This window comes from Pseudomonas sp. Sample_14, assembly GCF_004307515.1.
Lineage (GTDB): Bacteria > Pseudomonadota > Gammaproteobacteria > Pseudomonadales > Pseudomonadaceae > Aquipseudomonas > Aquipseudomonas atacamensis.
In genome coordinates this window covers 1-47,397 of sequence record NZ_RCOC01000018.1, presented here as the reverse complement: position 1 = coordinate 47,397, position 47,397 = coordinate 1, and the positions used below count along the sequence as shown (strand labels likewise).

Sequence of the window (47,397 nt, the reverse complement as noted above, 5' to 3'; positions counted from 1 at the left end):
CGCATCGCCTACAACCTGTTCACCCAGAAGCCGAAAGAAGAGCTGACCGATTTCCAGAACTGGACCGGCAGCGTCAAGTTGCATCAGGGCGACGACTACCTGCGCCACAACGGCGCCGGCGAAATGCTGGTGTTCTCCGCCGCCGACTTCGAAGACTTCCTCGAACCGCGCCCGGACCTGCCGCAGACCATGGAGCAGGAACTGGAACCGGTGGTGCGCCACCTCGTTGAGCAGCGCTGGCCGTTCCGTCTGCACGCCACGTACAACGAATCGATCAGCCGTATGCTCGATGTGTTCGAGAAGGTCAACCGCGACATTCCGTTCAACGGTCTACCGTGGTTCTTCGACCACGCTGAAACCATCACCCCGCAAAACATCGAGCGCGTGAAAGCGCTGGGCGGCGGCATCGCGATTCAGGATCGCATGGCGTTCCAGGGTGAATACTTCGTCGATCGCTACGGCAAACAAGCTGCCGAAGCCACGCCACCGATCAAGCGCATGCTCGCCGAAGGCGTGCCGGTCGGCGCCGGCACCGACGCCACGCGCGTGTCCAGCTACAACCCGTGGACCTCGCTGTACTGGATGGTCAGTGGCCGTACCGTTGGCGGTCTGGCGCTTTACGAAGAAGGTCTGCCACGCAGCACTGCACTGGAGCTGTTCACCCATGGCAGCGCCTGGTTCTCCTCGGAGCAGGGCAAGAAGGGCCAGATCCGCGTCGGCCAACTGGCAGACCTGGCGGCACTGAGCGCGGACTTCTTCAACGTTGAAGAGGAAGCGATCAAGTGGATCGAGTCGGTGATGACCGTGGTCGGCGGCAAGATCGTCTACGCCGCCGGCGACTTCGAAGACCTCGGCCCGCGTTCGATTCCGGTGCTGCCGGACTGGTCGCCAGTGGTCAAAGTACCGGGCCACTGGCGCCCGAACTCGCCACTGCAGGCGCAGGTGCACCAGTGCAGCGGGCCGTGCGCCGTGCACACCCACAGCCATGAAAAAGCGCGGATGTCGAATGCGCCGGTCAGCGATTTCGCCGGTTTCTGGGGCGCATTCGGCTGTTCCTGCTTCGCGTTCTGAGTTTGAAAAAAGCGCCGGTCATCGGGGCCGGCGCTTCCCGCAACAACCATCCATCCAGGAGTTTTGCCATGAGCGTTCCTTACAAGCGTCTGAACAAAGATGATGCCGTCGTCCTGCTGGTCGACCACCAGACCGGTCTGATCTCGCTGGTGCAGGATTTCTCGCCGAACGAGTTCAAGAACAACGTGCTGGCACTGGGCGACATCGCCAAGTTCTTCAAGCTGCCGACCATTCTGACCACCAGCTTCGACGCAGGTCCAAACGGCCCGATCGTGCCCGAGCTGCTCGAGCAATTCCCTGACGCGCCGTTCATCCAGCGTCCAGGCCAGATCAACGCCTGGGACAACGAAGACTTCGTCAAAGCGATCAAGGCCACCGGCCGCAAGCAACTGATCATCGCCGGTGTCGTGACCGACGTTTGCGTAGCTTTCCCGACCCTGTCGGCGATCGCTGAAGGCTTCGAAGTGTTCGTCGTCACCGACTCGTCGGGTACCTTCAACACCACCGTGCAACAAGCAGCGTGGGCGCGGATGTCCGCCGCCGGTGCACATCTGATGAACTGGTTCGCTGTGGCCTGCGAGCTGCAGGGCGACTGGCGCAACGACATGGAAGGTCTGGCGCATCTGCTGTCCGAGCGTCTGCCCAACTATCGCAACCTGATCAACAGCTACACCAAGTTCACTGCCAAGTAATCTGGTCGAAAGTCAAAAGCCCCTCACCCTAGCCCTCTCCCGGAGGGAGAGGGGACTGACAGCGTTGTTTGCTAGAGTTGCATCGACCTGCAATACCGAGCCGAGCTCCGCTCTTGAAACGCATGGAGATCGGCTCCCTTTCACCCTCGCCCCCTTAGGGGGAGAGGGCTGGGGTGAGGGGGTGAGCTTTTGATCTTCAAAGTTTCAGATCAGCGTTTTTGCAACCAACCCAAGAAACCACCTTTTTTCACCGCCACCGGTTTGGCCATCAACGCGAGGCGACTGTTCTGCTGACGCACCGCCTGCAACTTGTTCAAGGCCCGGCCGACTTCGCTGCGCTTGTCCATGCACTCACGGGTCAACTGTTTGTCGAGACGATAGATGATGCTCGACGTCAGCGCTGTGAACGTCGCCTGCGACGGAGTATCGGCAAGAATGCTCTGTTCGCCCATGACTTCGCTCGGCCCCATGCGCCCGGCCTCGGTCTGGCCATTGCCGTCCGGCACCGTCGCGCTGACCACGCCCGTGGCGATCACGAACAGACTGTCCGGCACCTCGTCCAGATCCAGCACCACCTGACCGGCCGTGTACTGCTGCGCGACCATCGACTCAGCGAGGCGATCACGTTCCTCGCTGCTCAGCGAGCGGAAAATCTTCACCTCATCCAGCAATGCACGAGCACGGCTCGACGGTTCGATCACGCCGTCGGGATGCCGGGAAATACCCGCCGCTTCGAGATGGCGGTGGGCGAGGTCGAACAGTTGATTGCGCACTTCGCTCTTCTTGCCCAGCTCAGCGATGAAACCGCTGGCAACGTATTCCGACATGGTTTCGCCGGCCTCTTTGAGCACGGCTTTCGGCGCCGGGCTGAGCAGCAGCGAACTGCTGCCCTGCAAGGTACGATCAAGGGCATCCAATACCCGCCGCGGGCGAATGTGGTTCGGCACCTTGATACTGATCGAGACGCCGTGCATGTTGTTCGGCCGGCTGAGATTGACGATCTTTGCCTTGGCCGCCACCGAGTTCGGTACGACGGCCATGGTGCCGGCGCTGGTCAGCAGGTGCGTGGCGCGCCAGTCGATATCGAAGACCTTGCCTTCTACGCCGTCGATCATCACCAGATCGTCCACTTGATACGGCTTGGTGGTGTTGAGGACGATGCCGGAAAACACGTCGGCGAGGGTGCTTTGCAGCGCCAGACCGACCACGATGGCGACTACCCCGGAAGTGGCCAGCAGACCTTTGACCGGCAGCTCCAGCACGTAACCGGCTGCCGCAACAATGGCGACCAGAAACACCAGCGCGCCGATGACATCCTGCAACAAGCGTCCGCTGTGACCGATGCGGCGCATCAGCGCCAGGCCGATCACTTCGGTCAGCACCCGTGCTGCGTACAACCACCAGAGAATCCCCAGCGCCGTCGCCCCCAGTTGTGCCACGCGATCATCAGCGAACAGCGGAGCCTGCAACGGGCTGACACCGGCATTGATCACCAGCGCGCTGAACGCCAGAAACAGTGCCAGACGCACGCCGACTCGCGGCGCGCGGTGGCTGAAGGGCGAGAAGTGCCAGAGTGCGGCGTCGAGCAGGAGCAGGACGGCGCTCCAGGACAGCAGGTGGGCGTAGAAAAGAGTCATGACCGGTACTCCGCGACGCTGGTGAGAAAAAAGATCGCAGCCTGCGGCAGTTCCTACAGGGAATCGTATTCCAGGGTAGGCGCTGCCGCAGGTTGCGATCTTTTGCTTTTATGGATTCAGATGAGTCTTCAGTTCAGCCGCCGCCTGACGCACCGCGGCTTTGACTTCCGGAATCTGGCTCAGCGGATTGAGCAGACCAAAGTCATGAATCATCCCGTTGTAACGCACCGAGGTCACCGGCACGCCGGCCGCATCCAGATGCCGCGCATAACCTTCGCCTTCATCACGCAGCACGTCGAACTCGGCGGTCTGCACCAGGGCAGCGGGCAGGCCCTTGAGCTGTTCGGCGCTGGCTTTGAGCGGCGAGGCATGGATCTGCGCACGCTCGGCCGGGTTGGTGGTGTAGTTGTCCCAGAACCACTGCATCATGCCTTTGGTGAGGAAGTGGCCCTCGGCAAATTGCTGGTACGACCCGTCGTCGAACTGCGCATTGGTCACCGGCCACATCAACAGCTGGAAGCGCAGGGCAGGGGTTTTCTGCTCTTTGGCCATCAACGCTACGACCGCTGCCATGTTGCCGCCGACGCTGTTGCCGGCCACCGCCAGACGCTTGCCATCGACACCGATGTCCTTGCCGTGCTCGGCCACCCATTTCGTCGCGGCGTACGCCTGGTTGATCGCGGTCGGGTACTGCGCTTCCGGCGATGGCGTGTAATCGACATACACCGCAACAGCGCCCGAGCCGACCACCAGATCACGAATCAGGCGCTGGTGCGTCGGGAAATCGCCCAGCACCCAGCCGCCCCCGTGGAAGAACATGAACACCGGCAACTCGCCTTTGACCTTGGCCGGGCGCACCACTTTCAGGTTGAGGGTCTGGCCATCGACCTTGATCGCCTTGTCGCTGACTTCCACACCGGACAGATCAACCTTCACCGAAGCCTGCGCACCGGTCAGCACCGCACGGGCGTCTTTCGGGCTCAGTTGCTCCAGCGGACGACCACCGCCAGCGGCGAGGGCATCGAGGAACGCTTGGGTGTTGTGTTCGACGCCAGGGCTGCCAGCGGCGAAAGCGCTGCTGACGGAGAGGGCGAGGAGGGACGCGGCGAGGGTTTTCTTGATGCTCATGTTCAATTCCATTTTTGAATGTGTGATGTAGGAGCTGGCGAAGGCTGCGATCTGATCGTTCCCACGCTCTGCGTGGGAATGCAGCCGGGGACGTGTTCAGGGTTGTTTTCAAACCGTGAGCAAAGATTAATGGGCTGCTGAAAAGCGAAAAAGCGGCTATAAAGCGTTTAACTGTCCACCAGAGAGTGACAATGAACCCGTTCGAAGACATGCGTATTTTTTGCCAGGTCATGGACTCCGGCAGCTTCACCGCTGCGGCCGATCAGTTGGGCCTGTCCAAGCAATTCGTCAGCCGCCGTTTGATGCAACTGGAAGAGCGACTTGGTGTGCGCTTGTTGAATCGCTCGACCCGCCGCCTCGACGTCACGCCGCTGGGGCAGAGCTATTACGAATCGGCGCTACGTTTGCTCGGCGAGGTAGAGCAGGTCGAGCAGGGCATCGCCGGCGAAACCGCCGAGCCGCGCGGCACGATTCGTCTGAGCGCGCCGCTGTCGTTTGCCGTGGCGCATCTGGGTTGTCTGTTGCCGTTATTCTTGCAGCGTTATCGCGAAGTCACCGTCGAGGTCGATTTAAGCGATCGCCCGGTCGACCTGCTCGGCGAGGGTTACGATCTGGCCCTGCGCATCGGCGTACTGGAAGACTCGACTCTGATCGCCCGACGTATCGCCAGCATCGAACGGGTCTACTGCGCCAGCCCGGCCTACCTCGCCGAACGCGGCACACCACTCAAACCCGAAGACCTGCACAGCCACGATTGCCTGCCTTACGGCCACGGTCGCTCGGTGCAATGGCGCTTCAACGAAGCTCCGGGCAAACCGCTGCTGATCAACGTCACCGGGCGCATGCGCGTCAACAACGGCGAACTGCTGCGAGATGCAGCTGTGCAGGGGATGGGAATTACTTATCTGCCGACCTTCATCGTCGGCGCGGCGCTGAAGGACGGGCGGCTGGTGCCAGTGCTGGATGACCTGCGCCCGGAGCCACTGACCCTGTCGGCGGTTTATCCGCAGCATCGCCAGGCTTCGCGGCCGGTGCAGGCGCTGGTGGAGTTTTTGCGTGAGCGGCTTAACCAGAGTCATGTGAATCTTTGATAGTGGTGCCTACTGGGCAAACGGCGTGTTATCGATCGGGCGAACGTCACACCGTTTTTTCCTGCTATGTCTTTATGGATATTCCTGTCGGGTATGCAAAACGCTAAGTATCTCGATTCGATCCGTCACCTCATAAATCACTACGTAGTTAGGATGTATAACGATTTCCCGGGTGCCGGGAGATCGACCTTTACGGTAGAGATGGGGATGAACGGAGAGTGAGGTTGTGGATTCTTCGATGGATTTCGAGAGACTCACTGCGGCTGCAAAGTTTCTCTAGCCAATGTATCTGAGGATGTTCGAAAGATCGGCCTTGGCTTCGGGCCGCCACTCAATCTGCATCGGCCTTTTTTCGCATGGATTCGATCAAGGCATGCATGTCCGCCATCACGTCCTCATGGGGGAGACTCGGATGGGGATCATCTCTGGACGCCTGCACCTTGGCTCGCAACCAGCGATCATGACTGGCAGCCTGCTCGTCGTTTTCAAACCCTGAATCGTCGGGAAAGATTTTGCCGTCCATAGTGCCTCCGGGATCAATGCCTGGCAGTCTATTCGGTGCAGGGATTGCTGTCGTCGTTGTCTGGATGAACTGCATCTGGGTCGAGCTCCATGAGTACTTGTAGTTCGACAAATCCTAGACTGAGCGCTTCCGACGGCCAACCGACGGAAGATGTAGGAAAACGGTTGGGGTATCCCGAGTTCCTTCCTTTTTCTGTAGGACTCGCTGAAGAGGACTGCGCAGTGTGATTACAACATTGGAACAACCGCCACCCCGGGTCTGTTCTAGACTCACGCAGCTCAATCACGAGCCTCACCCGGAGTAGCGCCATGGAAGTGCCCACCCCCAAAACCGCCATCGAAAGCAATCGACAGGCGTGGAACGATTCTGCCCGTCATCATCAGGATTCGCCGGACTGGCAGGCATTGCTCAACGATGTCGCGCAGGCAGAGTTTTGCTGCCTTGATGACACTTTGCGCGGCTTGCTGGACGTCGACGGCAAAGACGTGATTCAACTGGGCTGCAATAACGGTCGGGAGAGCCTGTCGCTGTTTGCGCTGGGTGCGCGCAGTGTCGTCGGCGTCGATCAATCGGCAGCGTTTCTTGAGCAGGCCCGCGAGCTCAACAGCCGCTCACCGCATACTGCCGAATTCGTCGAGAGCGACATCCACCATCTGCCCGCATCGCTGCATAACCGCTTCGACGTAGCCCTGATTACCATTGGTGTACTCAACTGGATGCCTGACATCGGCGAATTCTTCCATCATGTCGCGCAGGTGCTGAAGCCGGGCGGCAAACTGGTGATCTACGAAACCCATCCTTTTCTGGAAATGGTTGATCCGCAGGCTGAAGATCCCTACCGCCTCGCCAGCTCGTATTTCCGTGTCGAGCCGTTTGTGCAGGAAGAACCGATTGTGTATGTCGGCAAGGTCGAGCAGCCGGCGGCGAAGTCGTACTGGTACGTGCATACGCTGGGCGCGATCTTCAGCGGCGCCATTGGAGCGGGGCTGAGCATCGTTGATTTTCAGGAATATGCGCATTCGAACCGGGAAGAGGTGTATGACTGCTACCTGAACCAGCAGGCGCAGTTGCCGATGTGCTTTAGCCTGGTGGCGAGCAAGGCCTGAGAACCTTTTTTGCGACGGCTTGCCTCTTCGCGAGCAGGCTCGCTCCCACAGGGAAACGCATTCCAGTGTGGGAGCGAGCCTGCTCGCGATGGCGGCCTTGTGACCGCCAGAAAATTCAGGGAACGGCGTGATTGAGTACGTGCCCCGGCTGCGCATAAAGATCAATGCCCAACGCATGAATCACCTTCAACACTGTGTCAAAGCGCGGCTTCGCTCCGGGAGCAAAAGCTTTGTACAAACTTTCACGACCCATGCCTGAATCCTTGGCGATCTGCGTCATTCCTCGCGCCTTTAACACGTAGCCGATTGCGCGAAGGAATTCTTCGCTGTCTCCGTCTGCAAGCACCTGTGACAGGTACTCACTGATGGCTTCATCACTGTCGAGCAGGGCGACCATGTCGAAATTCGTCAAAGTCTGGCTCATGGTTAAACCTCCTTTGCCATTTTTTGTGCGCGTCGGATGTCTGCGCTTTGTGAGGATTTGTCGCGCCCGATATCGTGCTTGACTCTATCCAAGCGGATACAGATAAACAGTCGGCCAAGTCTTTTCCGAGTGTTGGAAGTGTCGTCACAGTTTGTAGGCAACCAGCCAATCGCTTGTGAGAGCTGCGGGTGCAGCTACTGGCCTCTTCGCGAGCAGGCTCGCTCCCACAGGGAAACGCATTCCAATGTGGGAGCGAGCCTGCTCGCGATGGCGGCGTTGCGACCGCCACATTTCACAAGACCGGATCAAGCCTGCGCTGCGGCACTTACCACCGGCCGGCCCGGTTTGCGCAGCGGATCCAGGCGTGAGCCTTCATAGCGGGTTTCGCGGAAGAATTTCCAGCGGCCGAACAGGCAGTAGACGTGGGTCACCCGGCCCTGTTCCTGATAACCCATGCGGATATGCAGTTTCAGCGCCGGGATGTTATGGGTTTCACAGACGTCGACGACCTTGGTGCAACCCTGCGCCGCCATCGCTTGCCACAGCGCAACCTGCACGTCCACCGACAGGCTGCTGCCGAAGTAGGCGCGGATCATTTCGCCGCCGAATTCGAAGAACTCGCCGGGTTTGACCGGGAAAGTGCAGCCGTAATAGTGGCGGTCGTGGTAGTCGCGAATGCTGCCCCAGATAAAGCCCACGGCGTGGCCCTCGGCGTCCAGGTACATGTGTCCGGTGTGGCCTTCGGCAGCCAGTTCCGCCATGGTACCGACACGGTCACCGAAGTGTTTGCTGAACGCCACGGCATTCTGCGCGGTGATGTCGACTTTGCGCAGGCCTTCATACGGGCGCAGTTTGTGCGGCGGCACCGGGCTGACCAGGTCGCGCTCCATCCACAGCAGTTCCCAGTGGAAGAACACGTAGCGTTTCCACAACGTCCCGACGGTGCGGCTCAGGCCTTTGTGTCTGATGCGATCTTGCACTTTGGTGATGATGCTCATGATGCCCCTCCAGGGTCTTGGCCCGGATGTTGTGGTGAATGTCGTTACAGCGGTGATTCATTCGAGCGCCGTGGCACCCTGTGTTTCTTCTCGGTTGAGGTCGGCATACGAGACTCGCGCGACGCCCCTCAAACCCTGTTCGAGTACCTCGCTCAACGACTCGCCGGAGTCGAGATAGGCATCACCGAAATCGACGCCGAGGCGGGTCGGGTGGGCGACGATTTCCAGCACGCCGTCGCTGGGGACGCTGGCATTGCGCAGGTCCACCGGGGTGCAGACGTAGTCGGCGGTGACCCGCGCCAGGCTCTGCAAACGGCCATTGAGCAAACCCTTGAATAGGCGCTTGGGCAGCGTGAGGTTGAGCCCGAGGTTGCGCGCCAGCCGGATCGGTACGCCTTGCTCGGCGGCAAACTTCGCGACGATTTCGCCGATCGGCCAGATGTTGTGTACGTGCTGGTGCGAGTCGATATGGCTCGGGCGCATGTCGTGATCGACGCAGCGTTGCCATTGCGCCTGCAACTCGGCGCGCACCGCGTCACGGTCTGCGCGACCCAGCCACAGGCTGTGGCGGGGCAGGTTGAGGTCGAACACGCCGTTGCCATCGCAGAAGGTCCGCCGCCCCAGGATCGCCTGGCTCAGCGGGCGCCCGTAGGTCAGGTTGAAGTGCAGACCGATCCGCCCTTGCAGCGTCGGATGGCGGGCCATGGTGCAGGCAGCTTCAAACGCCGGCATGTTGGCCATGGCCGTGGCCGAGCTGATCAGGCCGGCCTGGAAGGCAGCGAAGATCACTGCGTTTTCGTTGGCGCTGAGACCGAAGTCATCAGCGTTGACTATGACTTGGCGAGGCATGGCCGCCCTCCGGAGTGATTGCGACAGGTTGCACCAGCGCTGCAGGTTTTTTGTTTGCACGGCGGGCCCGCCACTGCTGCACGGCGGGCTTGCAGCGATACCAGATGCGCAGCGCCAGACCCAATGCCAGCCCACTTGGGCGCCACGAATAGAAACTCCAGCGCCAGTGTTCCAGCTGCCCGGTCATGCGTTCGTGCAGTTGATGGCTGGAGTTTTCCAGGCTGACCCGCGAGGCATCGATCCAGTGCCAGTGCTCATCCAGGCCCCAGCGAATCCATTCCTCCAGCAACACCCGGCCACTGCCCAAGTCGGCGTACTGCGGCAGGAAGGCGAGGTTGTAATCGTAGAGCCGGCCCTGTTCGAGCAGGCCGAGGCGATAGCTGATGCAGCGGCCGTTCAGCTCGAGCATCACCACGCGTACCAGGCCTTGGCCGGCGAGGGCGGTGAAGGCGCGTTCGATCCATTGGCGGCTGCGCGGTGTGGCGAAAATACCGACGCCTTCATCGCCTTTCCAGCTCACCGCCTCGACTTCGCTGATGGTCTGCAACAAGGCAGCCATGCTCAGCGCATCTGGAGTGATCCGGCGGATCTGCGCACCGCACGCGGCGATCCGTTTGCGAGCCCGGCGCAGTTTGTAGCGCGGGTCGCCGGAGACTTCCTGATGGTCGGCTTCGCTGATCAGATGCACCGGCACCCGGCAGCTCAGGCGCCGTTCGGCAGTGGAACTGCGCGCCATCCATGCGGTGACGGCACTTTCTTCACCCGCAGGTTCCGACAGCTCATTGAGTTGCAACAGTGCATGGGGCAGGCGCTGGCGAATCAGCAGCAGCGCCTCGTGCATGTCCTCGCCGCCGAGCAGCGACAGCAAAGCCAGACGATCAGCCAGCGGATAACCCAAGTGATGCAAGACCCGAAACGGCACTCCGGCGAAGCGCTCGCGGCTGGCTACCAGCGGCAGGCACAGGCGTAGTTCTGCGGCTTCCCAACCGAGCAGAATGTGCAGGTGCTGATCCTCACCCAGGGCCTGTTCCGCCGCACATAACCAGCCGAGATTGTTGAACGGCGTATGGTCGCTCACGCCCAGGCGCAGCGTTTCATACGCGGTTGCCGGGAAGTCGGCGGCGCACAGGGACGTGCGCCATTCGAATCGCATCACCATAGGTTCAGGCCGCCGTTGCGTTGACAGGTGGACGGGAAGTTTTACCCAGCGCCGCCAGGCGCGAACCGCTGTAGCGGGTTTCGCGATAGAAGCGCCAGCGACCGAACAGCGTGTAGATATTTGTGATCCGCCGTTGTTCGGTATAGCTCATGCGCAGATGCAGCTTGAGCGCCGGGATGTTGGTCGACTCACAGACATCGACCACTTTGCGGCAGCCCTGGGCGGCCATGGCTTCCCACAGGCGCAATTGCAGGTCCACCGACAGCTCTGTACCCCAGTAGGCCCGGGCCAGTTCGCCACCGAACTCGAAGAACTCACCGGGTTTCACCGGGAACCGGCAGCCGTAGTAATGCCGGTCGAAATAATCCCGCGGCGTACCCCAGATAAACGCTACGGCATCGCCTTGCTCGTCGACATGCATGTGCCCGGTGTGGCCCTCTTTGGCCAGCTCGGCCATCGTGCCGACACGGTCACCAAAGTAACGCGCGAAAGCGCTGGCGTTGTCCGCCGTAATCCTGACCACGCGCAGTGGCGGATAGGGTTTGAGGCGGTGCGGCGGCACCGGGCTGACCAGGTCGCGCTCCATCCACAGCAGTTGCTGATGGGAAAAAATGTACAGTTTGCGGATCTTGCCCAAGGTCGCTCGCAGGCCTTTACGACGAATATGTCCGCTGAGTTTTTGCAAAACATCCATGGTCTCTTCTCCTGATGAGGGTGCCATGCGCGGCATCAAGCCCGCGCGGCAGAGCATCGAAGGGCGGCTCATGAAGCGCTCCAGCTCAGGGCAAACAGGGTTTGTCCCGGCAGTTCGAAACGCACGCGCCCGTTGTCGCAGGCAAACGGTGCGTCGCGGCTGCGATTGTCGGCGCCGAAGTAACGCAGGGCGCCATGGTTCAGCGGGCACCTGGCGCCGCTCAGATCGACGCGTTGCAAGCGCGTCCCTTTGTTCACTCCGAGCAACGTGCGCTGCTCGTCGCCGGCCATCGCCAGCACATCCACCTCGAAGGCGTCGTTATCCAGTTGCAGCACTTGGCGCAGCCAGTGGCGGGCGATGAATTGCTGGGCCAGACCGATCGGTTTCAGCTCGAAGCGATCCTCGCCCAATATGCGCAACATGCCTTTGGGGTAATGCGGCTCATCGGCGGCCTGAAACCAGTTGAGCATGCTCAGCAAGCCGTCCTGCGAGGCATTGATCACCACCGACGCCCACCACAGCGAGGTGTAGTGGGTTTCCTGATCGTAGGGGCTGAGGCTGGAGCCGCTGGACAGGTTGGTCTGATCGAGCAGCAAGGCCTTGCGCGGCTGACCATTGGCGTCGAGGCCGACCAGTTCGGCGGCGCGCCGCACACTGTCGCGGTAGACGCGGGTGGCGAGCAGATCGCGAATCATCCATTCATGCCAGGCCAGTGCATCGATCTGGTCGGCTGATTCGCTGAGCAGGCGCCGTGCCCAATCGATTCCGCGCTTGTCTGCCGCATTATCGGCGAATGGGCCGTTGACCAGTCGCGAGCTGGCCGGCATGGCGATACGCACACCGGCGCGGGCGTTGGCCGGGTCGCTGCGCACCTGACGCGCCATGCTGGTGAAAATCGCCTGATATTGCCCATAGCTGGAATAGTTGAGATTGGGTTCGTCGGCAAAGCCGATGTAATGCGTGCCGTTGCCGCCGAGGGCGCGGGTGCTCGCCAGCCAGGCGTCGAGGCCGCTGTTGCTCTGCACGTCGGCGCGCAGATCGGCTTGGCGCTGACTGCCGGCCAGCAGGGTGATGTCGTTGCGGATGCCGAAGCGCTGCTGGTACACCCGGCGGAAAGCGTCCTCGAACTGTGGATTCTGCGCCGTGACGTCGACGAAACTGTAATAGCTCGCCGCCGTCGGCTTCAGCGCATCGAGCAGCGCATGGCTGGCTGCTGGCGGCATCACGTAGGGCAGGGCGATGCCCAGATCCGGCGTGCGCCCAAGGACTTTGTTATGCAGCACCAGCCGCACCTCTCCGACCTCTTCGCGCAGCGGTTGCAGTTGCTGCGGATTCTGCGCAAACAGATTGGCCGTGCCGTCGAGCCAGAACGCCGCTTTGCCGCTGCCTTGCAGTTGCAGACGCCAGACCTGCTCGCGGGGGCTGACTGGCAATGCAATCTGATCGAACTGCCAATAGGCGCGATAAGGCTTCAGTGCGAGGGTCAGCGCCTGGTGGTCGCCGATCCGCTGCGCCTGCAACGCGGTGACACCGCCATGGAATTTGCCGGCGAGCACTGCGCGCTCACCGGCTGCAACTTTGAAATACAGCACGTCGCCATTTTTGCTTTCGGCACTGAAGTGCACTTTGGCCGGGGCAAACAGGGCGACGGTGCGCGCATCGTGTTCGATGCGGTAGTGGCGGAAGCTGTAGCCGGGAATTTCCAGTCGATAACTCGCCGCGCCGGGCAGCAGCGGCCATGTCTGACTGCCGCGGGTTTCGCTGGCCTTGATCAAGCGTTCGCCGAGCAATTTACCGCGACCGTCGAGCAGGTACAGCTGCTCTTCGTTGGCGTCCGCTTGCCACGCCGGGGTCCAGCGCACGGTCACGCTGTCAGGCTGATCGGTTTGCAGAAACAGACTGCCGTCACGAATCTCACCCCAGCGCATCGACGCCGCCAAAGCGTCCAGCGACAGGCCGAGACCGAACAGCAGGTACAGGCCTTTCATGCGGGCTTCCTCTGCAGCATCGACCACATCGGCAGCACGTCGCGGGGCAGGATGATCAGGGTTTGCCAGAACGGCACGCCGCTAAAGCGGCAATACAGCACCAGCATGGCCACGGTCACTGCCAGATAGGCGATCGATGATGCGGCGGCGGCGCCGACAATGCCGTAGGCCGGAATCAGCACCAGGTTCAGCGCCAGATTGAGCAGCGCGCCCAGGCCCATCAACAAGGACACCGAGCCGGGGCGATTCTTGCCCAGCAAGTCCAGGCGCAGAATGCTCGCGTAGCACAGGCCCAACAGCCCCGGCAGCAACGCCAGCAGCGCCGGGTACGCCGGCTGGTAGGCAGCGCCAAACAGGGTGACGATCAACCACTCGCCGATCACGGCCATACTCAGGCAGGCGCCGAGCATCACCGTCGCGGTCAGGCGCAGCGCCAGCGGAGTGACCTTGTCCATGCCTTCATCCTGTTGCAGCAGGCGTTTCATCAGCGGTGTGGTCACCGCTTCGGGGACGATCAACAGCAATTCGGCAGCAGCGCTGGCCATGGCGTAATGGCCCAGCGCGGTGCTGCCGAGCAGGGCGCCGATGAACAGGTAATCGGAGCGCAGAATCACTTGCTGGAACAGCAGATCGGGATGGCTGCGCGCGCTGTAGCGCAGCAGCTCCTTCTGGCTGGCGCGATCCCATTGCAGCTGCAATGGCTGCGCCCGCTTCAGCCAGACCCAACCGGCGAGCACCACCAGACTGATCCCGGCCAGCCAACTGATCAGCGCCGCTTCCAGCGCTGCGCTCTGCCACATCCAGAACAGTGCGACGAACAGCAACAGCGGCGCCAGCGATTCGATCAGGCGCAAGACGTTGAACGCGACCACGCCACCTGAGGCGTTGTGCAGGGTCAGCAGGCCGCTTTTCAACACGGTCAACGGCACCGCCAGCAGCAACAGCCAGGCGAGCAGGCCAAGTTGCATGGTCACGTCCAGCTGCGTGCCGAATTCGCGCACCAGCGCCACCACCAGCAAAGTCAGCAAACCGGCCAGCAGACAGCCGAACACCAGCACCTGGCTGAGCAACAAACCCATCGGCCGCTGCTTTGCCGCCTGATAACCGACCGCCGAGTTCAGACCGCCGCTGGTGGCCGCACTGATCAGGTCCGGCAGGGTGCTGAGCAGGGCGAACAGGCCGCGTTCGCTGGGGCCGAGAATCCGCGCGAGCAAGACGTTGCGCAGCAAACGCAAGGCGATCATCGCCAGCTTGGTGCCCATGCTCAGCGCCAGATGCTTGAGGTAGTTGCCTCGGCTCATGGCCGCGCTCCCCGGTAAATCCGCCACGACAGCAATTGCGGATGGCGCGCGGTGCGCTGGCTGACGCCGAAACGCGGCAGGTTCAGCGGATCGCCGTCGCCGCGATAGATTCCGGTGCCGGTGCCCAGCGCAAACGGGTAATCGTGATCGGCGACCTGCTGGCGAACGCGATCATCGTTGTCGCCGTTGGGGTAGCAATACACCGGTAGAGGTCGGTTGCAGCCGTTGTTCAATGCGTCGCGGCTGCGGCGGATTTCTTCGCTCAGGCGCGCATCATCGAGACCGGTGAGGATTGCGTGGCTGGCGCCGTGCGGGCCGAACCGCACCAGACCGGAGGCTTCCATCGCCCGCACCTGATGCCAGTCCAGTGCCTGTGGCAGCGAGTCCTTCGGGCATTCGTCGGTGAGCTCTTCCCGTTCCTGCGGAGCCAGGCTTTTCAACCCTTGCAGGTAATGCAGCAGCGCCAGACTGCGGCGCTCGACATCGATGTCATCAAGCAGCACCGGCAGCGGATGCTTGCGCGCATGCAGGCATTCGATCAGGTGCATGCGGGCTTTATCGCCATGGCTGCCCCAAAGGGTTTCGCCAAGGCTTTCCCACCAGAAGCGCTGGCGGCTGCCGATGAAATCGGTGGAGAGAAAAATGCTCGCCGGCACCTGATGTTTTTGCAGCAGCGCGAAGGCGTTGACGGCGTTGTCACGCCAGCCATCGTCAAAGGTCAGCGCCACCCGTGGGCGCTCGCTGCGCAGGGCGTTGGGCTGGAGAATTTCCATCAGCGGCACGCAGTCGAAATGCTTGCGCAGCCACACCAGCAAATGCTCGAACGCTTTCGGTCCGACGCACAGTTCATTGCGGTGCGGCAGGTCGGCGGCGCGGTCGTTGGACAGCACGCGATGCAACATCAGAATCACCCCCGCGCCCTGCAACTGCTGACGGCCCACCGGCGAGTTGAGGTAGAGCCAGCCACTGGTGCTTTTTATCAGTTGTTTGATCGCCATGGCTTCGGTCCTCTTAACGGTTCTGTTCCGGATTCCACTGGGCATACCGCTGGCCGCGCAGGAACTGCCACAGGCCGAGACTCATCCCGGCGAGGGTGACCAGCAGAAACGCGGCGAGGCGGAACGGTTTCGGCAAGCGGTGTTGCGCATCCAGCAGGCCGGCAATTGCCACGCTGTAGCCGAACAGTTGCGCGATCAGGCTCAGGCGATAGAAGCCGTGCTCGTCCCACAGCCAGCAATTGCTCAGCAGCAATGGCAGAAGAAGAACCGGCGCGAGGCGGCGGATCAGTTTGTGGCTGATCAACGCCAGTGAATACAGGCCATGCTTGAGCGGATTGAGCAGCTCGCGGCGCTGGGCCAGGCTTTGCAGGCCGCCGACGGTGACGCGCTGACGACGGCGAAACTGTTTGTCCGCCTCGTCGACGCCATGGTCGATAACCTGCGCTTCGGGCACGTAGACGATGCGCTTGCCGGCCACCGGTGCGCAGGTGCTGATGAAGAAATCGTCGTTGACCTCGGCCGGTACGTTCTGGAACAACTCGCGGCGCAGGGCGAGCAGGGCGCCGTCAGCGGAGACCATGCAGCCGGTGCGGTTCTCGACCCGGCGCAGCCAGCCTTCGTAATGCCGGTACAGGCTGTCGCCGATGCTCAGGCCGCCACCAGTAACCGGGATCACCATGTGCCCGGCGCAAGCGCCGACCTGCGGATCGCTCAGCGGCGCGAGCAAGTGGCCGAGGGTGTCGCGCGACCATTGGTTGTCGGCATCGGTGAACACCAGAATGTCGCCGGTGCTCAGGGCCGCGCCGGCATTCAGCGTGGCGGCTTTACCTTGACGCGGCAGGTCGAGCACGGTGATGCGCGGATCAATCACCTTGTGCGCGCAGGCCACGGTGTCATCGGTCGAGCCGTCGCTGGCGAGAATGATCTGCAGCGTCGCCGGTTGATAGTCCTGCGCCAGCAGCGTGCGCAACTTGTGCTCGATATGCCGCGCCTCGTTGTGCGCGGCGATGACGATGCTGACGTTCAGCGGCGGTGCCGGCGTGTGTCGCCACGCCGGAAACAGCGGCGCGAGGATCGTCAGCAAAAGCGGGTAGCCGACGTAGGCGTAGACCGGCAGCAACAGGCACATCCAGAAAATGAACTCAGCCACGGGCAGGCCTCCTTGCGTTCCACTGACACAGACTCAAAATGAACGCCGCGCCGGCCAGGTGCAGGCGCAGCCAGTGCAGGCCCCACAGTTGCAGGGTCAGGAGCGGATCACGGTGCTTGAGACTCTGGCGAACGCTCAGTACCAGCCCCGGCATCAGGGTCAGCGTCACCATTAGCGCTGCGTGGTGCGGAAAACCGTCGAGCAGCGCCGAAATCGCCAGAAAGTCCAGCAGCCAGACGAACAACGACAGCATTGGAAAGCGCAGCAGGCGCAGGCTCATGCCATGGGTGCGCAGCAGTTGCAGATGGCTGCCCTGGCGCCACATTTCCTTGCCCATCCATTCGCGCCAGTTCATTTCGTAACCCCAGTGCAGCGCGACCTTGTCATTGACCGACAGTAGACGCGCGCCCTGTTCGTGCAGGCGCAGGGTGAATTCCTTGTCTTCGCCGGTGCGCAGGGTTTCGTTGAAACCGCCGACCTTATCGAACCAGTCGCGACGCATCAGCAGGTTGGAACTGGGCAGCCAATCGACGCTGTGGCTGACGCGGTGCGAGGGCTGCGAAGTGCGGCGCTGCCAGGCCGTGGCGAACCATGGCGCCTCGGCCGGGGTGTGCAGGTCCAGGCCGAACACATCGGCCTGGCCACTGGCTTGGATGTCGAACAAGGGCTGCAACCAGGTTTCCGGCATTTCCACGTCGGCGTCGATGAAGGCCAGCCATTCCCCGCTGGCGATCGCCGTGCCGCGATTGCGCAGCGCGCCGATCAACAGCCCCGGCAAACTGAGCACGGTTGCGCCGAACTGCCGGGCAATCTGCGGGCCCTGATCGGTCGAGCCGTTGTCGACCACGATCAGCTCGCACTCGACATTGGCCGCGTGTGCGGCTTTCTGCGCAGCGAGCAGGGTACGGCCAATGTGCCGCGCCTCGTTGTACATCGGGATGACGATGCTGATCCGCTTCATGCCTGCGTCTCCGTAGTCAGTGGCGCCTGCTCGGCCTTGATGCGCAGCACGCTGGTCAGCGCCAGCATGATCCACACGTATTTCTGGTTCGGTGCGCTGAGGAACATCAGGAACAGGGTCAGCGACAGAAAGCTCACCCCCAGGTGGGTCATCATGTCAGCCCGATATCCGTCACCGCGCAGCATCCACGCCGCCCGCGCGCGGATCAGGTTGTACAGACCGAGCCCGAGCATGCCGACGAAGAACAGCCCGGCGGGCACGCCCAGTTCGCTGAAGATTTCCAGATAGGTGTTGTGGGCGCGGCGGTACAGGTCGCCGATCTTGCGGTTGGCGGAAAACGCCTTGGCGTAACCGGTGGTCGCGTAATGCAGCGGGAAGGTCCCGGGGCCGGAGCCGAGCACCGGGTGCTCGCGGATCATCTGGCTGCCGACGACGATGTAGGAAGCACGGCGGCCGAGGGATTCGTCCTGCGCCTTGGAGCCGGCGCTGAGGATGCTCAATGACTGGATCCGTGCCATGTAACCGGCCGGCATGGCGTAGATCGCCAGCGGAATCACGATGGCCGCACCGAGCATGACGAAACCCAGGTGCCGTGGGCGGATGTGGGTCAGTTGCGCGCGGTAGTGCCAGATGCCGATGAGCAGACTCAACGCCAATACCACCAGGCCTGAGCGCGATTCGGTCTTGGTCATGCCACCGAGCAACAGCAGGCAGCAAGTGCCCCAGAACAAACGGTGCAGCAGGTTCGGACTGCGGATCACCAGCAGCAGTCCAAGAGGAATGGCGAAGGCGATCAGCATGGCGAAGGCGTTGGGGTCTTCGAGCAGGCCGGCGGCGCGGCCCTGATCCTGAAACTTCGCCGAGAACATCGCCATGGCGCAGGTCGCCGTGACGGCGAGGGTCACCAGCCGGGCGAACAGGTCGAGGTTCAGTTCGCGGCCGATCAACAACGTAATGACAAACAGCACCAGACCAACGCTGAGCTCGCGCAGGTGCCCCAGCGACATGCCCATGTCATCGGTATTGAGCAAGCTGAGAAAATACAGAACCATGAAGCCGATCAGGCAGTGCCACAGGTTGCTGCGCAGGCGTTGCGACGGAATCTGGTGCAGCGCCAGTTGCAGCATCACGATCACCGCCAGCGAGGCACCGATCAATTTGCTGCCCGACACTGAGCTGTCCTTGAAGAACCCTTCGAACGGCACCAGCGCGGCAATGCCGAGCAGGCCCCAGGTCGGCTTGCGGTACAGAACGGTGAAACCGACCAGACCAATAACCGCCCCCGGCGCCAGATACGGCCAGGGACTGGCCAGCAGACCGAGGCTGACCAGGGCGAACAGACTGACGATCGAGAGCGGGAAAATCATGCGCGTGTCTCCCGTGCCGTTTGGATGTACAGCTGCGACCAGCGTTCGGCCAATGCCTTGAGGTCGTAGCGCTCCTGTTGGGTGCGTCTGGCGTTGTCGCGCAACTGCGCGGCCAGCTTCGGTTCGGCCAGCAGTGTGTCGAGCTGGCGGGCGAGGGCGGCGGTATCCGTCGGCGCCGCGAGCAGGCCGTTGTGGCGATCCTGCAAGACATCCGGAATACCACCGACCGCGAACGCCACCACCGGCACGCCGGCCTGCATCGCTTCGAGCAGAATCATCGGCGTGCCCTCGGTGCGCGAGCTGATCACCAGCGCATCGAGTTGCTGCCACCAGCCTTGCATCGCCGTCTGGTAGCCCGGCAGGCGAATCCGCTGCTGCAACCCGGCAGCATCGATGCGCGCCTGCAAGGCCTCGCGTTCCGGGCCGTCGCCGAGCATCACTGCGTCCAGTTGCGGATGCTGGTGACACAACGCAATCAGCGCATCGAGAAACAGATCCGGGCCTTTTTCACTGCTCAACCGCCCGACGTAACCGGCCAGCCAGCGTTGCCGCTCCGCCACCGGCTGCATTGCCGGTGCTGCCGGCAAACCGTTGGGAATCACCTGCAACTTCTCCGCGCTCACGCTGGCCTGCAGATGCAGCGTGGCGATACTTTGTGCCACGCAAACCACCCGTTTCACCGACGCCGTGCGGCACAGTTGCAGGCTCAGCCAGGTGTAGAACTTCTGCTTGCGACTGCGCGGGGTGAAGCCGTGCTGGGTGATCACCAGCGGCAGGCGCAACAGCGTGGCGCCGACCCAGCCGAACAACAGCCCTTTGAAGTTGTGGGTGTTGAGCAACGGTTGGTCGCCACGGCGCTGACGCAAGTGCCGCAACAGCTCGCCCAGCCCTGAACAAGCGCGAGCGTCCACCCCGGCTTCACGAAAGCGCGAGATCAGCTCAGGCGGTGCGTCGAGGAACAGCACTTGGTGCTGCCCCGGCGTGGCCAGGCAATGATCCAGCAACATCCGCTCGGCCCCGTAGAAGCCGCCGCTGCTGAGCAAATGAATGATCGGCAGGGCGACGATTGGGGTGGACACCGCGTTCAATTGCGCACCCAGTGAACCAGGCTCGGCATGGTCCAGTTCTTGTGCGGATTGCCCGGCTGCGACGTTTCTTCGTTGAGCACCAACAGCACTGGCAGGCCCAGCTCATGGCTGATTTGCGCCGGATGCTTGAAGCGGTGATCGAAGAATTCACGAACGTAGACGAAGGCGATCGCCAGCAGCAGCCCGGTGAACAGCCCGAACGGGATGATCAGCAGCGGTTTCGGGAACGCCGGCTCGGTCGGTTCGAACGGCGGGCTGAGTACCCGGGCGTTGGACAGGTCATCGTTGAGCGAGCGCGTGGTGCTGCTTTCGGCAAAGCGCTGGGCATAGGTCGAAAACGCTGCGTGCAGCGCATCGATCTCGGTGTCCATCTGGCGCAGTTTGCTCTGGGTCTGCTGCAGGTCGCGGATACGGTTCTTGAACTCGGCGATGCGTGCGGTTTTCTGCTCGATCACCTGCTTGACCACGGCCAGGTCGGCGGTGCGTTCCTGGATGCGGTTGCTCACCACTTTGAGAAATTGCTGACGGGTGCGGGCGATCTGCTCGCGGGTCAACAGCATCGGTTCGCTGCCGGGCTGGAACACCGCCAGATCGTTCATGTAACGGCTGACCTGGCTGGTCAGTTGCTCGCCCATCTGTTTGATTTCCCGGTCCTCGAACGCCACGTTGTCGACGGTGGTGGTGAAGGTGTAGGGGAAGGTGTAGTCGTTGAGCTTGCTGCTGCTGGCGGCGGCGAGCGCGGTTTTCAGATACTCGAGCCAACGCTGGCTTTGCAGCAGGCGATCCTGATACAGGTTCAGCGCCTGTTCTTCAGTGTTGATGGCGTTGAGGCGGAAGGTGATTTCTTCCTTCGGATCCGCCGCGCCGACATTTTCCAGCAGCGCTTGGCGGTTACCTTCCAGACCATCGAGACGCACTTGATACTGGTGCTTTTTGGTTTCGTAGAACGACTGCGGCAAATCGATCGATTGCAGGGCCTGACGGCTCACCAGATAGTTCTGCAGCAGGGCGCTGACAAACGTCGTGCCTTGCTGCGGATCCGGGAAGCTGTAGGTGATCGAGATCACGTTGGAGCCGGGCAGGGTCTCGATTTTCAGGCTGTCGACGGCTTGCTGGGTCAGGGCGTCGAGGGTGGTGTCACGCACCGGATCGGTTTCCATGCCGAGCCCGTTGCGCAGCGGGTTGATCACGTACTCGCGCAGCGGTGTCGAGACGTAGCGCTTGAACGGTTCGCCAAGCAACTTGGCGAACACCCCGGGTGGCGGGCTGTATTCACCGTTGTCGCGCAGTTCGCTGATGGTCTGACGGATAAGTGCTGGCGAGCGGAGGATGTTGCTCTCGGTTTCCATGTCCGCCAGCGACGGCGGAATGAACGTGGCGTTGTCCACCGTGAGCGACGTGGTGGCGTCACCCTGAGAGAGTTTTTTCGACTGCACGATGACCTGCGCGGTGATATCGAAGCTCTGTTTGAGCAGCAGCGGCAGGAGCAGGGCGATGACTGCAAAGGTCAGGAAGACGCGCTTCACCAGTTGCTTGTTGGCGAAGAAAATCCTGAAGAACTCATGCAGGTAGTTTTCCTTTGGGTTCATGTCGGTCACCTGTGAGTTAGTTGTCGCTGTCTTTGTTGTCGACGCGGTAGCCGAAGCTGAAACCGACGCCCTGGAACAGCACCACATCAGCCAGTTGGCGGGCGAGTTCGCCGGCGCTGGCCAGTTTGGTTTTTGGCACGTAGAGCATGTCGTCCGGTTGCAGGTAAGCGATTTGCGGGGCATCGCCGGAAAGGGCTTTTTCGACGTCGTAGCGCACCGCTTTCACCTGATTGCCGTTGCGCCGCATGATCACTACCGAATCCAGCCGCGCCTTGACGTTGGTACCGCGCGCCAGAGTCAGCGCCTCGAGCACCGACACCGGCCGCCGGATCGGATACGAGCCCGGTTGTGCGACTTCACCCAGCACGTAGATCTCGTTGCCGGCGGTGGACTTGAGCAGCACGTCCACAGTCATCCGGCCCGGCAGTTGCGCGTACTTTTTGTTGAGGAAGGTTTCCAGTTGATTGACGGTCATGCCTTGCAGCGGCACGGCGCCGATTTCCGGAAAACTCGCGTAACCGTCAGTGCCGACGGTGATCTCCCGGCTCATGCCGGTGGCCGGGTGATTGAGGGCGCTTTTCAGGTTCTGCTCGTTGCTCAGCGGGCTGATGATCTGCACGGTGAGCTGGTTGCGGTTGGGCTGGAACAGCTGTTTGCGCTGATAGACGCGCTGGATTTCCTGACGGGCTTCTTCGCTGGTCAGCCCGGCGATTTTCACCGAGGTGTTGGCGCCCGGCAGTTCGATGGTGCCGTCGGGCAGCACCAGTTGATTGCCGTTGAGCTGGCTGGCGGCGGTGAAATTCAGGCCGATCTGGTCGCCCGATTGCACGCGGTAGGCGTCCGAACCGCTGGTGCTGATATGGAAGATCACGTCCAGCACATCCTGCGGGCGCAGGGTCTGCTCGATCTTCGGCATATCGGTCGCCTGGGCGTTGGCCGGGGAAGCGGTGAGAATATTCACCGGCATGTTCTGGGTGTCGGAAGTGCTGGAGCAGCCCGCAAGCGGCAGCAACAGCAGGACAAGCATTCTGGCGTTCATGGCGTCATCCTTTGCGTTCGCTTACAGGTTTTTGTAAAGCCATTTGGGCATGTAGTACTTGCGCCGGTTGAACACGCTGCCGACCACTTTCGCCCCGGCCTGAGTCAGGCGTTGCACAGCGGCCTGGGCGACTTCCCAGCGGGTGTCTTCGGCGCGCACGACAAACACCACGCCGTCGACCTGAGTGCTGATGACCAGGGTGTCGGCGGCGGAATACACCGCGTCGCCGTCGATCACCACAAAGCGGTACTGGCTGCCCAACTGGTCGAGCAACGGGCTCAGGCGCTCGGCGGTCAGGTGTTCCAGCGTGCGGATCGGCCGGCCGTTGGGCAGCACATGGAAGGGCAGGCTCGAGACCTGCACCACGCAGTCCTGCAACAGCGGCGGGTTGCCCGGGTTGAACAGCAGGTCGCGCAGGCCGCGCTCCTTGCCGAGGTTCATCTGCTGGGTGAGGTTGTTCGCCGACTGGCTGGCATCGACCAGCAGCACCTGGCCGCTGCTCATCTGCGCCAGTTGACTGGCCAGTGCCAGAGCGCTGGTGGTGGTGCCGGCGCCGGGGTTGGCGGCGGTCAGGAACAGAATGCGCAGATCGAGATCCAGCACGGTCGAAGTCAGATTCGATTCGCTGGGGCTGGCGATGCTCAGGCTTTTATTGGTTGAACCGTCCATTAGCTTGCTCCGTGGCCGCTGAATACTTTGAAGGGGGTTTTCAACAGAATCTTCAGATCAAGCAGAAGGCTCTGCTCGGCGATGTAGCTGAGGTCCAACTCAACGCGCTGGTCGAAGTCGATGTTGCTGCGTCCGGAGATCTGCCACAGACCGGTCATGCCGGGGTAGATCGCCAGACGCGCGAGGTGATTGTCCTTGTAGCGGTAAGCGTTGAACGAGGTCGGGCGAGGGCCGACCAGGCGCATGTCGCCGGTCACCACGTTGATCAGGTTGGGCAGCTCATCGAGGCTGGTGCGCCGCAGGAAACTGCCGATGCCGGTGACGCGCGGGTCCTTGTCGATCTTGAAGTCGATGGCGTCTGCCCCGTGCTTGTTCAGGTGGCGCAGCGACTCTTTGAGTTCTTCGGCGTTGCTGACCATGGTGCGGAACTTGAACATGCCGAACTTGCGCCCGCGATAACCGGTGCGTTTCTGCACGAACAGCACCGGCCCCGGGCTGGTGAGCTTGATGGCCAGGGCCAGACCCAGCAGCACTGGCGAGATCAGCACGAGAATCGTCAGCGCGCCGAGGCAGGCGACCACCCGATTGGTCCGCGACAGCTGCCATGGGCGGCCGCCATCGCGGCCGCTGAGCCAGCCGCGACCCTGACGGTGGATCGCCGCGTCGAGGCGCATGCGATGTTCCGGGTCGACGCGCTTGTCAGGGCGCATCTGTGCAATCGACACACTTCTTTCATGTCCAGTCATGGCGTCCTCCGCATTCAATCAGCCGCAAGCGGCGCACGGGCAGTGGGGTAGTAGTCGCGGAACCAGGCGATGAAGCGGCCCAGTCCTTCATCCAGTTCTATCCGGGGCTGGAATCCGGTGGCCTGGGCCAGATCGCTGGCCTCGGCGCAGGTGTTGAGCACGTCGCCCGGTTGCAGCGGCAGCAGCTCGACAATGGCTTTGCGATCGAGGTGTTTTTCCATGAGCGCGAGGTAGGTTTTCAGTGCGACCGGCTGCTGCCCGCCGATGTTGAACAGGCGCCACGGCGCCATGCTGCTGGCGGGGTCGGGCTGTTCGCGATCCCACTGCGGATTGGCTTGGGGTGGCTGATCGATCAGGCGGGCGATGCTTTCGATAATGTCGTCGATGTAGGTGAAATCGCGCTGATGCTCGCCGTAATTGAACAGCTTCAGCGGCTCGCCTTCGCTGATCGCCCGGGCGAACTGGATCGGCGACATGTCCGGCCGGCCCCAAGGCCCGTACACGGTGAAAAAACGCAGGCCGGTGCAGGGAATGCCGAACAGATGGCTGTAACTGTGCGCCATCAGTTCATTGGCTTTCTTGGTCGCGGCGTACAGCGACAGCGGATGGTTGACGCCATCCTTGACCGAGTAAGGCGTGTGCTGATTGGCGCCGTACACCGAACTCGACGAGGCGTAGATCAAGTGCTCGACCGGGTGATGCCGGCAGCTCTCGAGAATGTTCAGGAAACCGTTGAGGTTGCTGTCCAGATACGCCCGTGGATTGTCCAGCGAATAACGCACCCCGGCCTGCGCAGCCAGATGGATCACCACTTGTGGCAGCTCGCGGGCAAACAGCGCATCGATCGCCGAAGCGTGGGCCAGATCCACCGTGGCCAGCGGAAAATCGCCGACCTGCTCGCGCACCCACTGCACGCGGTCGTGCTTGAGCTGCGGGTCGTAGTAGTGATTGAAATTGTCCAGGCCGACCACCGAATGCCCGTCGCGCAGCAAGCGCAGGACGCAATGGGCACCAATGAAACCGGCGGCACCGGTCACCAGAATCTTCATGGCCGCAGCCCTTCAGGGGCGATGTGGCGCAGACCGATGCCGCTGTAATGCAGGCCGGCGGCGGCAACCTGTTCCGGGTTGTACAGGTTGCGCCCATCGATGATTACCTTCGACCGCAGCTTCTCGGCGAGCAGTTCGAAATCGACCACCCGGAAGTTTTTCCACTCGGTGCAGATCACCAGCGCGTCGGCGTCTTCGAGGGTGTCGTCGCGGGTCGCGCACAGGTGCAGGTCGTTGCGGTAGCCGTAGATGCGCCGGCACTCGGACATGGCTTCCGGATCGTAGGCCTGCACGCTGGCGCCTTCGGCCCACAACGCGTCCATCAGATAACGGCTCGGGGCTTCGCGCATGTCGTCGGTGTTCGGTTTGAACGCCAGGCCCCAGACCGCAATGGATTTGCCGGCCAGGCCCTGGGGAAACTGCGTGCGCAATTTGCTGAACAGGATGTGCCGCTGGCTGTCGTTGACGTCGGTGACGCTGCGCAGCAATTTCAGCGGCATGCCGTTGTGTTCGGCGGTGTGCAGCAAGGCCCGCAGATCCTTGGGAAAGCACGAGCCACCGAAGCCGCAGCCCGGATAAATGAAGTGGTAGCCGATGCGCGGGTCGGAGCCGATGCCTTTGCGCACCGCTTCGATGTCGGCGCCGAGCAGCTCGGTGAGATTGGCCAGTTCGTTCATGAAACTGATGCGGGTGGCGAGCATCGCGTTGGCCGCGTACTTGGTCAGCTCGGCGCTGCGGTTGTCCATGAACATCAGTTTTTCGTGATTGCGGCAGAACGGCGCGTACAGCTCGCTCATCTGCTCGCGGGCAGCGTCGTCGCGGGTGCCGATGATGATCCGGTCCGGGCGCATGCAGTCGGCGAGGGCGCTGCCTTCCTTGAGAAATTCCGGGTTGGATACCACGCGCACCTGCAGCTCGGTTTTGCCGCGCAACAGCAATTCGCTGGTGGCCGTGGCCAGGACTTGATCGGCAGTCCCGACCGGCACCGTGGATTTGATGATCAGCGTGCGATCGGCCTCCATCAGGCCGGCAATTTGCCGGGCGACGTTGAGCACATGGCTGAGGTCGGCAGAGCCGTCTTCGTCCGCCGGGGTGCCGACGGCGATGAAAATCAGCTCGGCGTGAGTCACCGCATCACTGGCCTGAGTGCTGAACAACAAGCGCCCGGCCTTGATGTTTTCTTCAAGTGTTGCGGACAGGCCTGGTTCACTGATGGGCGGCACCGCTTGTTGCAGTTGTTTGATCTTGTTCGGATCAATATCAATGCATAAAACCCGATGGCCGACATCGGCAAGTGCAGCGGCTTGTATAAGTCCGACATAGCCAGTGCCAAATACGCTCACGTCCATCTGCGCACCTCAATAAAACCAGAAAAGTTAATTACGGATGAGATTGTTAAAGGGGTATAGCGCAGGGTTTGGAAAGCGTGTCAGCAAAATGACATGTTGCACGGGTATAACACTTGAGGCGTTTTTGGCGATTGGCCATCAAGTCATTGCTGCCATTGAATTTGTTGATTTCTTGCAGATTTGTTCAGATTTTATTTAACCGACAGACGGTCTAAGTCCCCGATATTAAAGGCTTTCACCGCTACAGGTGTGTCAGATTTGAGTCACCGTTTTTTTGACGCTTTCCCCGCCTATCAGTCATTTCTTGCGCTTTGATGGCCGGGTGCTAGTGTCAGGTTCTGACCGACAAACCTTTGACATTTGCCCTTTTCCGATCACCGGTATCGCCATGTTCAAATACGCCAAGGAACTGCTCTTAGTTGCCCATCTGTTGCTCTTTTCCGACTATTACCTGGATCGGTTAAATGCTATCGGGTGGGGTTTGAATGTACTTGTTTTTGGCGCGATGTTTTTGGCGCTTACTTTCGCGTTATATCTAACTGCCTATATACGTCAGGCTCTCGTTCGACATGCATTCGCATTAACGATGTTTGCCGCAGCGGTTTTTTTTGATGTTTACACACGAGTTACCGCGGATTACCTGAGGTACAGCGATTTCGTTTCGCTGGTGTACTCCGGCGGCTTCATTCAGGAAGCGGCCTATCAGTATCGCGATGCGATCCTGCGCGCGGTGCTCAGTGGCTTGCTGCTGTTGTTCGGCATCGGACTCAAGCCGCGTCATGCGCTGTTCATACCCAACACGTTGCGAGTCGCGGCGCCCCTAGTCGGCGTATTGATGCTCAGCGGATTGCTGTTTTTACGTGCGGGTGAGGGCGCGCGTGGGTTACCAATCATGTACACGCCGCTGGCCTACCTGAATCTGTTTGCCTACGAAGCGCTGCACGATACTGTCGGCCCCCGTGAAGCGGTGACGCTTGCGCGCGCCACGCCCGCCGTCAGCCATGACATTGTGCTGATCATCGACGAAAGCATTTCCGGCAATTACCTCGACATCAACGCGCCGTTCGGCGTGCACAGCAACCTCAAGCAAGCGCCGGCCGGGGTCGATGTCTTCAACTTTGGTTATGCCGCGTCCATTGCCAACTGCAGCGCCGACACCAACGTCACCTTGCGCTACGGCGGCACCCGCGCCGACTACAGACGCATCAACAGCACGTTGCCGTCGATCTGGCAGTACGCGAAAAAGGCCGGGCTCGGCACGGTCTACATCGACGCCCAGCGCACCGCCGGCAACCTGCAGAACCTGATGACCGCCGCCGAGAAAAACGACATCGACAGTTTCGTGCAATTCGACCAGACCAGCGTGCGCGACCGCGACATGGCGGCAGCGGCGAAGCTGATCGAACTGCTCAACGACAATCGCCCCGAGCTGATCGTGATCAACAAGGTCGGCGCGCATTTTCCGGTGCATGACAAGTACCCGGACGCGTTCATGGCCTACCGGCCAACGCTGCCCCGCGGACAGTTCACCGAAGTCGCCGACACTGGCGAACGCAACGGTTTCAACGGCCAGCCGGATGACTGGGTGCTGTATCGCAACGCCTACAAGAACACGCTGTTGTGGAACGTCGGCGAGTTCTTCGCCCGGGTGTTTGCCCAGGCCAACCTGAACAATGCGCTGCTGATTTACACCTCCGATCATGGCCAGGATCTGCATGAGCGCGGCAACCCGGGCTTGAATACTCATTGCGGCGGCGACCCGGTGGAAGAGGAGGGGCTGGTGCCGCTGGTGGTGATCCAGGGTCGTGGATTGCAGACGCCGGACTGGGCGGCGAATCTGCCGGCAAACAAGGACCGCTCCAGCCACTACAACATCTTCCCGACGCTGTTGCAGGTGATGGGCTACGACTTGGGCGCAATCGAAGCGGTGTATGGCAAACCGCTAAGCGTGCCGACGGCGGATGAGTTCACTTTCAACTACCGCTTCAATGCGCGGTTGGGGGCCAAGCCCGAGTGGAAACATATCGATCTGGGCAGCATCGTGACGCCGGAGCGGGCGCCGGCGAGTGTGGCTTCGGGGCAGTGAGTTCTGGATTGCTCGGGCGGGCCTCTTCGCGAGCAGGCTCGCTCCCACAGGGGATTGCATTCCAGGGTGGGAGCGAGGCTGCTCGCGAACAAGTCGGGACAGGCTGCGACAGTCTCAGCCCTTGTTGAACCGCGCCCGATACTCCCCAGGCGCGCACCCCAGCCAGCGCGCGAAAGCCCGGTTGAATCCCTGCACATCGCTGTAACCCAACCGATCCGCCACTTCGACCAGCTCCAGCGCCCCGGACTGCAACAGGTCCTCGGCCCGATAGCGCCGATGCTCATCGAGCAGTTCGCTGAAAGTCCAGCCCAACGCCTTCAAGCGCCTTGCCGCCGTGCGCTCAAGCACATGCTGTGTAGCACAGAACTGCTGCCAATCCGCTGAAGCCAGATCTTCGATCAGATAATCGCTGAGCTGTCCGAGCAAGGTCGATTCACTGAGGCGGCGGGTCTGTTCCAGCAGATCGACAAGCGTTGTTTCCAATCCCGGATTACCCGGTGTCAACGGCATCACGAACAGCTGAGGATCCAGATAAATCGCCGCCCATGACTGCTCTGCGCTCACCGGGGTGCGCAACGCCGATGCATGTTCCTCGCGGCTGGCCGACACCAGAGCCACGCCCAGCACCGGATCACGATTCACGCCGCTGGCGAGCAACTTGCGCCGCACCAGACTGCAAAGGCTGACGAGGATGTAATCGGTCAGCGCCGCCGGAGCACCAAGACTGCCGGCTTCGACCAAGCGCAGTGTTACGCCGCCATCTTCACGCAGGATTTGCACACGGAAGTGTCCGTTGAAAAACGCAAAGTACTCGGCGAAAAACTCACAGGCACGTTCCAGCGACACGGCGACATCGAACAGATAGGTCAGTCCATTGGTGGCCGTCGAAGCGAAGCGTTCACCCGCCGCCAGACCGATCAGTGGATCGCCGCTCTGTTCCACGGCAAACCCCCAGAAGCGCCGCGACATCAGCAGCGGCATGCGCGTGAACGGCGTGCGCAGATCGAACAGGCTGCGGCGCAGTTGTGCTTCGATTGCGCCTTGGCTAATGCCGCGCGCGAGCAATTCTTCAATGGCCGGCAGCAGGGTCGGCGCGTAAAAAGCGTTGACGGATTGCGGATGGGTTTTGCTCATGTTGTGCACGCGTCTCCCGTCGCTCCGTTAGCCGCCAGCAAACGCTGATCGACGCTGAGGATCGCCTCGATCATCGCCCGCGCTGCTGGCGTCAGGGTAAAACCGGCGCGGCTGACGATGCCATAACCCAGTTGCAGCGCCGGCTCGTCATGGGGGACGTCGACAAAGTCGAGCAGCTCGATCAGGCCGCGATCAAGTTGTTCACGCAAGGCCTCCAGCGTTGCCAGCCCCACCGCGTCGGAGCGCAGCACTACGCGCTGGATCGCGTCAAATTGTGCGCACTCGACGCTCGGGGTGAAGTCCTGCTCACCGAGGATATCGGCGAGCACCTTGCGGATCATCGGTGGAATGCGCGTGCCGACGATCGGGTAATCGAGCAGGGCGCGCAATCGCAGGTCTCGTTGCGCGAGGAGCGGATGGCCGGCGCGACAGAAAAACCGTCCCGGCCGCGTGCGCAGCAGGTGCACCTGGTACTGCGGATCGCTGACAAAGTGCCGCGCGTCCGCGACAAAAAACTCGATCTGCTGCTCGCGCAACCACAGCGTCAATTGCTGCCAGTCGCCCTGATGAAACCGCGTGCGAATCGCCGGATGCGCATCAATGAAGTCGGCCAGCGCTTCCGGCACCAGCACCTGCGCCGGATACGGACCGCAACCAAATTGCAGTTCACCTCCGGTGAGGCCGTTGTATTGCGTCAATTCGTTGTGCAGCGCCTGACTGCCAGCGAGCAGGCGCCGCGCATGTTGCAGCACCAGCTCGCCTTGACCGGTCAGGCGAAATTCGCGGCTGCTGCGCTCGACCAGCGCGCAGTCAAGGTCACGCTCCAGAGTCTGGATGCTGCGGCTGAACGCCGGTTGGCTGAGGTTGATCGCCTCGGCGGCGCGACCGAAGTTGCGGTAATCAGCGAGGGCGACCAAGTGGCGAAGCTGGCGAAGATCCATCATGCGTCTCCTGCATTTTGCGGATACTTTTAATGCATTGGATCGATAGCACGTCCGCTGGCATAAGTACACGCCTGTTCTTCGATGGCACGCCTTCATGTCTCAGTCTCTGTTCGCCTCCAGCGCGTTCACCCGCACGATTCTCGCGCATGCTCGCCAGTCCGGACTGTGCCCGCAACGCTTGATGGCGCGCGTGGGGATCTGCCCGTCAGTGCTCGCCGGGCAGCATCAATTGATCGCCGCACAAGCGGTTGAACAGTTGTGGCGTGAGTGTGAACGGTCAGGGGTAGCGCCGACGTTTGGCTGTGAACTGGCCGACGGGATGGCGACCGATTGCCTGCAAGGACTGAATATCCTGCTCGACTCGTCCGCGACCTTGCGGGCCAGTCTGAAGTGCTTCATCGACTGCTTGCCAAGGGTGATCAGTTACGTTGCGGTGGAACTGGTCGAGGCGGGCGATTTCGCTCATTTGCGCCTGCGTTCGCTGCAGGGGCAGTTGCATCATTTCGCTCTGGATGCGGCAGTGATAACGCTGGTGCGCAACATTGCCCGTCGATTGGGCTCGGCGCCTGGAGATGTGTTTGTAAATGTCAGCCTGCGTCCGGCGCAAATGGCCGGTGGCTGGCTGCGTGAAGTGGGTGTCGCGGTGGAGCAGGGCGAGCATCTGTGCCTGACCTTGCCGCGCTCGAGGCTCGATCAGACCTTGCTGGGCGCCAACCCGTTTCTGCACCGGAGCATGCTGCGCCACTGGCACGCTGAAACTCGCGCACCTGCGCGTGAGGACAATCTGACAATGGCGCGACACTGGCTGACGGCGGGTGATCAACCGATCGAACGGATAGCCGAGCGGCTGGGGTATCGCCAGCCGAGTAACTTTATCCGCGCGTTTCGCAAACAGTTCGGGATTACGCCGAAGCAGTTTCGGTTGAATCCGGGGCAGGTTTGTTGAAAGCAGGATTGAGGTGATTGATCGTTATCGAGGGTGCCAGCAAGATTTACCCCCTCACCCCAGCCCTCTCCCCAAAGGGGGCGAGGGGGAAAGGGAGCCGATCTTCATGGCGTTCGGAATCTGAGTTCAACTCGGTATCCCACGTCGGCGTATCTCGTACATCCAACACGGTCAGTCCCCTCTCTCTCCGGGAAGGGGGCTTATGAATCATGGGAGCTGATGTGCGTGTTATTCAAAATTGCATTCAACTCGTTATCCCACGTCGGCGTATCTCGTACATGCAACTCGGTCGGTCCCCTCTCCCTCCGGGAGAGGGCTAGGGTGAGGGGCTTTTGACTTAAGGCGTGACGATATTGAACTGCGGCCCGAACGTATCCAGGCTGCCCATCAATAATCCGAATTTCTGACCATTGCCCTGCAACTTCACCAGTCCTTTTTGCATCGCCGTCGGGAAGTCCAATTGTTTCAGGCTGATCTTCTCCAGCGTATCGCGGCTCAGGCTTACCCTCGCATCCGCCGCCGGATTCAGACCGGCGCGGTGAGTCAGCACGCCGTTGCGCAAGGTCAGGGTGAAATCCCTTTGCACATCGTCGAACGTCCAGTTCAGCGTCAGGTCATGGGCCACGGCTTTGTCGCTGTCCAGGCGTACCGCGAGGTAGTCGAAGAACATTTCCGGACTCATGGCCCTGACCATATCCACCGACACGGTATTGGCTGACTGCGGCGGCACGCCGTTGCGCAGCTCCATCGCACCGGTCAGGTACATGTTGCGCCAGGTGGCGTTCTCGCTTTTATAACCCAACTGCTCCAGCGTCTCGGCTTGAGCGTTGCGGGCATCCGCGTTGTCCGGATCGGCGAACAGCAACTGGTTGCCCAACTGCGCGGCCCATCGGTAGTCAGCGCTGGCCATCGCACTGCGCATTTTCTCCAGCACCGACGCGGCACCGCCCATGGCCTCGACCGAGCGTTTAGCCGCATCGACCGGCGGTAGCGGGTTGAGGTTGGCCGGGTTGCCGTCGTAGAAACCCATGTAGCGCTGATACACCGCGCGCGTATTGAAACTCAGCGAGCCGTAATAGCCACGGGTGTACCACTTCTGATCGAGCGAGCCGGGCAGCTTCTTGATTGCTTCGGCAATTTCCAGCGGCGTCAGGCCCTGGTTGAGCAAGTGCAGGGTGCGGTCGTTGATGAACGCGTACATGTCACGCTGATCGGCGAGCAGAGTACGAATCCGCTCGCCACCCCAGGTCGGCCAGTTGTGCTGAGCGAACAGCACGTCCGCCTTGTCGCCGTAGCGGGCCAGACTGTCATCGAGGTATTGCGACCAGGCTTTGGCATCACGCACCTGCGCACCGCGCGGGGTGAGGATGTTGTGCATCATCTGCGTGGCGTTTTCGGCCATGCACAAGGCTTTCAGCTGCGGTAGATAAAGGTTCATTTCCGCTGGCGCTTCGGTGCCCGGGGTCAGCTGGAATTCGACTTGCAGGCCAGCGATGGTGCGGGTTTCCAACGGCTCGGCAATCAGATCGGTAGGCGCGATCAGTGTGACCGTGCCACCGCTGGGCGCGCTCTTGCCGAGGCCAGCGTCGACCTGGCCTTTTTCACTGCGCGGCAACAGGCTGCCGAATTGGTACTGCGCGCGGCGGCTCATGGCGTTGCCGGCCATGACGTTTTCGCTCATGACGTGTTCCATGAAGCCGACCGGCGCGTAGACCTTGACCTTGCCGGACTTGACATCGGCCTCGTCGATCACCCCGCGCACGCCGCCGAAATGATCGACATGGGTGTGGCTGTAGATCACCGCGACGACCGGTTTGCGCGGCCGATTGGCGTAGTACAGGTCCAGCGCCGTCCTGGCGGTTTCGGCCATGGTCAGCGGATCGATGATGATCAGCCCGTCGTCACCTTCGATGATGGTCATGTTGGCCAGGTCGAGGCCGCGCACCTGATACAGCTTGGGGCTGACCTCGAACAGACCGGCGTGGGCATTGAGCTGGGCCAGTCGCCACAGGCTTGGATTGACCGATTCCGGCGCCTTGTCTTTGGCGAGGAAATCATAGGCATTGACGTTCCAGATGACTTTGCCGGCAGCGTCCTTGATCTGACCCTTGAAGGGTGCGATCAGGCCTTTGCTGACGGATTCGAAATCGGTGCGGTCGCTGAAAGGCAGGGTTTGCAGGACGGCAGCGTTGCTTGCGGCGGTTTGCATGCTCGGCGCCACCGCACCGTCAGCAGCGAGCAACGGTTGGCTCAGGCAAGCGGTGATCAGGCAGGTCAGCAGGCCGCGCGGGCTCAGGATGAAACGGGGCATGGGTGTCTCCGGTTTTTTATCGTTATGGCCGAACAGCCAGCAGCGTATGGCGCGTCCCGGAGTTGGCGATGATCATCAGCGGACAAAAAACATTCAGGGCCGCTATCCTAGGCCCAGGTTCACTGATCGGGTTTGCCCATGCTTGAGGTTCGCGACGTTTTCAAAAGCTATGCCACGCCACAGGGATTGTTGCCGGTGCTGCAAGGCGTCGACCTGACGCTGGAGGCCGGTGGCAGCCTCGCGCTGATGGGCGAATCGGGCAGTGGCAAAAGCACGCTGCTGCATCTGGTGGCGGGGCTGGACAAGGTCGACAGCGGCAGCATTCGCAGCGGCGAACATCGTCTGGAAGCCATGAGCGAAGCGCAACTGGCCAACTGGCGACGCACGGAAATCGGTCTGGTGTTTCAGCAGTTCAACCTGATCGGCAGCCTGCGCGTGGAAGACAATTTGGCCTTTCAGGCGCGCCTGGCCGGGCGCCATGAGCCGCGCTGGCAAGCGCATCTGGTGCAGCGTCTGGGTCTGGGCGATCTGCTCTCGCGGTATCCCGAGCAACTCTCTGGCGGCCAGCAGCAGCGGGTCGCATTGGGCCGGGCATTGGCCTCGCAGCCGAAATTGCTCTTGGCCGATGAACCCACCGGCAGCCTCGATGAAGCGACCAGCGATGAAGTGCTGCGGCTGTTGCTGGAATTGCTCGATGACACGCCGACGACTTTGTTGATGGTCACTCACAGTCAGCGCGTTGCGGCACGTCTGGCTCAGCGCGTGGTGTTGTCGAACGGACGGGTCGCCTGATGATCTGGCGGCAAACCCTGCGCGCGCTGCTCAGCCACTGGCGGCGTCATCCTGTGCAGTTTTTCAGTGTGCTGACCGGGCTGTGGCTGGCCACCAGTCTGCTCACTGGCGTCGAGGCGCTGAACAGTCAGGCGCGCGACAGCTACGCGCGGGCCAGCCAGATGATCGGCGGTGAACCACAGGCCAGCCTGAGCACGCCGAATGGGGCATTGTTTCCCCAGCGCTGGTTTATCGAATTGCGCCGTCAGGGCTGGCCGGTGTCGCCGGTGTTGCAGGGCCGGCTGACGCTCAAGGGCCACGAAGACCAGCGAATTCAGGTGATGGGCATCGAGCCGGTGTCGCTGCCGTCGGATTCCGCGGTAGCCGGGCAGGCGATGCCGATCGAGCGCATCGTCGAATTTTTCAGCCCGCCGGGCAGCACCTGGATTTCCCCGGACACGATGCAACTGCTCGGCTTGCGCGAAGGCGATACAGCGCAAACCGTGAACGGCCAGACCCTGCCGCCGCTGCTCGCGCAGAAGGACATGGCGCCGGGCCTGTTACTGGTCGACATCGGCGCAGCGCAAAGACTGCTCGACCAACCCGAGCAATTGTCGCGATTGCTGCTGCCCAAGGATTTTCATCAGGAATTACCAGCGAGTTTCAACGATCGCTTGCAGCTCAAAAGCAGCGGAGAAGAAAACAATCTCGCGCGGCTGACCGAAAGCTTTCATCTCAATCTCGATGCTTTGGGATTTCTCTCGTTTCTGGTCGGCCTGTTCATCGTCCACGCTGCCATCGGCCTCGCTCTGGAACAGCGCCGAGGCTTGCTGCGCACGTTGCGTGCCTGTGGCGTCAGTGCACGAATGCTGATCGCGTGTCTGGTGGTTGAACTGGGTGTGCTGGCGCTGATCGGTGGATTGTTCGGTGTGATCAGCGGCTATTGGCTGGCCAGCGTGCTGCTGCCGGACGTCGCCGCCAGCCTGCGCGGTCTGTATGGCGCGGAAGTGGCGGGGCAGTTGCGTTTGAGCCCCTGGTGGTGGTTCAGCGGCATCGGTCTGAGTCTGCTCGGCGCGTTGCTGGCCGGTGCCAACAGTCTGCTGCGAGCGGCGCGCCTGCCGTTGCTGGCGGTGGCCGATCCGCAGGCGTGGCATCAACAGTATTCGCGCTGGTTGCGCCGACAGGGTTGGCTGGCGACGGCACTGCTGGCGATTGCGCTGGCGGCGCTGATCTGGGGCGACAGCCTGAGCAGCGGTTTCGTGTTGATGGCCGGGCTGCTGCTCGGTGCCGCGCTGGCCTTGCCGGTGCTGCTCAGCGCGTTGTTGAACCCGTTGCTCGGGCGCAGTCGGTCGGTGCTCGGCCAATGGTTTCTCGCCGACTGCCGCCAGCAACTGCCAGCCCTGAGTCTGGCGCTGATGGCGCTGTTGTTGGCGCTCGCCGCCAATATCGGCGCCGGCAGCATGACCGCCGGTTTTCGCCAGACCTTCAACGACTGGCTCGAACAACGCCTGAGCGCCGAGCTGTACATCAACCCGGCCAATCCGGCGCAGGCCCGCGAGATGCACAGTTGGCTCAAGCAGCAGCCCAACGTGACCGCTGTGCTGCCCAACTGGCAGGTTTCGGTGACACTGCAAGGCTGGCCGGCCGATGTCTACGGCATCATCGACCACTCGTACTATCGCCAGCATTGGCCGTTGCTCGACAGCAGTGGCAGCGATCCGTGGGGCAAACTGGCCACGGATGATGCGGTGATGCTCAGCGAACAACTGGCACGACGCCTGAAGTTGCGGCCGGGCGAGCATCTGAACATTCCCACGCCAAACGGCACGTGGTCGCCGCGCATCGTCGGCATCTACGCCGACTACGGCAATCCGAAAGGGCACGTGCTGATCAGCAGTGAGCACCTGTTGCGCGGCTGGCCGCAACTAACGCCGAACCGCTTCAATTTGCGTATCGATCCAGCACAGATTCCGGCGCTGCTCAACGCCTTGCAGGCGCGTTTTGCGCTGGATGACAACCGCATCGTCGATCAGGCGCGGCTCAAGGGCTGGTCGGTGCAGGTCTTCGAACGCACCTTTGCCGCGACGGCGGCGTTGAACAGCCTGACCTTGGCCGTGGCTGGCGTGGCGCTGTTCATCAGTCTGCTGACCCAGAGCCAGAGTCGCCTCAGTCAACTCGCACCGCTGTGGGCGCTGGGCGTGACGCGCAAACAATTGATGCTGCTCAACCTCGGCCAGACCTGGCTGCTCGCCGTATTGACGTTGCTGTTGGCGCTGCCGCTGGGCATTGCTTTGGCATGGTGCCTGGATGCGGTGATCAATGTGCAGGCATTCGGCTGGCGCTTGCCGTTGCGGGTGTTTCCGTTGCAGTTGTTGCAACTGATGGGCCTGGCGTTGCTGGCGACTCTGTTGGCTTCGGCATGGCCGCTGTATTCGCTGTACCGCACGCAACCGGCGGACTTGCTGAGGACGTTTGCCCATGAGGACTAAATGGCTCGTGCTGATGATTGCACTGCTGCTCGGTGGCTGCGATCAGCCTGCACCCGAGGAAAAGGGTTTTGCCGGCATGGGCGATCAGGCGCAATCCTTCACCCCGGTGGTGCCCGGTCGGGTGTTCAGCTTCCCCGCCGATCACGGCGCGCATGATGGTTTTCGCATCGAGTGGTGGTACGTCACCGCCAATCTCAAGGATCAGCAGGGCAATGATTTCGGTGTGCAATGGACGCTGTTTCGCAGCGCCCTGAAACCCGTCGCCGAGCAGGCCGGTTGGGGCAACCAAACGATCTGGCTGGGCCATGCGGCAGTCACTTCGCCCTCGGTGCATCACGCCGCCGAGCGCTACGCCCGGGGCGGAGTAGGCCAGGCCGGCGTGCGCCTGGCGCCGTTCGAAGCGTGGATCGATGACTGGATGTTTGCCAGTCAGGCGCAGGATCCGTTGCGCGATATGCAACTCAGTGCTCGTGACAAGAAATTCGCTTATCAACTGCGCCTCACCTCAAGCCGCCCGCTGGTGCTGCAAGGCGACAACGGTTTCAGCCAGAAATCCGAAGAAGGTCAGGCCTCGTATTACTACAGCCAGCCGTTTTTTCAGGCCAGCGGTACGCTGCAGATCGACGGCCAGACCTACACCGTCAGCGGCCCGGCATGGCTCGATCGCGAGTGGAGCAGTCAGCCACTCACCGCCAATCAAACTGGCTGGGACTGGTTCTCGCTGCATCTGGACAGCGGCGAACATGTGATGCTTTACCGCATGCGGCAGAAGGACGGCGCGCCTTATCTGACCGGCACCTGGATCGCCGCTGACGGGCAGATTCAGACATTGCACAGCGAGCAGATCAGCCTTGTGCCGCAGGATACGGCCAAGGTGGCTGATCGACCGATGCCGGTGAAATGGTCGATCCGCATTCCCGACAAGCAACTCGATATCAGCGTTGACGCGATCAACCGCAATGCGTGGATGGATTTGCGTATTCCGTATTGGGAGGGGCCGGTGAAGATTGGTGGCAGCCATCCTGGCCAGGGCTATCTGGAAATGACCGGGTATTAACGGTAGGTGCAGTTTCCCTGTGGGAGCGAGCCTGCTCGCGAAAGCGTCAGCGCTGTGACCGCTGAGTTAACTGACTGGAACTCTCACCAGCGCTCTCCGCTCTACCCAGAAACCCGCCATTTTCGGACTCACCCATGAGCGACGACGTGCAACTCCCGGACCTCAACACCTGGCAACGCCTGTTCGACGATCAGACGCTTTGGCAGCAATCGCCCGACGCTCACTATTTCGATCTGCAGCGCATCGCCGATGACCTGCTCGGCCAAGGCGCGATTGATCTTGAGCAATGGCAGTTGTTGCGCGCCAAAGCCGATGATCTGCACAAGCAGTCACCCGAGGTCAACGTCGCCCGCGAACTCGACGATCCCGAAGCCTGAGGACTTCTGCCATGAATAAGACCATCAACCAGAACGACAATCCCGACGAACCGCGCCCGGCCGGCGAAACCGAACGCGATAACGATGCGCTGCGCCCGACCGATCCCAAGCAGCGGCAGGACAGCGGCAAAGGCACGCCGAGTGGCGAATCCACTGCGCAGGACACCGCCAAGCCGCACACCCGAGGGCCACAAACTCAAGTCAAGCCCTGAACAGCGTCTATGCTCACTGGCACGCCCGCCGCTGAAGTCGTTTCAGTGGCGGGCGTCGCCATTTCATCACAGGGAAAGTAATGCATATGAAGCTCGACGCTCTGGCCAAGGCCATCACTCTCGCAACGCTGCTTTCTGTCACGAGTTTCGGCGCTCTGGCTGCCGACATTCCGTTATCCGCCGTCGTTGAGGCCGATTCCGTTACCACCAAAGTGCTCGCCGTCGACCCGGCCAATCACCAGGTCGTGCTGGAAGGCCCCGAGGGACGTCAGGTCCACGTTCAGCTCAGCGACAAAGCGAAAAACCTCGCCAAACTTAAAGTTGGCGATTCGGTGACGATCGAGGTGCAGCGATCTGTCGCCGCTTATCTCGATACGGATGTGGATAAAGGTCTGCCAGGCACCACCGAGCGTACCGGCGAACTGCGCAAGGCCCCGGGCAGCGATAACCCTGGTGGCGAGGCTTATCGTCAGGTTCAGGTGCAGCTGAAAATCAGCAAAATCGATTTGAAGACCAATCAGGTCACCCTCCAAAATCCATCCGGACAATCGAAGACGCTCGATGTGAAGAAGCCGGAGATTCAGGCCAAGTTGAAGGATCTGAAAGTAGGGCAGAGCGTTATTGTCACTTATACCGATATCTTGAAAGTGACCAGTCAGCACGATAGTTGAGTATTAGCTCTACAAGTTTATTGCTCTTGTACAACTTTATGTATGAGAGCAATCATATAAAGTTTTTTGTAAGACAATTCCCGGGGAAAATCGGTAAAACACAGTTTTTAACTTTTCAGTTCAAAAATTTCATGTTTGCCCATGACGACATGCCCACTTGTTTGAATTAAAATCCTCGCGTTCGCCCAGTGTCAGGGCTCTTTACCGGTGCATGGATTGCCAGGCCATTACACTGGGCGAACTCCACTACTTGCAAAAGTTGTATACAGAATCAGCAAACAAAAAGGGCGACTTTGCAGTCGCCCTTTTTTTATTGTTTTCGATCAAGTCGAAGCTTGCATGCCGGCTTTGCCATACTGATCCTGCAAGCGTTTGAGGGTCTGCTGGTACATTTTTGTCCGGCGATGATCCTTGCCATACGTGCCCGCCGCCGCGACGGTGCCGGCCTGGATGTGATCCAGATAGCGGAAAATCTTCCGCGGCGAGAGGAACCTGATGCCATAGCCCAACCCGACCATTCGATCCTGAAGCGTGTAACCAGGCACCTCCTCATCCATACAGAAGTGCAAACCCAGCGACTTCATCAGCCGCGCATTCCACAGCGTGCAGAAACTTTTCAAATGGGTTTCTTTATACGGGCGTGGCGGCTTCGAACGCAGGCCAAGATGAACTTTGAGCCGACGAACATGATGTTTGCAGAACCGCGAAGTTAAACGCCAGGTATCACGCAGTAACCCACGATCAAGTTGCTCAACACAACCCACCGCCGCCATGTCCGCATTTTTCGTGCATTCGCGCATCATCATCGCAAACACTTCCATGTCGTAGACAAAGGTGTCGGTGTGCAGCAGAAACAAGTAATCGGTCTCAACTTTCGCCAAGGCCAGATCCAACGCCTTGCCATGGGCAATATGCCCCATTTCCTTGCCCGGCGACGGCCGCTCGATCAGATTGATCCAGTCCAGCGAACGCAAATAATCGAGGCTGGCATCCGCCGAATCGTTGTCCACCACCCACACTGCAATGCCCTGCGCCTGAACATGCTCACGCAACAGTTCCAGACACATGCGGGTGATGTCCGGGGTTTTGTAATTTACCAGGACGAGGCTGAAGTTGGGATGCGGTCGGGTAGGTAGATCAAAGGCTTTCATGTCGGAGGGACTCATCCACGGCTCAAGACGACAGGTTGATGAGCCGGGATGCTAGCGGGGGAAGCTTAGGTGAAGCTTAATTTGGGAGGGAGCCACCTGCGGGAATATGACGACGTATATGGTTGGAGACGACTGCCGGACCTCTCCATGCGATTGTCAGGTTCCGAAGTAAAGCTCATCCAGTTGGCGCTTGCGGATTGCCAAGTATTCGTCCCATACCTTGGGAAAGTCCTCATCTCTGGTTAGCGGAAAAGTCAGGTAGATGTGTTTTCCGACAACACTGACGTACTGGCGCGCACGTTTGAAGGCCGGCTGTTCGTATAGTGCGAGGCTTTCGTCGTAAGCGTCGTGATGGTGGCGAATCGTTACTCGATGAGGGGCAATCATCCCTCGCGCAAAATCGATCACCCAGTCGCCGTCTACGGCCGTATGCAAACAGCCGTAAACACCATCGACCGAGAGCAGGATGCAGGTGTTGGCTTGGTTGCCGTCCTCGTCGTTCGCTAGAACAATCTGGTCTGCGAAGTATTTGATCGTCTGGTTATCCGGACCCTGTAGAAGCAAGCCCCAGCCCTCGACGCCCATGCGAAACTCGCCGATGTTTTGAAAGGTTGCGGTCCATCGATTGGCAAGCGTTATCTGACGGGTATTCATGGGGGTTTCAGACTCGAAATTTCCGACTTATGGCGTCGGATAAACCGAAACAAATCGGCTTTACCTTTTAACAGATGTTAAGAATTAAAATAAATAGACGAACGTGGTTGCTCCCATTTCATCCATGTAACCCCGCCGCTTTGCACGCTTCGACGAACGTGGCGCCTTTTTTGTCCATGGCAGTCTTGACCATTTGATTGGCTTTCACCAATGCACCGCTGGGCTTGGCCCATTGCTCTGGTGGCAACGGCTGAGACCATGTTTGCACTTGTTCCGGAAGGGTAGGCCGCCCTTTGCGATGCGCCCATTCGGCTAGCATATAAGGCATCTTCCAGAAGCTCAGCACGCGCCACATGTACCAGCGGCGCAATGGCCAGTAGGATTTTTTCGAGTAACCGTAATGCTCGCGCTGCTCGGGCGTCAGTTCGTCGCCACCCTCGTCCAGCGACCCCATCGCGCGCGCGTCTTCGCGTTCGATTTCAAAAGTGTGTAGGCCTTCGTACGGTTTGAGCCGATCACCGGATGGAGTCAAACCCAGTGCCTTGAGCATCGGGTTTGGAGCATCTACCAACTGACCGTCTTCCATGTAATTACGAATTGACGTCCACATCCCTAAAGCATGTGCATCGCTGGGTTGTGGTAGCAGGAGGAATTGCACTTTGTCCTGCTCCTCATCCTCCAGACCCATGCCGAACGTGTACTGGCGAGTAGCGCCATAACTGGTGACGCCCTGAGTGTTGGAGACCCAGGCGACTACGCTTTCCCAAGGTACGATGAGGACGCGGCGGGTTTTGCTGTCGACGTAGCAGACTTCGCGGCGTTGGCGGTTGAAGCGGACGGGGTAGGTTTTTGCTGCTTTAAAGACGCCGGAGAGCATTCCGTATAAGTACGCACCAAGAGGGAGAATAAACAGTAGAGAGCCGCTAGCAAAAACCAGTAACGAGTCACCAATTAGGTCGACGAACCTTCGATCTATTCCGTGAGGGCTGAAAAGTGCGAGCCAAGCACAGATAAGCACCGGAGCAATGAATGCTGTCGTCAATGCCATCCAAATTCCAGCGGCAAGTATTTTTCCTTGTTCAACCATTCCCCAATTACTTCCGCCGAGTTCCAGGAATACTTCGTTCATCCCTGAAAAATTCCGGCGAGAGGATTGAGTTTGCCCTGTATAGACCGGTAATGGCGATAGAAACAGAGTTTCATTCATTCCACGGACGCGGACTTCTCCAGCCCTTGGCCTCTCGTTACGGATGTCCGCTGCGGCTTCAGAAGTAGTGAATTTAGCGCCGCGCTTGAAAAGGCTTTTAAGCATCGATGGTCCCCAAATCTTCTTTTTTGAACAATATGAATTGGGATTTACTTGTGCCAATCGGCAACGAGTCAGCAGAATCAAGCTTAAAGACACCGCGCGTTGGATCGCGCCTATAAGGTGAGCTAATAATATGCAGGTCACGGAGCACAAAGCAGGTTTCGTGCATTACGTCACGTTCAGCTTCCAATTGATAAGCGATGGTCAATGCCAAGGAAAAATCTGTGGTCTGCAATGAGTCACTGATCGGCAAATGAATTGTCAACGCTTCGCTGCCTTTACTGGCTACGACTAATCGACTAATCCAGGTTGTCGTGCACTCCCGCCATCTCAAGGGAAAAGGGCCGGGCGCGTAACCCCCTTTCTTTGGAACATCGCGATATTGCTGGTACGCTTTCAATTGCAATTTTCGAGTATCCATTTCCTGCGTGCTAACGCCTGGAATTATAAGCTTCAGATAGGTCTGCTTGGCATCACGAATCATTTCACAAGTAGGTTTTTGCACGACCTTTGCCAGTTCGTTCCATTCGTCCTGCATGCTGCGATTCTTAGTTTTGTTCCCCCAGACGCTGGACTCCATCCATTTTTGCAAGTCGTCCAGATTAAAATAGTTGTATAAACCCTCGCCCACCAGTTGCAAAGCAGTCGCGATCAGACCAATCAAGTTGGCGCGTGCGCCAATCGCCATAATTCTTGGACTCGCCTCTGCCCAAGCTAAAGCACGCAGTTCAGTCGGGCTTTTCATAATGTTAACAACGATTGAACTTGTACGTGTGGCAGCCCATGTATTTGTACCTACTAGTATTGAGTCACCACTGATTTGGAGAGTTGTAGCTCCTAATTCTTTGTAATCGCCTTTAGCCAAGGCCTTGCCCCATTGAATGGAGTGCTTACCCAAGTCAATAGAGGCGGAAATCGCGCCGAAACTGAAAGCGCCTACTCCGGCGACGCCCGTCCATCGGCCCAAGCGGCTAAGGGTATTGACCTTGCCTGTAGCACTAACCATTTCCGATAAATGAGCTTGAAATATTGTTACCGCCAAGCCTTGTACCGTAGCAAAACCAGCAGCCGAAAAACCTACGAGTGACTCAAATAAGTTCCACCAGTCAGATAACGACGGAACATCTTTTTTACCCATTGAACTTATCGCTTCAATAAACTTCTGCCCCTGAATCACGAACAACGCAAACGCAATCCCATCCCCCTTCGACCTCATAACCCCTGCGAGCGGCTTATTGAACGTCCCTGTAGCCCGGAAGTCTCGTACGGTCCGGCCCATCTCTGCCCGCAATTGCGGATCCAGACCATCGATCACCGTGCCGATTTTTGCCGGGCTGTCTCCGCCTACCGTCAACGCGTCGCAGAGCCTCTGTTCCAAAGGTAACAGCGAATTTTTGATTTGGGCAATTCGTTGGTTGTACTGCGTTTCACTGCCCGGCATGGCGGAGCCGGTGGTTTGCCGGGACAATTCGCGATTGCGCAACTTGTAGGTTTCCTTCAACTGCCCGTGCAGGTCCAACGCCTGATCTCGGGCAAGGTTGAAGGCGTTGATTTCGGCGGCAGACGCTGCACGCAATGTCAGCCCTTGCCGGGAAAACTCTCGCAGTAACTGTAAACGCGCAGGCGCTCCGATTTCGCGAATGTAGCTGTTGGGGTCGACGGTTTGTGCACGCGCGAAGGTTACGTAAGCTTTGTCCAACTGATCGGCAATTTTCATCTGTCGAGCCGGGTTATAGGCCTCGTCCAGCAAGCTTTGCATGCCCATGAACTGAGTGTTCAGTTTGGCGTAGTTGGGCAGGCGCTCGGTCATCAGACTGTGGAACTGATTGGTTAGGACGTTGACGTTGGCCAGGTTTTCCTTGGCGGAGATCACGTTGATCGAGAAACTGCTCAAGTCCGCGAGTTTTTTTGCTACGTCGACTTGTGCGGCCAGAGTCAGCGTGTCCAGCCCAGGTACGACGGTCAGCAGATTGGCTTCCATGTAAGCCGCAAGTTTCGCGACGGCCTTCGGGTCAGCACACATCGCGGCGACACAGACGAATTCAGTCTCCAGACGATGCTTGATTTGCGCATCGAGCTTGAAATCGTAGTACCAGGCGGCTCCGTGGAAGTAGCCACTGGTAAACATCGTCAGGCGATCATCACGAATGTTCTTCAACCGTCCGTGCCAGTGACTCAGCAGGATTTGCTGTTTGAGGAGAAATGCCTCCATCTCCGGTCGGTTAACCAAGTCATCGACGCCACGCTGACCGAGCTCCTTGCCATGCAAGGCGTACCAGCTTTGCAGGCTCAGTTTATTCAAGGTGTCTTGATGTTTACGGTATAACGGATTGCCCAGCGAATCCGTCATGTCCATGTACGCACGGGCATAAGGATCCTTTTCAGCCATTTTTCGCCAGTGCGCTTCGTCTCCATAGATCCCCGGATCTCTGTTATCCCGGCGAACCTTCAGATACTCATAAATCTTGTTCTGCTGCTCTTCGTTGGTGTCGTCTTTCAACGACTTGATATCAGGGTCTGTTTTGCTCAGAGCGTCAAGTCGGGGCCCATTGACGTCGTAGAGCGACTGTATGTAAGAGCCAGTAAGGTATTGAGCCTGGCATCGTTCATCAGCACTCCATTGTTCAATCCAGTCAGCCACTTTCAACTGCGCACTGGCCAGATCACGCATCACGCCAATGTCGTCTCGTAGCACCAGAAACAGGTAGTCGTTCTTGTACGGGCCTTGCACGTTACTGGTCAGACTTTCAATGGTGGTTTGCTTGAAGAGTGGCTGATCCTCCCAGTGATAGGCCACGCTTTCCTGCTGATTCGAACCCTCTGGTTTGGCATCGGATCGAGACTGATCCTCCTTGACCTCGGCCAGCCAGCTCTCCGCCTGCTGCTTACTCAGCAAATGCTCGCCACCCTTTTCCGGGCAGGCGCTTGTCAACTCGAGCTGCTGCATCAAGCGTTTGCGCTCATCCTTGGAGCTGAGCACTTGCGAGCATTTGAAAGCTGTCCACTGAATTTCGGAATAACTGGCGTAAAGCGTGTGAGATCGAGTGAAAATCAGATGCGGTTCCCCGACTGAACTGGTCCGAGTGTCGGCCGATACTTCCTGACTGTTCCACAGCAGCTTGGTGATCTGGCCTTTCTCGATCCGGTATTCGTGCAAGTAACCGGTGGTGCCATTGATAATGTACAGATACCCATCGCGCAGCAAACGAATGCCCAGCGGCTGGCTTTTGGTTTTGTACGGCATGGACACCTCGGCAGCTGGATCGAGATGTTGAACCAGGCCATAGCGCAGAGGCAGCAGTTGCACCTTCTTGTTCATCAACGGGCACACACCCATCGGCACTCGAGTGTCTTTCGCCGGCTTGGCCATTGCGGCGGTGTTGGCGCTGGGTTTAGGCGGTTGTTGAGTGGTCACGATTGGCTTCCTTGTCGATCGGCGGCACGGCGTTCGGCCAGTTCTGCAGCGCGCTCAACGCGTTTCAGTGGTGCTTCAGACGTCGATTGCGCGAGTAGCTGAACGATGTCGGGATGATCAGTGACCGGCTCACCAGCGAGATAACCGAAAACGTTCGCATAGAGGGTGATTTCCTGTTCAGAAGCGAAACCCTTTTGATAGGCATCATTCGCGAGTGCTTGCGCATAGGGCCGACGATCTTCAGATGCAAAAGTCGCCATGAAGTCCGCAAAGTACGTATGCAAATGCTCATTTAGATCAGATATGAAGTTACGAAATTCTACTTCGCCCAACGCAGTGAGTTCATCATCCGTCAAACGATAGGTCTCGGGTTCGGCTATAGCGGGTCGGGGGCGAATGTGCTGATGCCAGTTGATGCCAACTCCGTCCGGCAGGCAGACATGGCTGACCGGTCCGAACCATTTCGCGCTGCCCTTTTTTTCTGCCAATGCAAACAGCTGGTGCATGACCGCAGGGTCGGCAATACGGGGCATGACTTCTATGCCACTCGGGTGCTTCACGCTTAGCAAGTGACGCCAATGGCCCCACAACGAATGCGCATCTGCGTCGCTGAACAGCAGATAACCCCACTCCTCAGCCGCATGTTCTCTGAAGTACGCCAAGAGCGGATCGCTGGCACCTTTAAGCTCGATCAGATAAGGCGAAATATCTGACAACTCCTGCCAGCGAGTGGACTGATACAGGCTGTAGGCTTGGTTATCCCATTGAAACAATTGCTGCGCGAGATCGGGAACACTGACGCCATCCAGCAGCAGATAAGCTGGGGTTTCCCATGGCAGATCAATCGGAAGTGGCGGTAGCTCGATCATTTACTGTAGCTCCCTTTGCGCAGCCTGTTTGGCGGCTTCGCACACCGCACAAATCGGCTTCTTCTGCATCAACGCCTGCCTCTGCGCTGGCACCAGCAACTGCCCGGCTTTATCCGTATCCGCTTGCTTCAACGGCCCCGGCATCAACGGCGCAGCACCAGTCCCACTGCCCGGGCTGCCACCGGAATTCATATTGATCACCGGCCCACTCATGGTCACGCCACCAGCATCAATCTTGATGAAGCTGCCGCCACCCACCAGCGTGAGTTCGGCGCCGGCTTCCATCACCACTTTCATGCCGCTGCTCAGGTGGATTTCTTGCCCTGCGTCGATGA

At 60.1% G+C, this 47,397-nt stretch carries 41 protein-coding genes and 2 pseudogenes; 12 read left to right on the top strand and 31 right to left on the bottom strand.

Going from position 1 to position 47,397, the window contains the following annotated elements:
- Nucleotides 1-1,071, top strand: a 1,071-nt coding sequence (locus D8U61_RS04150; protein WP_130926462.1) for an amidohydrolase, incomplete at its 5' end; no start/stop codon positions are given.
- Nucleotides 1,072-1,139: 68 nt separating this feature from the next.
- Nucleotides 1,140-1,763 (top strand): isochorismate family cysteine hydrolase YcaC, encoded by a 624-nt coding sequence (gene ycaC, locus D8U61_RS04145; RefSeq protein WP_016774080.1) that lies wholly within the window; start codon nt 1,140-1,142, stop codon nt 1,761-1,763.
- A 209-nt stretch (nt 1,764-1,972) separates the two neighbouring features.
- Here the strand turns inward: ycaC and D8U61_RS04140 are convergent, their stop codons facing one another.
- Both D8U61_RS04140 and D8U61_RS04135 read right to left on the bottom strand, forming a co-directional pair.
- Nucleotides 1,973-3,400 (bottom strand): mechanosensitive ion channel family protein, encoded by a 1,428-nt coding sequence (locus D8U61_RS04140; RefSeq protein WP_024012433.1) that lies wholly within the window; start codon nt 3,398-3,400, stop codon nt 1,973-1,975.
- 108 nt (nt 3,401-3,508) lie between these two features.
- On the bottom strand, nt 3,509-4,528 hold the full coding sequence (locus tag D8U61_RS04135; protein WP_122707088.1) for an alpha/beta hydrolase: 1,020 nt from the start codon (nt 4,526-4,528) through the stop codon (nt 3,509-3,511).
- A gap of 191 nt (nt 4,529-4,719) precedes the next feature.
- On the opposite strand from D8U61_RS04135, the gene D8U61_RS04130 reads away from it, so the two are divergent.
- A complete protein-coding gene (locus tag D8U61_RS04130) occupies nt 4,720-5,619 on the top strand; it encodes a LysR family transcriptional regulator (protein WP_024012435.1) in 900 nt (299 codons plus the stop codon).
- A gap of 72 nt (nt 5,620-5,691) precedes the next feature.
- Here D8U61_RS04130 and D8U61_RS04125 read toward each other — a convergent pair.
- Both D8U61_RS04125 and D8U61_RS04120 read right to left on the bottom strand, forming a co-directional pair.
- Nucleotides 5,692-5,961 (bottom strand): annotated as a pseudogene (locus D8U61_RS04125) (type II toxin-antitoxin system RelE/ParE family toxin).
- Nucleotides 5,951-6,142, bottom strand: coding sequence for a hypothetical protein (locus tag D8U61_RS04120; RefSeq protein ID WP_038862015.1), 192 nt, complete (start codon nt 6,140-6,142; stop codon nt 5,951-5,953). The pseudogene D8U61_RS04125 and the gene D8U61_RS04120 overlap by 11 nt, the downstream one beginning before the upstream one ends.
- 308 nt (nt 6,143-6,450) lie before the next feature.
- Between D8U61_RS04120 and D8U61_RS04115 the strand changes: the two genes are divergently transcribed.
- Nucleotides 6,451-7,248 carry a class I SAM-dependent methyltransferase gene (locus D8U61_RS04115; RefSeq protein ID WP_130926461.1) on the top strand — a complete coding sequence of 266 codons (798 nt, stop codon included), beginning with the start codon at nt 6,451-6,453 and terminating at the stop codon, nt 7,246-7,248.
- 115 nt (nt 7,249-7,363) lie between these two features.
- Here the strand turns inward: D8U61_RS04115 and D8U61_RS04110 are convergent, their stop codons facing one another.
- The 18 genes from D8U61_RS04110 to D8U61_RS04020 form a co-directional block, all read right to left on the bottom strand.
- Entirely contained in the window at nt 7,364-7,672 is a 309-nt protein-coding gene (locus tag D8U61_RS04110; protein WP_130926460.1) for an addiction module antidote protein, read from the bottom strand.
- 305 nt (nt 7,673-7,977) lie between these two features.
- Entirely contained in the window at nt 7,978-8,670 is a 693-nt protein-coding gene (locus tag D8U61_RS04100; protein WP_125926660.1) for an N-acetyltransferase, read from the bottom strand.
- A 57-nt stretch (nt 8,671-8,727) separates the two neighbouring features.
- Nucleotides 8,728-9,519, bottom strand: coding sequence for a ChbG/HpnK family deacetylase (locus tag D8U61_RS04095; RefSeq protein ID WP_125926659.1), 792 nt, complete (start codon nt 9,517-9,519; stop codon nt 8,728-8,730).
- Complete coding sequence (locus D8U61_RS04090; protein WP_130926459.1) at nt 9,491-10,678, bottom strand: GNAT family N-acetyltransferase; 1,188 nt, start codon at nt 10,676-10,678, stop codon at nt 9,491-9,493. The genes D8U61_RS04095 and D8U61_RS04090 overlap by 29 nt, the downstream gene beginning before the upstream one ends.
- 4 nt (nt 10,679-10,682) lie before the next feature.
- Nucleotides 10,683-11,372 (bottom strand): N-acetyltransferase, encoded by a 690-nt coding sequence (locus D8U61_RS04085; protein ID WP_125926658.1) that lies wholly within the window; start codon nt 11,370-11,372, stop codon nt 10,683-10,685.
- A 68-nt stretch (nt 11,373-11,440) separates the two neighbouring features.
- Complete coding sequence (locus D8U61_RS04080; RefSeq protein WP_130926458.1) at nt 11,441-13,360, bottom strand: hypothetical protein; 1,920 nt, start codon at nt 13,358-13,360, stop codon at nt 11,441-11,443.
- Nucleotides 13,357-14,661: an oligosaccharide flippase family protein gene (locus tag D8U61_RS04075; protein ID WP_130926457.1), complete on the bottom strand. Its 1,305-nt coding sequence runs from the start codon at nt 14,659-14,661 to the stop codon at nt 13,357-13,359. The genes D8U61_RS04080 and D8U61_RS04075 overlap by 4 nt, the downstream gene beginning before the upstream one ends.
- A complete protein-coding gene (locus D8U61_RS04070; RefSeq protein ID WP_130926456.1) occupies nt 14,658-15,659 on the bottom strand; it encodes a polysaccharide deacetylase family protein in 1,002 nt (333 codons plus the stop codon). Before D8U61_RS04070 ends, D8U61_RS04075 begins: the two co-directional genes overlap by 4 nt.
- A gap of 13 nt (nt 15,660-15,672) precedes the next feature.
- Nucleotides 15,673-16,809, bottom strand: a complete 1,137-nt coding sequence (locus D8U61_RS04065) for a glycosyltransferase family 2 protein (protein WP_130926455.1) — start codon at nt 16,807-16,809, stop codon at nt 15,673-15,675.
- A complete protein-coding gene (locus D8U61_RS04060; RefSeq protein ID WP_130926454.1) occupies nt 16,802-17,770 on the bottom strand; it encodes a glycosyltransferase in 969 nt (322 codons plus the stop codon). The genes D8U61_RS04065 and D8U61_RS04060 overlap by 8 nt, the downstream gene beginning before the upstream one ends.
- The gene (locus D8U61_RS04055; protein ID WP_125926654.1) at nt 17,767-19,137 is read right to left on the bottom strand and encodes an O-antigen ligase family protein; all 1,371 of its coding nucleotides are present in this window, start codon (nt 19,135-19,137) and stop codon (nt 17,767-17,769) included. Before D8U61_RS04055 ends, D8U61_RS04060 begins: the two co-directional genes overlap by 4 nt.
- On the bottom strand, nt 19,134-20,225 hold the full coding sequence (locus D8U61_RS04050) for a glycosyltransferase family 4 protein (RefSeq protein WP_125926653.1): 1,092 nt from the start codon (nt 20,223-20,225) through the stop codon (nt 19,134-19,136). The genes D8U61_RS04055 and D8U61_RS04050 overlap by 4 nt, the downstream gene beginning before the upstream one ends.
- Nucleotides 20,222-21,814, bottom strand: a complete 1,593-nt coding sequence (locus D8U61_RS04045; protein ID WP_071171770.1) for a Wzz/FepE/Etk N-terminal domain-containing protein — start codon at nt 21,812-21,814, stop codon at nt 20,222-20,224. Before D8U61_RS04045 ends, D8U61_RS04050 begins: the two co-directional genes overlap by 4 nt.
- A 16-nt stretch (nt 21,815-21,830) precedes the next feature.
- Entirely contained in the window at nt 21,831-22,853 is a 1,023-nt protein-coding gene (locus D8U61_RS04040) for a polysaccharide biosynthesis/export family protein (protein ID WP_041478599.1), read from the bottom strand.
- A gap of 21 nt (nt 22,854-22,874) precedes the next feature.
- Entirely contained in the window at nt 22,875-23,522 is a 648-nt protein-coding gene (locus D8U61_RS04035) for a CpsD/CapB family tyrosine-protein kinase (RefSeq protein WP_024012451.1), read from the bottom strand.
- Nucleotides 23,522-24,268: a sugar transferase gene (locus tag D8U61_RS04030; RefSeq protein WP_016774101.1), complete on the bottom strand. Its 747-nt coding sequence runs from the start codon at nt 24,266-24,268 to the stop codon at nt 23,522-23,524. The genes D8U61_RS04035 and D8U61_RS04030 overlap by 1 nt, the downstream gene beginning before the upstream one ends.
- A 14-nt stretch (nt 24,269-24,282) precedes the next feature.
- The gene (locus tag D8U61_RS04025; protein ID WP_130926453.1) at nt 24,283-25,317 is read right to left on the bottom strand and encodes an NAD-dependent epimerase; all 1,035 of its coding nucleotides are present in this window, start codon (nt 25,315-25,317) and stop codon (nt 24,283-24,285) included.
- Nucleotides 25,314-26,666, bottom strand: coding sequence for a UDP-glucose/GDP-mannose dehydrogenase family protein (locus tag D8U61_RS04020; protein WP_130886916.1), 1,353 nt, complete (start codon nt 26,664-26,666; stop codon nt 25,314-25,316). Before D8U61_RS04020 ends, D8U61_RS04025 begins: the two co-directional genes overlap by 4 nt.
- A gap of 388 nt (nt 26,667-27,054) precedes the next feature.
- On the opposite strand from D8U61_RS04020, the gene D8U61_RS04015 reads away from it, so the two are divergent.
- The gene (locus D8U61_RS04015) at nt 27,055-28,752 is read left to right on the top strand and encodes a sulfatase-like hydrolase/transferase (RefSeq protein ID WP_130926452.1); all 1,698 of its coding nucleotides are present in this window, start codon (nt 27,055-27,057) and stop codon (nt 28,750-28,752) included.
- Between the two features lie 114 nt (nt 28,753-28,866).
- Here the strand turns inward: D8U61_RS04015 and D8U61_RS04010 are convergent, their stop codons facing one another.
- Together D8U61_RS04010 and D8U61_RS04005 are read right to left on the bottom strand one after the other, a co-directional pair.
- On the bottom strand, nt 28,867-29,886 hold the full coding sequence (locus tag D8U61_RS04010; protein ID WP_130926451.1) for an AraC family transcriptional regulator: 1,020 nt from the start codon (nt 29,884-29,886) through the stop codon (nt 28,867-28,869).
- Nucleotides 29,883-30,827: a LysR family transcriptional regulator gene (locus D8U61_RS04005; protein ID WP_130926450.1), complete on the bottom strand. Its 945-nt coding sequence runs from the start codon at nt 30,825-30,827 to the stop codon at nt 29,883-29,885. The genes D8U61_RS04010 and D8U61_RS04005 overlap by 4 nt, the downstream gene beginning before the upstream one ends.
- Before the next feature lie 97 nt (nt 30,828-30,924).
- Here D8U61_RS04005 and D8U61_RS04000 point away from each other — a divergent pair, with 97 nt between their 5' ends.
- Complete coding sequence (locus D8U61_RS04000; protein ID WP_130926449.1) at nt 30,925-31,776, top strand: helix-turn-helix domain-containing protein; 852 nt, start codon at nt 30,925-30,927, stop codon at nt 31,774-31,776.
- 337 nt (nt 31,777-32,113) lie between these two features.
- Here D8U61_RS04000 and D8U61_RS03995 read toward each other — a convergent pair whose 3' ends face one another.
- The gene (locus D8U61_RS03995; RefSeq protein WP_130926448.1) at nt 32,114-34,087 is read right to left on the bottom strand and encodes an alkyl sulfatase dimerization domain-containing protein; all 1,974 of its coding nucleotides are present in this window, start codon (nt 34,085-34,087) and stop codon (nt 32,114-32,116) included.
- Nucleotides 34,088-34,225: 138 nt separating this feature from the next.
- On the opposite strand from D8U61_RS03995, the gene D8U61_RS03990 reads away from it, so the two are divergent.
- The 6 genes from D8U61_RS03990 (at nt 34,226) to D8U61_RS03965 (ending at nt 39,664) form a co-directional block, all read left to right on the top strand.
- Complete coding sequence (locus D8U61_RS03990; RefSeq protein ID WP_016774109.1) at nt 34,226-34,879, top strand: ABC transporter ATP-binding protein; 654 nt, start codon at nt 34,226-34,228, stop codon at nt 34,877-34,879.
- On the top strand, nt 34,876-37,347 hold the full coding sequence (locus D8U61_RS03985; protein WP_130926447.1) for an ABC transporter permease: 2,472 nt from the start codon (nt 34,876-34,878) through the stop codon (nt 37,345-37,347). Before D8U61_RS03990 ends, D8U61_RS03985 begins: the two co-directional genes overlap by 4 nt.
- On the top strand, nt 37,337-38,404 hold the full coding sequence (locus D8U61_RS03980) for a lipocalin-like domain-containing protein (protein WP_110598967.1): 1,068 nt from the start codon (nt 37,337-37,339) through the stop codon (nt 38,402-38,404). The genes D8U61_RS03985 and D8U61_RS03980 overlap by 11 nt, the downstream gene beginning before the upstream one ends.
- A 134-nt stretch (nt 38,405-38,538) precedes the next feature.
- On the top strand, nt 38,539-38,781 hold the full coding sequence (locus tag D8U61_RS03975; protein WP_016774112.1) for a hypothetical protein: 243 nt from the start codon (nt 38,539-38,541) through the stop codon (nt 38,779-38,781).
- Nucleotides 38,782-38,792: 11 nt separating this feature from the next.
- Nucleotides 38,793-38,993, top strand: a complete 201-nt coding sequence (locus tag D8U61_RS03970; RefSeq protein WP_110598969.1) for a hypothetical protein — start codon at nt 38,793-38,795, stop codon at nt 38,991-38,993.
- A gap of 86 nt (nt 38,994-39,079) precedes the next feature.
- Nucleotides 39,080-39,664, top strand: a complete 585-nt coding sequence (locus D8U61_RS03965; protein ID WP_071172870.1) for a hypothetical protein — start codon at nt 39,080-39,082, stop codon at nt 39,662-39,664.
- 323 nt (nt 39,665-39,987) lie between these two features.
- On the opposite strand, the gene D8U61_RS03960 is transcribed toward D8U61_RS03965, so the two are convergent.
- From D8U61_RS03960 to D8U61_RS03935, 6 genes and pseudogenes are all read right to left on the bottom strand, one after another.
- A complete protein-coding gene (locus D8U61_RS03960; RefSeq protein WP_125926645.1) occupies nt 39,988-40,815 on the bottom strand; it encodes a glycosyltransferase in 828 nt (275 codons plus the stop codon).
- 156 nt (nt 40,816-40,971) lie between these two features.
- Entirely contained in the window at nt 40,972-41,469 is a 498-nt protein-coding gene (locus D8U61_RS03955) for a hypothetical protein (RefSeq protein WP_125926644.1), read from the bottom strand.
- Nucleotides 41,470-41,587: 118 nt separating this feature from the next.
- Nucleotides 41,588-42,598 carry a DUF6708 domain-containing protein gene (locus D8U61_RS03950; protein ID WP_232245609.1) on the bottom strand — a complete coding sequence of 337 codons (1,011 nt, stop codon included), beginning with the start codon at nt 42,596-42,598 and terminating at the stop codon, nt 41,588-41,590.
- Nucleotides 42,599-42,773: 175 nt separating this feature from the next.
- Nucleotides 42,774-46,193: a toxin VasX gene (locus D8U61_RS03945; protein ID WP_130926446.1), complete on the bottom strand. Its 3,420-nt coding sequence runs from the start codon at nt 46,191-46,193 to the stop codon at nt 42,774-42,776.
- Nucleotides 46,190-47,062 (bottom strand): DUF4123 domain-containing protein, encoded by an 873-nt coding sequence (locus D8U61_RS03940; RefSeq protein ID WP_125926642.1) that lies wholly within the window; start codon nt 47,060-47,062, stop codon nt 46,190-46,192. Before D8U61_RS03940 ends, D8U61_RS03945 begins: the two co-directional genes overlap by 4 nt.
- A pseudogene (locus tag D8U61_RS03935) lies at nt 47,063-47,397 on the bottom strand (DUF2345 domain-containing protein); the annotation flags it as partial.

Excerpts from the sequence above, each read along its gene's own strand:
- ycaC (WP_016774080.1), top strand. The coding sequence starts at position 1,140 with ATGAGCGTTCCTTACAAGCGTCTGAACAAAGATGATGCCGTCGTCCTG.
- D8U61_RS04140 (WP_024012433.1), bottom strand. The coding sequence starts at position 3,400 with ATGACTCTTTTCTACGCCCACCTGCTGTCCTGGAGCGCCGTCCTGCTC.
- D8U61_RS04135 (WP_122707088.1), bottom strand. The coding sequence starts at position 4,528 with ATGAGCATCAAGAAAACCCTCGCCGCGTCCCTCCTCGCCCTCTCCGTC.
- D8U61_RS04130 (WP_024012435.1), top strand. The coding sequence starts at position 4,720 with ATGAACCCGTTCGAAGACATGCGTATTTTTTGCCAGGTCATGGACTCC.
- D8U61_RS04120 (WP_038862015.1), bottom strand. The coding sequence starts at position 6,142 with ATGGACGGCAAAATCTTTCCCGACGATTCAGGGTTTGAAAACGACGAG.
- D8U61_RS04115 (WP_130926461.1), top strand. The coding sequence starts at position 6,451 with ATGGAAGTGCCCACCCCCAAAACCGCCATCGAAAGCAATCGACAGGCG.
- D8U61_RS04110 (WP_130926460.1), bottom strand. The coding sequence starts at position 7,672 with ATGAGCCAGACTTTGACGAATTTCGACATGGTCGCCCTGCTCGACAGT.
- D8U61_RS04100 (WP_125926660.1), bottom strand. The coding sequence starts at position 8,670 with ATGAGCATCATCACCAAAGTGCAAGATCGCATCAGACACAAAGGCCTG.
- D8U61_RS04095 (WP_125926659.1), bottom strand. The coding sequence starts at position 9,519 with ATGCCTCGCCAAGTCATAGTCAACGCTGATGACTTCGGTCTCAGCGCC.
- D8U61_RS04090 (WP_130926459.1), bottom strand. The coding sequence starts at position 10,678 with ATGGTGATGCGATTCGAATGGCGCACGTCCCTGTGCGCCGCCGACTTC.
- D8U61_RS04085 (WP_125926658.1), bottom strand. The coding sequence starts at position 11,372 with ATGGATGTTTTGCAAAAACTCAGCGGACATATTCGTCGTAAAGGCCTG.
- D8U61_RS04080 (WP_130926458.1), bottom strand. The coding sequence starts at position 13,360 with ATGAAAGGCCTGTACCTGCTGTTCGGTCTCGGCCTGTCGCTGGACGCT.
- D8U61_RS04075 (WP_130926457.1), bottom strand. The coding sequence starts at position 14,661 with ATGAGCCGAGGCAACTACCTCAAGCATCTGGCGCTGAGCATGGGCACC.
- D8U61_RS04070 (WP_130926456.1), bottom strand. The coding sequence starts at position 15,659 with ATGGCGATCAAACAACTGATAAAAAGCACCAGTGGCTGGCTCTACCTC.
- D8U61_RS04060 (WP_130926454.1), bottom strand. The coding sequence starts at position 17,770 with ATGAAGCGGATCAGCATCGTCATCCCGATGTACAACGAGGCGCGGCAC.
- D8U61_RS04055 (WP_125926654.1), bottom strand. The coding sequence starts at position 19,137 with ATGATTTTCCCGCTCTCGATCGTCAGTCTGTTCGCCCTGGTCAGCCTC.
- D8U61_RS04045 (WP_071171770.1), bottom strand. The coding sequence starts at position 21,814 with ATGAACCCAAAGGAAAACTACCTGCATGAGTTCTTCAGGATTTTCTTC.
- D8U61_RS04040 (WP_041478599.1), bottom strand. The coding sequence starts at position 22,853 with ATGAACGCCAGAATGCTTGTCCTGCTGTTGCTGCCGCTTGCGGGCTGC.
- D8U61_RS04035 (WP_024012451.1), bottom strand. The coding sequence starts at position 23,522 with ATGGACGGTTCAACCAATAAAAGCCTGAGCATCGCCAGCCCCAGCGAA.
- D8U61_RS04030 (WP_016774101.1), bottom strand. The coding sequence starts at position 24,268 with ATGACTGGACATGAAAGAAGTGTGTCGATTGCACAGATGCGCCCTGAC.
- D8U61_RS04025 (WP_130926453.1), bottom strand. The coding sequence starts at position 25,317 with ATGAAGATTCTGGTGACCGGTGCCGCCGGTTTCATTGGTGCCCATTGC.
- D8U61_RS04020 (WP_130886916.1), bottom strand. The coding sequence starts at position 26,666 with ATGGACGTGAGCGTATTTGGCACTGGCTATGTCGGACTTATACAAGCC.
- D8U61_RS04015 (WP_130926452.1), top strand. The coding sequence starts at position 27,055 with ATGTTCAAATACGCCAAGGAACTGCTCTTAGTTGCCCATCTGTTGCTC.
- D8U61_RS04010 (WP_130926451.1), bottom strand. The coding sequence starts at position 29,886 with ATGAGCAAAACCCATCCGCAATCCGTCAACGCTTTTTACGCGCCGACC.
- D8U61_RS04005 (WP_130926450.1), bottom strand. The coding sequence starts at position 30,827 with ATGGATCTTCGCCAGCTTCGCCACTTGGTCGCCCTCGCTGATTACCGC.
- D8U61_RS04000 (WP_130926449.1), top strand. The coding sequence starts at position 30,925 with ATGTCTCAGTCTCTGTTCGCCTCCAGCGCGTTCACCCGCACGATTCTC.
- D8U61_RS03995 (WP_130926448.1), bottom strand. The coding sequence starts at position 34,087 with ATGCCCCGTTTCATCCTGAGCCCGCGCGGCCTGCTGACCTGCCTGATC.
- D8U61_RS03990 (WP_016774109.1), top strand. The coding sequence starts at position 34,226 with ATGCTTGAGGTTCGCGACGTTTTCAAAAGCTATGCCACGCCACAGGGA.
- D8U61_RS03980 (WP_110598967.1), top strand. The coding sequence starts at position 37,337 with ATGAGGACTAAATGGCTCGTGCTGATGATTGCACTGCTGCTCGGTGGC.
- D8U61_RS03975 (WP_016774112.1), top strand. The coding sequence starts at position 38,539 with ATGAGCGACGACGTGCAACTCCCGGACCTCAACACCTGGCAACGCCTG.
- D8U61_RS03970 (WP_110598969.1), top strand. The coding sequence starts at position 38,793 with ATGAATAAGACCATCAACCAGAACGACAATCCCGACGAACCGCGCCCG.
- D8U61_RS03965 (WP_071172870.1), top strand. The coding sequence starts at position 39,080 with ATGAAGCTCGACGCTCTGGCCAAGGCCATCACTCTCGCAACGCTGCTT.
- D8U61_RS03960 (WP_125926645.1), bottom strand. The coding sequence starts at position 40,815 with ATGAAAGCCTTTGATCTACCTACCCGACCGCATCCCAACTTCAGCCTC.
- D8U61_RS03955 (WP_125926644.1), bottom strand. The coding sequence starts at position 41,469 with ATGAATACCCGTCAGATAACGCTTGCCAATCGATGGACCGCAACCTTT.
- D8U61_RS03950 (WP_232245609.1), bottom strand. The coding sequence starts at position 42,598 with ATGAACGAAGTATTCCTGGAACTCGGCGGAAGTAATTGGGGAATGGTT.
- D8U61_RS03940 (WP_125926642.1), bottom strand. The coding sequence starts at position 47,062 with ATGATCGAGCTACCGCCACTTCCGATTGATCTGCCATGGGAAACCCCA.